The organism is Actinorhabdospora filicis (assembly GCF_030269765.1).
In the GTDB taxonomy this organism is placed as follows: Bacteria; Actinomycetota; Actinomycetes; order Mycobacteriales; family Micromonosporaceae; genus Actinorhabdospora; species Actinorhabdospora filicis.
In genome coordinates this window covers 57,672-114,412 of sequence record NZ_BSTX01000006.1, presented here as the reverse complement: position 1 = coordinate 114,412, position 56,741 = coordinate 57,672, and the positions used below count along the sequence as shown (strand labels likewise).

The following is a 56,741-nucleotide window of genomic DNA, read 5'->3' as shown; positions in this document are numbered from 1 at the left end:
CGAACATGGCGGGGGCCGCGTCTTCATCAGAAGATGGAACACGGAGAGCTTGCCCCGGCCATGTGTTGATCTTGTTCGTGATCGTCCTTCCACCTAGCATCAAGCGCTACAGAACCTATTCACCGCGGGGGCAGCGTGGAGTTCCGAATACTCGGGCCGGTCGAGGTGTGGCGGGAGTCCACACGCGTCCACTTGACCGGACGCAAGAGCAGGTCGCTGCTGGCGGCGCTCCTGCTCACCCCGGGGCGCGCGGTCACCGAGGACCGCCTGATCCGCCTCACCTGGGGCGAGGACGCTCCCGTCACCGCGCCCAGATTGCTGCAGCAGCAGATCTCGGCGCTGCGAGGGCTGCTCGGCGACGCCGAGATCATCGCCCGCGACGCCGCCGGATACACCTTCCGGGGCGCGCCGGACTCGGTGGACCTGCACGTCTTCGACCGGCATTGCGCCGACGCCCGCTCGGCGCTGGGCATCGGCGACGCCGACAAGGCCGCCGAACTGCTCGGCGCGGCGCTCGCGCTGTGGCGCGGCCCGGCGCTGTCGGGCGCCGGTGACGAGCTGGTCGCCGCGGCCGGTCCCGGGCTCGACGAGCGCAGGCTCGCCGCGTTGCGGGACCGCGTCGAGGCCGATCTCGCGCGGGGACGGCACGACGAGCTCATCGCCGAGCTGCCCGCGCTCGTCGGCGACCACCCCTACGACGAGCGGCTGCGGCGGCACCTGATGACCGCCCTCGACCGCGCCGGGCGCCGCGGTGAGGCCATCGCCGCCTACCACGAGGTCCGCGAACTTCTCTCCGCCGAACTCGGCGTCGACCCGGGCGCCGAGCTCCAGGCCGCCTACCGGGAGCTGATCGACCAGCCGCACGCCGCGCCGCGCGCGTCCGTGCCGCGTCAGCTGCCGCCCGCGTCCATCCCCTTCGTCGGCCGCGACGAGGCGCTCGCCGGGCTCGACGCGATCCTGTCGGACGGCACCGGCCTGGCCACCATCGTCGGCACCGGCGGCGTCGGCAAGACCACCCTCGCCGTCCACTGGGGACGGTCACGGGCCAGCGCGTTCCCCGACGGCCAGCTCTACCTCGACCTGCGCGGCTTCGGCGAGGCCGAGCCGATGACGCCCGCCACCGCGCTGGAGCTCCTCCTGCTGTCGCTGGGCACGCCCGCCCGCGACATCCCCCAGGACGCCGACGCGCGCGCCGCCGCCTACCGCTCCCTCATCGCCGGGCGCCGCATGCTGGTGCTGCTGGACAACACGCGCGACACCGAACAGGTCCGCCCGCTGCTGCCCGGTGATCCCGCGACGCTCGTCCTGGTCACCAGCCGCGACATGCTCTCCGGCCTCAGCGCACGCGAAGGCGCCGCCCGCCTCCCCGTCGACCGTCTCGACCACGACGACGCCGCCGAGCTGCTCCGCCGCATCCTCGGGCACCGCGCGACGGACGAACCCGACGCCCTCGAACTCGTCATCCGCCGCTGCGACAGCCTCCCGCTCGCGCTGCGCGTGGCCGCCGAGCGGACCGCGCGCCGCCCGGACCTGTCGCTGGCCCGCGTCGCCGCCGAACTCGACGACGAGATCCGCCGCTTCCGCTTCCTGGACGCCGGGGACTCCCTCACCCGCGTCGGCGGCGTGTTCTCCTGGTCGCTGCGGCACCTGCCCGAGGACACCGTCCGCACCTTCCGCCTCCTCGGCCTGCACCCCACCGCCGACGCCACCCCGCACCTGGCCGCCAACCTCGCCGACGTCACCCCCGACGCCGCCGCCGGGCACCTGCGGCTCCTCGCCGACGGCTGCCTCCTGCAGGTCTCCGGGCCGGGCCGCTACCGCGTCCACGACCTCCTGCGCGCCTTCGCCGCCGCCACCACCCGCGAGACCGAGACCCCCGAAGCGCGCGCGGCGGCACTGTCGCGGCTGCACGCCTGGTACACGCACACTTCGACCGCCGCGATGGACGCGATCGGCGCCCGCCCCGATGTCCCCACCCCGCCCGAACCGCCCCGCCATCCCGGGCCCGCCTTCGCCGACGAGCGCGCCGCCACCGGCTGGCTCGCCGCCGAACTGCCCGCCGCGATCGAGGCCGTCCGCCTCGCCGCCGCCGGAGGGGACGACCGCGAGGTCCGCGACCTGCACGTCCCCCTCGCCGCGTACTCCCTGATGCAGCGCCGCACCGACGACGCCGTCGCCGTCCTCGAACTCGGCATCGCCGCCTCCGCCCGGCTCGGCGACGTCCCCGCGCAGGCGGCCGCCGCGATCAACCTCGCCAACACGTACTCGACCTCCCACCGCTTCACCCAGGCCGGGTACTGGTTCGAGCGCGCCGCAGCGCTGCACCGCGACGTCGGCGACATCCGCGGCGAGGCGGCCGTCATGCGCGGCATCGCGATCGTCCACGGCCGCGCCGGGCGCTTCGACGAGGCCATCGCCACCCTCCACCGCGCCGCCGACCTCGCCCGCGAGGCCGGTGACGAGATCGAACGCGCGCGCTGCCAGGTGAACATCGCCACCGCGCACAGCCGGCTGGACCGCTGGGAGCAGGCCATCCCCCTCTACCAGGAGGCCAGCGCGATCTTCGCCGACGCCGGGGACCGCCAGTCGGTACTGGCCGCCAAGGTGGGACTCGCCTACTGCCGGTGCGAACTCGGCCAGCTCGACGAGGCCGCCGAGGACGCCCGCTGGGTGGTCGATTCGGCCGAGTCCCTGGGCAACCTCGCGATGCTCGAACACGGCCTGCTCAACCTGGGCATGATCCGCTCGCGCCAAGCCCGCCACGACGAGGCCATCGCGCTCCTCCAGCAGGCGGTGACCATCGTGGACGACTGGGGCGACCCGCAGCGCCGCTGCACCGTGTACAACGCCCTCGGCACCGCCCTCGCCGACGCCGGGCGCACCGCCGAGGCCAGGCGGAGCTACGAGACGGCCATGGCGATGGCGCGCGAGATCGATGACGAGCGCGAGATGGAGCGCTCGCGGGAAGGGCTGGCGGACCTGCCGAAGTAGCCGCCCCGGCGCGGGACCGGACGGGTCGACCGGCCGACGGACCCGCCGGGGGTGATGTGGTGGCCTGCGACCGGGCCGACCAGACACCCACTCCCCCGCTCAGCCGCCCGCGAGCGCGGCGTTCTCGCGGATGCGGCGCAGGGCCTCCAGGGGGTCTTCGGCGCGGGTGACGCCGCGTCCCACCACGATGTGGGTGGCTCCGGCGGCGTAGGCGGCGGCGGGGGTGCCGGGGCGGGCGTGTTCGCCGGATCCGGCCGGGTCGGCGGAGACGCCGACACCCGGGGTGACGATGAGCGCGCCGGGTCCGGTGGCGGCGCGGATGGCGGGGACCTCGGCGGGTGAGGCGACGACGCCGTGGCAGCCGCTGTCGATGGCGAGGCGGGCGAGGCGGGGGACCTGGGTCGCGACCGGGTCGGTGACGCCGATGGCGGCGAGGTCGGCGTCGGTCATGCTGGTGACCACGGTCAGGGCGAGCACGCGGAGTCCGGGGTGGGCGGCGGCGGCTTCGACGGCGGCGCGCATGATCGCGGGTCCGCCCATGGCGTGGACGGTGACGAGGCCGGCGCCGAGACGTCCGGCGGCGTGGACGGCTCCGGCGACGGAGTTGGGGATCTCGAAGAGCTTCAGGTCCAGGAAGACGCGTTTGCCGGCGGTGACGAGGTCGCGTACGACGTCCGGGCCGACGGAGGTGAGGAGTTCGAGGCCGACCTTGTAGTGGCCGCAGTCGTCGCCGAGGCGGGCGACGAGGTCGTCGGCGGCCTCGCGGGAGTCGACGTCGAGGGCGACGATGACGCGATCATGATCCATGCGGCACATTCTGGCCCGCCCGTGCCGCGCGGGCGGGACGGCGGGTATCGCGAGCGAGCCTCGACGGGTGCGGCAGAAAGGGAAGGGCCGCCGCGTCCCATCATCCCCGGTACATCGGCGGGCGCAGCCGGGTCGCCTCCCCGGTCCGGTACAGCTCCGCCGGGCGGCCGCCGTCGCGGGTCGTCTTGCGCCCGGTGGGTTCCAGGAATCCCTCGATGCCGGTCACCTTGCGGTGGAAGTTGCGCATGTCCAGGCGGGTGCCCCAGACGGCTTCGTACACGCGCCGCAGTTCCGTGACGGTGAACTCCGGTGGGCAGAAGGCGGCGGCGATGGTGGTGTTCTCCAGGCGGTCGCGGGCGTGTTCGAGGGCGTCGCCGATGATGGTCCGGTGGTCGAAGCCGACGGGGACGGTGCCGTCGAGCACTCCGGCGACGGGCAGCAGCGCGGCGTCGGCGGCGTCTCCCCCGGCGGCGGTGGGGGGCACCTGGGGGACGAGGGCCATGTACGCGAAGGACGCCACCCGGTTGCGGGGGTCGCGGCCGGGCGCGGTGTAGGCGGCCACGAACTCCAGGTGGAAGCTGCCCTCGGGGATGCCGGTCTCCTCGGTGAGCTCGTGGCGGGCGGCGGAGTGGGCGTCCTCGTGGGGTTCCACGAATCCGCCGGGCAGGGCCCACATGCCCTGGAAGGGCGGGTTCGCGCGCCTGATGAGCAGGACGCGCAGCTCGGCCTCGACGAGGGTGAAGACGGCGATGTCGGCGGCGAGGTTGGCGAGGGACGGGTAGAACGTCATGAACGGAGACTAGCTTCCCGTCACCATGACACGAACCGGGCGGCACGGTCTAGGTGACACGGCCTAGCCGACGGCCTCGGTCGCCTTGCCCCAGTTCGCCCGCAGCTTCTCCAGGTACCCGCGCACCGAGGACGCCGGTTGCCCTCCGTCGGCGTAGGCACGCATGTTCCCCGGCCCGGCGTTGTAGCCGAGGGCGAGGAGCTCGTCGCGGGTGTAGGCGCCGGAGACGTCGCCGGGCAGGGAGGCCGACAGGTCGTGGAGGTACCAGGCGGCGGCGCGGACGGCGAGGTCGCGGTCGTCGGGCAGCTCCTGCCACGAGCGGTCGGCGAAGGGGCGGTCGCGTTTAACGTCCTCGAAGGCGGCCTCGTGCATGTTGGCGATGCCGAGGGAGGAGTCGGGGTCGTATTTGAGCCAGGCGCGTTCCAGGTCCGGGTCGTGGGGCTTGTACGACTCGTTGTAGAGGATGGCCATGACCAGGACGGGGTTCACGCCGGCCTCGGCGGAGCGGGTGCGGACCGAGTCGGCCATCTCGGCGGGGTCGTACTTCCCGGCGAGGGGTTTGAGCTCCCACGAGTCGGAAGGGGACGGTGTGGGCGCGGCCGGGTCCGCGCCGGGCGGCGAGCACGCGGTGAGCAGCGCGATGGCCGCGACGAAAACGAGCATCCTCCAGGTCCGCACGTTTCGAACAGTATCCGGTGGACGCACCGGGCCCGGGGGCAACGTGAATTGATCGCCGGGTGATGGTCGCGTGTCACCCGGTCGGGGGGCAGCCTGGGCTTGCCCCATCGCGATAGGAGGGTCACCGTGACCACACCCGAGCGCATCAGCTTCGCCGTCACCGCCCTCGGCCCGCGGCCGGGGGAACGCGTCCTGGAGATCGGGGGTGGCCGGGGCGCGTCCGCGGAGCTGATCCTGGCGGCGGTGGGCGAGGGCAGATACGTCGGGGTGGACCGCTCGGTGAAGGCCACCGAGGCCGCCGCGCTGCGGAACGCGGCGGCGGTGGCCGACGGGCGGGCGCAGTTCGTGACCGCGCATTTCGACGTGTACGCCTCCGAGGAGCGCTTCGACAAGATCCTCGCGCTCAATGTCAATGTCTTCTGGACGGGCGCGGCCACCGCCGAGCTGAAGGTGGCGGCCACGCTGCTGCGGCCGGGCGGGCGGCTCGTCCTGTGCTACGACCTGCCCGACGCCAACCGCACGTCGCTGGTCACCGCGCGGTTGTGCGGGCACCTGCGGCGGGCGGGGTTCACTCCCGAGGTGCGCGCGCACGTCCCGCTGGTGGTGGACGCCGTCTACCAGCCGGGGTGATCGCAGGCGGCGGCCTCGACCTGGAGGGTCGCGTGCTCGATGTGGTAGCCGTCGGCGAGGACGCGCCGCGCGGCGGCGAGGACCACGCCGGTGTCGGCGTCGGGGACGGTGGTCAGGTGCGCCGAGGCGACCTCCATGCCCGAGGTGAGGGTCCACACGTGCAGGTCGTGGACGTCGGTGACGCCGGGGACGGCGGCCAGGTCGGCGGTGAGCGCGGGCAGGTCGACGCGCGCCGGGGCGTGCTGGAAGAGGATGCGCAGGGCCTGCTTGCCGAGTTTGTAGGCGCGCGGCAGGACGAACACGCCGATGGCCACGCCGATGATCGGGTCGGTGTAGCGCCAGCCGAACAGCATGGTGAGCAGGCCGCTGGCCAGGACGCCGATGGAGCCGATCATGTCGGCCATGACCTCCAGGTACGCCCCGCGCACGTTGAGGCTCTCGGCGGCGCCGTCGCGCAGGATCAGCAGCGCGATCACGTTCATGACGAGGCCGACGACGGCGACGACGCTGACCGGCAGGCCGGGGACCTCCGGCGGCTCGCCGAGGCGCCCGACGGCCTCGTAGACGACCCATCCGGCGACGGCGAACAGCAGGAACGCGTTGAACAGGGCGGCGAAGACCTCGGCGCGGTACATCCCGAAGGTCCGGTCGGCGCGCGCGGCGGCGCGGCGGGCGACCAGGATCGCGACGAGGGACATGATCACGCCGAGGACGTCGGTGAAGACGTGCGCGGAGTCCGACAGCAGCGCCAGCGAGGACGTGGACAGCCCGACGGTGATCTGCGTGACGAAGGTGACCAGGCCGAGCCCGATGGCGATGGACAGCCGCCGGACGTGCTTGCCGGAGGCGCTGGCGGCCTGCGCGGCCGGTATCCCGTGGCCGTGCCCACCGTGATCGTGCCCCATGGTGTGTCCCTTCTGTCGACGCAGAACATATAGTGACATGCGCATGAGTGCAAGTGATGGGAGGGGCGGCGGGGAACGCCGAATGGTGCCGGGAGCCGCTACCCTGCCCGCATGCCCTGGCACGCCACCGAGATCGAGCGCACGAAGGACGCGATGCGTCCCTATTCGCCCGCGCCGCTCCTGGAGACCCCCGAGCTGCGGATCACCGTCGAGGGCACCAGGGTGCGCGCGACGGGCGCGCACTCCTGGATCCACGACACCCGTGTCCTGCCCACGAGCGCCCACCTCAACGACGGGAGCATCCTCGTCCTGACCGACTCCCTCGACTACCACGCGTGGGGGCACCTGGGCCCGGCGCTGCTGCTGGACGCCGTGTCCGGCGAGCTCGTCGCCGAGCTGCGGGGCGAGCGCGGCGCCGTCCACGAGGGCGGTTTCCTGTTGGGCCTGGAGGGCTACGACTACTTCGACACCTGGCACTACGACGGCCGGGGCGAGCTGCTGGACGGGTGGCGCTCCTACGGGCACTACCTGCCCGGCGGCATCGTCGTGGAGCGCGATCGCAACACGCGCACATCGGCGAGGATCGTGCGGCTGCTGCCCGGCGGGGAGATCCGCCGGGGCCACCGGCTGAAGAGCGGCACGACCGGCGAGCCGGTGATGCTGGCCGACGGGACGATCCTGGTGGCCGACGGCGGTCGCCTGATCGCGGTGGACGGGGAGTTGCGCGCGAGCGAGATGGCGGTGATCCTGCGCAAGCCGGCGGTGATCGACCTGCGGCTCGACGGGGACGTGCTGACCGCCGAGGCGACCTCGCGGGACGGCGCGCACAGCACGCGCGTGCGCTACCGGCTTCACCGGGCGAGGTAGCCGCCGTCCACGGGCAGTACCGCCCCGGTGATGAAGGACGCGGCGGGTGAGGCGAGGAAGACGATGGCCTCGGCGACCTCCTCGGGCTCGCCGAGGCGTCCCAGGGGGTGCGCGGCGGCCATGGTCGCCAGGTATTCGCGCCCGCCGGGTTCGTCGCCGAGTTCCTTGACGCGGGCGGTGCGGATGGTGCCGGGGGCGACGGCGTTGACGCGGATGCCGTGGGCGGCCCATTCGACGGCGAGGTGCTTGGTGAGGCCGGTGGCGACGAACTTGGCGGGCCCGTAGGCGGCCTGGCCGTGCTGTCCGGCGACGCCGGAGATGGAGGACACGCACACGATGGCGCCGCCGCCGTGGCCGAGCATGATCTCGATGGCGTACTTGCAGGTCAGGAACATGCCGCGGCCGTCGACGGCCATGACCCGGTCCCAGTCCTCGGGGCTGGTCTCCACGACCGTGGAGAGGGGGATGATCCCGGCGTTGGCGACGGCGATGTCAAGGCGGCCGCGTTCGGTGACGGCGGCGCCGACCATGCGGCGGACGTCGTCGGGCGAGGACACGTCGCCGGTGACGGTGGTGACCGACGCGCCCAGCTCGGCGGCGAGGGCGGCCAGGCCGCGCTCGTCGACGTCGGTGGCGACGACGAAGGCGCCGGTGCGGGCGAGCAGGCGGGCGGTGGCGAGTCCGATGCCGCCGGCGGCGCCGGTCACCAGGCTCGTCTTCCCGGTCAGGTCCATCTCGCGGCTCCGTTCGCGGTGACCGGACCGTCCAGGTCGGACGGTCCGGTCCCAGGCTAGGCGGGCTCCCGCCGCGGCGGGATCAAACGGTCACCACCGGCGCGTCTCGCGACGGTAGACCGGTTCCTCCCCCACGTCTCCGGGAGGCGGGGGGACGGCCGCCGAACGGCGGCGGCCCCAGATGACGGTGGTGATGATGAGGCCGGCGGCTCCGGCTGCCATGAGGATCCAGCCGACGATGTCGAGGTCGACGTCGGCGATGTGCCAGTCGACGGCGAAGGTGAGGATCGCGCCGGCCGCGATGAGGAAGATGGCCGCTCCGATGCCCATGTCAGCGCCGTCCCCACCGGCGTCCGCGCCAGGGCGTGCGCGAGACGGGTGTGGCGAGCTGGAGCGCGAGGAACAGCAGGCCGGCGATGGTGAGCGTGCCCGCGCTGATCAGGTCGCCGATGCCGGTGTCGGCGAGGTCGAGGATCAGGGCCAGTCCGAACAGGACGGCGGCGATGATGCCGAACATGTATCCCTCCGATGTAGACGCAGCGGAGGGATACCCGAAATGAGCGCGTCCATTCACGGCACCAGCCAGAACCACACCTCCCCGGTGCCGCCGCGCCTGCCGTCGCCACCGGGCAGGACCGGCCCGAACCCGCCGCCCTGGGGGACGAAGAGGTCCCCGTCGAGGCGCAGGGTCCGGTCCTTGTTCAGGATCAGGTGCCCGCGCAGGCTCAGCCGGGTGAGGATCCGCTGGTCGAGCTGGCGGGTCTTGAGCAGCGCCAGGATCTTGCCCAGGTACGTCGTCGCCTGGCCCAGCGGGCCCCAGCGCGCGACCTTGTCGGAGACGTCGTAGGAGCCGGAGACGACCATCGGCTGGAACGCGGCGAGCGCGTCGACGCCCCAGGTCTGCCGGTCGGTGTCGGTGATGGGCCAGGGCACCTCGATGGTGACGTTGGCGCTGGCGGGGTTGAAGGTGGTGGGGTCCCAGAGCCCGTTGGCCTCGATGAGGATCCCGGCGGCCAGTTCGCCGACCTTGACGCGGGCGTCGTTGGCGAGGGCGACGCCGCTGGTGCCGAGGGTCATCTTGGTGACGGCGAAACCGGCCTCGGCGGCGGGCAGGGCCGCGCAGAGCTTGTCGAGGGCGTCCTGCACGTTGGTGACGGTGGCGAGGGTGGAGCAGGCGCCGGGGGTGTAGGAGGTGCGTTTCGCGGTGAGCAGGGACGCGGTGAACTCCACGGGGAGCCCCACGTAGTTGCCGTCGGTGTCGAGGAGCCGCGCGGCCAGGCGCTGCACGGGTGTGCCGTTGTCCACGCTCCAGGCGACCGTGGCGGTGCCGTCGACGTCGGTGCCGACCGTGGCGGTGGTGGCGCCGCCGACGGTGCCGGAGCCCTCCACGACCTCGAAGTACACCGTGGCCCCGGCGACGGGGAACTCGCCGTTGGACACGCCCACCACGATGGGGTCCAGCAGCGGCGTCGGTCCCTCCGCGGCGGTGCCGGGTGTGATGGTCTGGCCGTCGCCGGAGACCGCGCGCAGTTCGGTGAGCTCGGTGAGCTTCGGGAACAGCGGGCGGCAGTCGTGGGCGTCGGTCCACTTCGAGCCGTCGAAGGTGACCAGGCCCAGGCGCGTGAAGTGGTGGTGGATCCCGGCGGGCGGCAGGGCGAGGGGGGTGCTCGACGCGTCGCGGGGCCACAGGACGTCGCCGAGCACCGAGCGCGCGGGGATCGTCCAGTGGTCGCCGGTGCGGTAGGTGACGGTGGACTTGGCGAGCCGGATCTGCACGCCGTCTTCGATGCCGACCCATCCCCCGTTGGCCGAGGGGCGTTTGGCGGGCAGCTCACCGGCGCTGTCCCAGCGGCGGACGCGGGGACGCAGCGGGTAGTCGGCGAGGTCGATCCCGGCGGGGGCGGCGAGGGTAAGGCGCTCACCGACGGCGTTGGCCAGTTGCACGAGCGTGCCGGGGGTCCCGGCGAGTTCGCGGGTGTCGTCGATGAGTTCGACCCACATGCCGGGGGCGAAGCCGGTGACGGAGTCGCGGCCGGGCGCCGAGACGGTGATGACGCCCTGCGGGTCGGGTCCGGCGACCCAGGCGGCGACGGTGGAGCCGTTGTCGCGGGCCCATTTCCAGGTGGCGTCCTTGTCGGCGCCGCCCTGGTGGATCTCCACCCGGTAGTGCTGGTTCTCCAGGCCGCGGTAGCCGGCCCCGGCGGGGACGACGCAGGGCCCGGTGGCGGCGGGGTCGGGTTCGGCGCGTGCTTCGAGACTGCCCGTGGAGCCCGCGGTGAGCAGCTCCCACTGCTCGGTGCTGGTGCCGCAGTCGATGTCCTTGCCGACGTCGCCCAGGCGCAGGAGCCGCACCTGCCAGACGGTCTTGACGCGGGTGGTGGTGTCGGGCCCGCCGAGGGCGACCTCGCGGATGCCGCCGTCCTCCAGGGCGGTGCGGTGCAGGTCCCAGGCGTGCAGGTAGGCGAGGTAGCGGCCCTTGGGCGGCTTGACGCCGTCGGCGACGGGCGTCCCGTCGTCCAGGATCACGCGGGGCATGCCGGGTGGCAGGTCGGGCTGGTCCCAGACCGACACGTTCGCCTCGTTCTCCAGCAGCAGCCCGTCGAGGTAGAAGTTCCCCGACCACACGTAGGGCGCGCCGCCGGGGATGGCCGGGCCGTCGCCGGTGGAGGTGAACAGCCCGAAGCCGCCGTCGTCGGCCGCGGCACCGGCGGGGCCGATGATGTCGGCGGTCGTGGTGGTGCGCAGGTGATCGGCGATCGCGGTCTGCTCGTTGGCGTCGGACTCCAGGTCGACCCGGCCCTGCTGGCGCAGTACCGCCCGGTAGTGCTTCTGCGGGTCGAAGGACGACCGTCCGGTGTCGGCTTTCACTTCTCACTCCTTGAGGCGGGGCTGACGGGCAGGGGCGCGGCGGCCAGCCCGAAGGGCAGGTACTCGTCGAGCGCGCCGGTGAGGTTGGCCAGGCGCTGCGGCCGGTGGACGACGCCGAAGACGCCCATCTCGGTGCCGTCGTCGGCGCCGGTGGACAGTTCCGGCGCGGTGCCGGGGGTGAGCTGGGCGTAGCCGAAGTGCCCGAAGTCCTCGGCGACGAAGGCGGGGGTGACGCGGGCGATGATCTGCGCGTCGGGCGCTCCCCCTGCCTCCAGGGCCAGGTCGGGCTGGCAGCGGTGGCGGCGGGGCGTGAGCGAGGCGGGCGGGACGTGGCTGAAGCGCACGCAGCCGGACTGGGTGCGCTCGATCTTGACCTTCTGCGTGAAGAGGCAGTCGGAGGCGTAGAGCTCCTTGGCGACGGTCTGCCCGAGGATCGTGCAGGCCACCACCGAGACGGCCGCCTCGGGCGCGTCGATCGCGCGGGCGGTCTCCTGCTGGACGACGCTCTCGGTGATCTCCAGGGACGTCACCGTCGCCGGCAGCTTCACCGGCCCGCTCAGGCAGCGGTACAGCTCCACCGACAGGCGCGGGTTGGCGGAGTTGACCTGCACGCCGCCCTTGCCGGGGACCACGCCGGTGTGGCGCAGCCGCAGGGCGCCGAGGTTGGCGGGGGCGGCGCCGACCACGCGGACGTCGCCATCCACCAGCAGCCCGTCCAGGCAGAACTCGCCGGGCTCCTCGTCCTCGGCGGCGGTGCCCAGGACCTCGATCCGGCCGGTGAGGCAGGGCCGCAGCCCGCTGGGCTCGATCCTCCCCAGTGGACGAACCGTGGACCCCGGCGGGCCGGACGCGTCGGGGATCACCGGCCACGAGGCGGCCACGATCGACAGGCGTGCCCCGGCGCCCACGCGCGGCCGGGCCGAGGCGGTCAGGTCGGCGGCGTAGCGGTGGCTGTCCAGGATCGTGATCAGCCCGACGGTGCCGGGATGGGCGTCCTGGTAGTCGTTCCACTCGGCGACGGCGGCGGCCACGTCGGCCACCACCTCGCCCGGCACCGGCGGCTCGCTCACCGAGACGGCCAGCTGCCAGGTCACCGGGCGGTCCAGCACCGGGCCGAGATCGCCGCGGCGGCTGTAGGACCCGGCGCCCACGTCGGCGACGCCGCCGTAGGCGTGGCTGACGGCGAGCCGGTCGGGGACGTCGCCGTCGGGCAGCGCGACGCGGCCCAGCACCGGGTCCACCGCCACCCGCCCGGCCACGGTGGGGCGCCGCCACACCGTCAGGTCGCACACCTGCACGTCGACGGGGTCCACTTCGGACAGCGGGTCGCCGGGCGCCTCGGCGCGGTGGACGCGGAAGACCGGCCGGTCGCCGAAGAAGGTCCCGGGTGGCGCGCCCGCGCGCAGGGCCTCCAGCTCGGCGAACAGCGGGCGCCGCCGCAGCAGGCCGGGCACGTTCTCCTCGGCGGCGAAGTGCTCGATGTCGGTCTCCGGGCGCGGCGGCATGAACAGCGGCCGGTCGGCGCCGAGCGGGTCCACGGCGTAGGTCCCGGGATCGGCGAGCGCGAACGCGGTGGCCTTCGGCAGCCAGTAGGAGGAGACCGGCCACAGGTACAGGCCCACGTTGGGGATGTTGTGGCGGCCACCGGCGCCGATGCGGCGCACGTCGACGGTGTGCGCGAAGGTGTCGAAGGGGCCGTCGACCAGTTCCAGCGCCTCGCCCCGGCGCAGGTCGGCGGTGGCGGGCCGGTGGAGGCGGAGGTGATTGAGGTTCTGGGTGGCCGAGAGCAGCTCGAAGAACTCCACCGCCTTGGCCGGCCAGCCGGTGGTGTCGCGGGAAAGCTGCTCCAGCATCGCCAGGGTGCCCTTGCGGCGGCGGAAGCCCAGGGTGTTGGCCACCCAGGCGCGCCCGGCGGTGCCGGGGACGCCCTGGACGGGGTGCAGGCCGCGCACGCCGAGCAGGTCGCCCAGGTAGGGCACCAGCCATTCCTGGCAGGTCTCGATGAACCAGTCCTCGCCCATGCGCGCCAGTTCGGCGTCGACGAGGTCGGCCTGGCCGGTGAAGGCGTCCAGGAGGGCCCGCAGGACTCCCCCGGCCTCCAGATCGCGGCGGCGCAGGGCGGCGGGCAGCAGGTCGTACAGGCGGTCGCTCATGGCAGCGGCTCCCGGAGTTCGGTCAGCTGCACGTTCTCGGCGCGCAGGGTGAGCAGCTCGACCGGCGCGGCGGGCAGCGTCACCGCGAGCCCGCCGGAGCCGGTGCTGAGGACGTCGAGGTCGGCGCCGCGGACGCCGAGGGTGTTCTGCGCGACGGCCAGCACCTCGGCGGCCGAGACGCGCTGCCCGAAGGCGCGCTTCTCGAAGGAGAAGGTGTCCACGAGGGACGCCGTCACCGCCGCCGACACGTCGGCGTAGGCGCGGCCGGGCTCCACCACCAGGCGCATCACGACCGTGAAGGGCCTGGGCACGAAGGTCTCCAGCACGACCTGGTGCCCGGGGTGCCTGGCGGCGTCGATCCCGGCGCGCAGGTTGTCGTGGAGGACGGTGCCCGGCAGGACCGGCTCGCGCGCGGTCGTCGCGGCCACCAGCCGGATCACCTGCCGCTCGCCGTTCCAGGCCAGGTGCGCGTGGGCCTTGCCGATGCCGGCGAAGGAGCGCGCGAAGTCCTCGTAGTCGCGCAGGGACACGATCCGGTCCAGCGTCAGCACCGTCGTGGGCGCGTTCGCGCGGGCCTGGCCGAGGACCTCGGGGTCGGTGCCGCCGAGGGCCGCCACCGGGTTGATGACCTCCTCGACGCCCAGGGGCCGCGACATCGGCAGCGCGATCTTGTCCACCGCGACGTTCCCGGCCGCGCCGATGCCGACCCGGTAGCTCGCGCGGACGTTCTCGCGCCCGGTGGGCAGCCGCGCGCCGGTCACCCCGTCCCCGAAGCGCACCACGGTCGTGGCGTCGTCGCGGCGGCGGGTGGTGTAGACGCGCGCGGTCGGGCCCTGCCCGTACAGCGAGGGCACCTCCGTCCACAGGAGACCGTCGACGCGCACCTCCAGGCTGGAGCGGGTGCCGCTCGGTGTGGACGCCGAGGTGTAGGTCAGCGGCGTGCCGCGCAGGGTGAAGGTCTGGAAGGCCGCGGCGCCGTCGCCGCCGCCGAGGATCTCGGTGCGCGACTCGCCGTCGGTGGCCGCGGCGACGTTGGCGTTGAGGCGCACGGTCACCGGGACGTAGCTCGCCACGCCGGTCTCCAGGACCAGCGTCGAGCCGACCACCGAGGCCACCCGCGCGACCTCCGAGCGCGAGCCACCGCGCAGCAGCTCGCCGCGCACCGCCACCAGGCGGCCCGGGACGACGCCCGGCACGCCGTTGGTGGGCACGACCGTCCCGCCGCCCCACCCGTACAGCGGCCGCTCGGCCAGTTCCAGCTCCTCGGCCCCGCACCACACGACGGCGTTACGGGGGGAGAAGAAGTTCAGGTGCTCGCCGGTGATCTTCAGCCGCGAGACCTGGCCCTGGAGGAGGTAGTCGGCGCGGGAGGTCTCGTCGACCTCCTCGACCCGGAACAGCTCGATGTAGCTGGGCGTGGCCAGCGCGATCCAGCTCGCGGGGGTGAGCCCTTGGTAGACGCGGTCGAGGAACACATCTTCCTGGGTGGCGCTGAGGTAGGCGTCGGCCCAGGAGTCCTGCCGCCCGGCGTAGGCACCGGGCACCCAGTGCGGGACGTCGTGCGGGCCGCCGCCGGTCTGCGCCATCTCGCCGTAGCGCATGCTCACCGGCAGCGACTCCCACGGCGGCGCGTTGTGGCCGAACAGGGCCCCGCGCTGCCGGAAGGCGTACACGCGCTGCCCTTCCCGCGTCGGATGCACCAGCGGCTCGGTGGTGCCCAGGGGCATGTCGAGGGTGACGACGGTGTGCTCGGCGAGGTCGCCCACCCGGTCGACGGCGCGGACGCCCGCCACCCTGCGCACGTCCCAGTTCTCGTTGTAGCGCGAGCCCAGCCGCTCATTGCCGACCAGCAGGATCATGTCCCCCGGGTTCAGCCCGGTGGTGATGCCCTTGAGGTACAGCTCGTCGTCGCCGAGGGCGGGCGGAACCCACATGGTGACCGGGACCTTGATCGCGTTCCACTCCGGCCGGGCCTCGATCTCCTCGACGGTCTCGAAGGCCCGCGGCAGCTCGCCGGGACCGGGCACGCTCTGCGCCCTGGTCCCCACCGGGATCGTGATCTTCTCCGGGGCGGTCACCGCGTGCATGATCGTGGGCACCTCGACCCCCGGCGCGTGCGGCACCGGCACCGGTTTGGCCAGCGTGAAGGCCAGCGCGGTGGACGCCGCCACCCCGGGGCGCAGCTCGTAGCCGATGGCGCGGGCCAGTTCGAGGACGGAGTAGCGCTCGGTGGCGGTGCGCAGGTAGCCCTCGTTGGCGATGCGCTCGGTGTAGAAGGTGAGGACGTCGAGGCCCATCGAGTAGGCGTCGGCGGTGGCGACGAGCGGCTCGGTGCCGTCGTGGGTGCCCAGGGCCCGCAGGACGGGGTCGGCGCCGAAGGCGCGCAGCAGCGCGGCGAGGAACGTCGCGTGCGTTCCGGCGCGGTAGTCGATGGCCGGGAGTCCCGGCGGGTTGGCGTTCACCGTCCGCCCTCCAGGGTGAGTTCGAGGGTGCCGCGCTCGGGGAAGCTGCGGTCGTTGTCCAGGCGCAGGACCTCCAGGTCGGCGGCCTTGAGGTAGCCCTGCTCGATCTCTCCGGCGGGGGTGCGCCCGAAGCGGCGGCAGCGGGTGACCTCGGCGAAGGCGACGCCGGGGACGGCCATCGCGGCGCGGTAGACCTCGGAGAGGTAGAGGGGTGTGCCGAAACCGAAGTCGTCGGGTGAGAAGAACTCCCGCCGCGAGAAGGCCTTCAGGAGGGCCTGGTGGACGTCGGCGCGGAAGAAGGCCGGTTCGACGCAGACGCGCAGCGCGAGGTCGAGGGCGACGGTGACGGGGTCGGTGATCTCCAGGTCGTAGCCGGTGATCCGGTGCCGCTCCAGGTGCGCGCGGACGTCGGCGAGGAACGCGGGATCGCCGGTGACCGGCGCTCCCCCGGCGCGATCGAGGGTGAGGTAGACGGTGTACCAGCTGCCGGTCCAGCGGAACCGGGCCCGCGCGTCGAGGACCTCCGGGTGCAGCTTGGCGACCCGGGCCCAGTCGGCCTCGGTGACCGCGCGGCGCTGCTCGCGGAAGGCCTGCGGCGCGAACTGGCGGACCTGCTCCATGCTCTCCGGCTCGGCGCCGCCGAAGCCGGGCATGGGGTTGGTGACGCCGGTGAGGCCGTCGTGGTCCCACACGACGCGGTGGAGGGTGCCGTGCCCGACGTTGGCGGTGGGCCCGGAGCCGACCCGCAGGTCGGCGAGGAGATCGGCGCCCTCGGTGGGCGGCATGCCGTAGACGCCGTCGCCGAAGCGGAGGCGGGCGGTGCCGCCGGTCTCGGTCTCCACGACGAAGTCCCGGTCGAAGCGGCCGGAGCCGAGCAGGTCGGCGCGGGCGGTCCAGGTGTCCTCCCCGTCGATGAGGGTGACGGCGGGGACGGCCTCGGCCGGGGCGCGGCGGGCGGCGTCGGCGGCGGGACGGGCCCGGGCCACCGACGCGGGATAGGGCTCGGCGCTGGTGACCGGACCACCGGGCAGGACGGGCCGGTAGCGGCCGCTCGTTACCGGGGCCAGGGGCGCCCGGACGCGACGGCCGTGGTCGGTCAGGACCACGTTGCCCATCGCCTCCGCCATCGCCATCGGCGGAGCGCCGGGTATGGGGGAGGCGCTGACCACGAGGTCGAAACGCAGCGCGTCGGTGTAGTGCCAGGTCACCTCCAGCACATCCACGCCCTCGACGGGGTCGGTGGTGGCGCGGACGGAGGTGAGCCGCACGGCCTGGCGGTGCGCGGGATCGGCGTCGACGGGCGCGCCGGTGGCGGGCCCGGCGGTCTCGGTCAGGATGATCACGTCACCGGGTTCCAGACCGAGCCCGGCGCCCCCGGCCAGGGTCGCGGCGGTGGCGCCCGCGGGGATGACGTACTCCTCGGCGCTCCAGGTGTGCAGGGCGATCCGCGAGCGCGCGCCGATCATCAGCAGCGGGTGCATGGTCTCGAAGACGAGACCGCGGGTGGGCGCGGCGTCCATCGTGGGCGGGTCGCCGGGACGGCCCGGGGCGACGGGCGTCCCCGGCGGCAGGACGAGCCCGTCGCTGCCGCCGCCGGGCTCGACGTCCACGGCGATCCAGCAGCGCGCGTTGCATCCCTCATGGACGCGGTAGTCGAGCAGCCGGGCGTGGCGGCGGACCGACACGCGGCTGCGCGCGGTGCCCAGGTACGCCTCGGTGCCCACGGCGTCCTGGTGGTAGCTCTGCTTGTCGAGCTCATGGGCGAGGGCCTCCACGACGGCGATGAGCGGATCGGCGGGACTGCGGTCGGTCCAGCCGGGCATGAGCGCGCTCATCCGGTCCAGCATCAGCGCCCGGAAGCCGGTGTAGTCCTTGGCCAGGTAGCCGATCGGCGGCGCGGGCGGCACGAGCGCGGGCTCGGGCTCGCCCGGGGCGCAGTCGAAGGGGTTGGGGCAGCCGACCTTGAAGGAGAAGTCCACCGTGGACAGCCGCGGGTCGAAACCGGTGGGCGGATCGGCGGCCTCGCCGTCGGCGAGCAGCCGCAGCGTGTAGGTGGAGAAGTCCCCGGCGCGGTCGACCCGCACCGTGAGCACCTCGGCGGCCGAGACCACGGTGACCGTCTCGACGCCGGTGACGCGCTCGCCGCCGGTGACGACGACGTTCCCGGCGGCCAGCGGCGGCGCGGCCGGGATCCCACCGGCCTGACCGGGCAGCGGGTGCAGGAAGTGGACGCGGAGGATGCGCTGGTCGAGCGGGTCGACCTCCAGGTAGTCGACGCCGTTGTGGGTGGTGCTGGCCAGCACCTTGCGGCGGCGGTCGGCGTCGTTCACAGCGACCACCCGAACTCCTCCACACCGGCCCGGTCACTGCCGCGCGCGGTGTAGGAGACCTCGACGACCAGCCGCTCGCCCTCGGCGCGCACGGTCGCGCGGTGGACCTCGATGAGGTCCCCGAGCCAGCGCTGGAGGGCACTGTGGACGGTCAGTTCGGTGGTGGCGGCCAGGACCTCGTCGGCGGGCGCGAGGACCAGTTGCAGCAGGCCGCTGCCGAAGTCGGGCCGGTTGACGCGCTCGCCGGGCTGGGTGAACAGCACCTCCTCGATGAGGCCGCGCAGGTAGGCGGCGTCATCGGCGGCGACGCTCGTGCGCCCGGCCTCGTCGAAGCCGAGCGGGAAGCGGACGTGGCTCACTGTCCCACCACCCTCGTCTGGGCCGCGGCGATGACCGGCGGTCCCTGCGGCAGCTGCTCGGGGCTCTGGCACAGGCCCGTGGAGGTCATCAGCAGCGCGGGCTGCCCGTTGACCAGGACGCGGGTCGCCCCGACGACCCACTGGACCTTCACGCACGGCGAGGGCTTGGTGCCCGGGCCGACGGGGATCTGGAAGGGGCACCCGGCGACCACCGTGTTGTCGGTGAGGACCGCGACGGGCGTGCCGTTGACGATGACGCGGGTGTTGGCGGAGATGATCTGCGCCGGCGCGCCGTGCGGGCAGCTGACGGTGGCGCCGACGTGCAGGAGCGGCCCGGGCATGTCAGATCACCACCAGCGCGCCGTTGTTGACCGTCACCGACGGCCCGGCCATGACGATGGTGGCGCCCTGCCCGTTGCTGATGGTGATGCCGATCTCGGAGACGGAGATGAACGCCCCGGTGCGGCCCTTGATGAGGATGCCGCCGGTGGGCCCGGGCATGTCGGAGACGACGAGGGTGTTCTGCCCGGCGGTCTGGATCACGAAGTGCGGCAGCCCCGGCGGGGCGGCCAGGGCCAGCGCGGGGACCTCGGCGGCCGAGCCGTACCAGCAGCCCGACCAGATCGGCTTGTCCGGGTCGCCCTGCTCGTACTCCACCCACACGCCCGCGCCGATCATCGGCAGGGTCCACACGCCGTGCTGGATCCCGGCCGCCGGAAAGCACGGCATGGCCCAGCTGGACGGCGGCAGGCCCGTCACGTCCGGGACCTGCACGAGCAGGCGGCCGGTCTGGAGCGGGTCGACGTTATTGAGGACGGTGCCTCGGTACTTCCCGTAGTAGGCCTGGCTCATGGGGTCACCCTGTCGTTGGTAGAGATCTGGGCGTTGCGGCTGAGGGTGAAGCGCTGCTTGAACTCACCCGGCTTGAGCGTCGAGGTCACCGACTTGACGTAGTACTCGCCGTCGTAGGCGCGCCCGGCGCCGCGCACCGCGACCAGGCGGCGGGCCTGGAGGGGCCGCCCGTAGCGCAGGACGTCGAGGGAGCCCGAGCCGGAGATCATCTGCCCGGACTGGGCGGCGCGGCCCAGGCCGCGCGACACGGCGGTGACCACGTCGTGCTTGGCGATGGCGTCCTCGCGCCTGCGTTCGGCCGTCTCGGTCTCGGCGGCGGCGTAGCGGGCCTGCCCGGCGTTGAGGCGCACGTACGACAGGGGCGGGATGAACTTCTTGCCGAGCATCGGGTTGAGCGGGGAGACGTCGGGCAGCGGGATCGGGATCGTGGTGTGCACCTCGGGGATGTGGCCCAGCAGCAGGTGGAACTTGCGGGCCAGCCCGTCGAAGGCGAAGGACAGCGACTCCACGTTGGTGGCGGCGTCCATGTTCACGCTCAGCGCCGGTTGCGGCGATCCGGCGCGCACCTCGGGTCCCCAGTAGGCGACGTTGACGCCGAGCTCGCCGGTCGGCTCGACGTAGAAGACGTAGCCGACCTCGTCGGCGAGCTGGCTGATGAACGCGTAGTGGGTGCCCTGCATGGCGGGGATCTCACGCAGCGGGTTCGGCACCACCATCGACAGGCTCGGGATGACGGCCGGGATCACCCCGTACAGCGGCACGAACGGCGCGAGCGCGATGAGGACTTTCACCTCGCGCGGGATGGCCGGCTGGGGCAGGCCGGACATGTCGATGAGGTCCATCATCTGGCTGACGTCGACGCCGGTGACGGTCAGCGTGGAGGCCCCGGCCTCGCTGGAGGGGGCGAAGTCGTGGCGAGTGATGACGCCGTCCATGAGGATGTGCCGCTCGCCGTCGACGTAGGCCAGGATCTGGACCCGGTTGGGCGGGTCGAAGCTGTTGCCGGGGAGGATCTCGCGGCTGAGCATGTCGTTCTTGGCGACGGCGAAGCGCAGCTGGAATCCGCCGCGCTGCCCGGCCGAGACGGTCACCTGCGCCTCCAGGAGGTTGCGCATGACTTCGGCCGGGAGCGGGCCGGTGCTCAGGGCGCCGACCCGCACGCCGAGTTTGACGCCCCTAAGCACCGGGCTCACCCCCGGTGACGCGGATGGCGGAGCCGGGTTCGGCGACCAGTTCGTCGGGGTGCATGACGAGGTTGGCGTCGGCGATGCGCCAGAAGCGCGTGGGGTCGCCGGTGACGTCGGCGGCGAGCCGGTCGACGCGGTCGCCCTCGGTGACGCGCAGGTAGCCGACGAGCGGCTGGTCCTCCGGGCGCGGGAGCATCCGGCGGCGCAGGTGGACGATGACGGTCCCGTCGGGGAGGGTGCGCTGCGCGGTGGGCGTGTCGGCGTAGCGGCTGCCGGGGGCCTGGTGGGTGGGGGCGGCCTGGGTGAGACCGGCGAGGATGGTGCTGGGGTCGAAGGTCACGGCAGTCTCCCGAGTCCGATGGCGTCGATGCCGGCGTTCGCCTGGCGGGCGGCGAGCTGTTCGAGGCGCTGGTGGTGGGTCATGGCGATCTGCCCGGCGCGGCTGTCGGTGCCGACCTCGTTGATGGTGGAGACGCGCATGCCGAGGTGGACCTTGGCGCGGATGGGGTTGAGCTGCCCGTCGTAGCTCTCCTCGGTGATGGTGAACTCGGTGAGCCGCACGGGCGTGATGTGGTTCTTGCTCCACACGAACAGGGTCAGCGGGGCGGGCGCGGGCGCGATCTCCAGTTCCCCGGCGGCGGCGAGCCCGGCGGCGCGGCGGACGTCGTCCAGGCGCGGGTAGATCATGGTCTCCAGGACGGCGAGCTGGGCGCGCAGGCCGACCTCGGCGACCACGGGATTGGCCTCGGGGAACTCCAGCTGGTCGGTGGCGTCGAACTCGCAGTCGACGGTGATGGTCTGGCCGGGCGGTCCGGTGAGCCGCAGGGCTTCGGCGCGGGCGCCGGCCTCGGCTCCGGCGCCGCGGACGGTGAAGCTGCGGGTGACGGTGTCCGGGTTGTACTGGAGGGGGATGACCCGGCGGACGGCGTTGGTGACGGCGTCGACGAGGGTGATCCCGCCCCGGACGACGCGTGGGGTCAGTGGGGAGCTCATCGGCTTCCTCCTCCGAAGATGCGGCGGATGCGGTCGATGACCTCGGGGGTGATCACCGGGACGGTGATCGTCGAGACGCCCATCCGGCTCAGCTCGTTGTTGCTCCGGTCGATGGCGGTGTTGCCCTCGCGCGCCAGCTGCCGGGACAGTTCGGAGCTGACGGCGAGGTTGGCGAGGCGTTCGGCGAGTTCGTGGTCGAAGCCGAGGCCGCGGTAGCGGTCGTATTCGGAGTCCACGGTGGACTGGATGGAGTCGCCGAGCCGGGTGTCGATGGAGACGCCGCCGTGGGAGAGCATCCCCTCGCGGATGCCGGTCCAGTCGACGCGCGGGCGGCGGGGCACGATGCCGGGGAACAGCCAGGGCTGGAAGGGCGTGCCGGGGGTGGGCCCGATGATCGGCGGGACCACGATCGGCGGCGGGAACGCGGGCCGGAACGGGGTGAACGTCGGCGGCGCGCCCGTCCCGCCCAGTGGCGGGACCGTCGACGGGTCGGGCAGGGGGTCGCCGAGCCGCCAGGGGCGCAGCAGCGAGGGGTCGAGGTGCAGTTCGAGCTCGGGGACGATGCTCGGGAAGCGCCGGGGCGGGTACAGCGAGGGCGGCGGCACGGGCACGCGCGGGGTGATGGCGCTGACGCGCAGGCCGGCCCGGCGGTTGCCGCCGGCCTCGGCGCCGAAGGCGGCGGTCTCGCCGTGGGCGTGCAGGACGACCTCGGAGCCCGGCGGGAGGATCAGCGCCAGCGCGGCCTGGACGGCGGCGGCGCGGTGGGCGGAGAGGTTCAGGTTGTAGGCGTCGTCGCCCTCGCGGCTGGAGTACCCGTCGACCTCCACGCGCACCGGCTGCGCTCCGGCGGGCAGCAGCGGCAGCAGCCCGGCCAGGCCCTGGTCGGGCAGGTCGGCGGAGTCGCGGGCGAACAGCACGCTCAGGTCCTCGCGGGAGGCGGGCGCGCGCACCACGTCGTAGTCGACGCGCGGCGGGGTGCGCCCGATGCCGCCGGTGCGCGGCTCGTCGTCGTGCTGGACGCCGGTGACGCCGGTGCGCCGCTGCTGGACGACGTGGGCCAGCTCGTGGGCGAGCAGGTCGTCGTCCTCGGCGCCGAGGACGACGTGGTCCCCGACGGCGTAGGCCCGCGCGTGGCGTTCGGCGGCGGCCCGGGCGGCGGCGGGTCCACTGTGGACGCGGACGCCGTCCAGGGACTCCCCCAGCCGCTCCTCGAAGAGCGCGCGGGCGGGTTCGGCCAGCGGCTCACCGACGCCGGGCACGGGCGCGCTCCCGGTGGTGGGCGGGGCGTCGAGGCGGGGACGGCGGCCCTCGGCGGCGTCCTCGGCCTGCCGCTCGGCGGGCCGGGCGAGGCCGCCGTCGCCGATGTGCGAGGCGCGGTGTCTCACGGCATCCTCCAGACGATGTCCTCGGCGACGGCGCTGCGGATGCGTCCGCCGACGAATTCGAGCTGGTTGCTGAAGGTCCCGGCGGCGGTGCTGCCCCGGCTGAGCCGGAAGATCACGTCGGAGGCGTCGCGGACGGTGATGGAGCCGGTGGTCAGGGACCGTCCGCCGGAGAGGGTGAAGTCGACGCGGTTGACGTGGGCCTGTTCGAGGCTGACCGGTTCGAGGCCGGTGCCCCCGGCGTCCTGCGGGATGTTGCCGTGCAGCCGCAGGCCGGTGATGGAGTTGGCGGCCATCTCGACCCAGCCCTCCATGCCGCTGATGGTGCCGCGCGGGAAGTTCAGGAAGAACGGGTTGGGGTTGTTCACCGACAGGTTCCCGTCGATGTTCTGCAGTTCCACGCTCGGCGGACCGGCGGTGGCCGCGCCGCTGAGGGCGCCTTCGAGGCGGTCGCGGGCGCGGCCCTGGAGCTGCTCCATGAGCCGCCAGGCCGAGACGAGGTGGTCGGGCGCGCTGAGGGTGGCGATCTCCCCCGCCCACAGGTCCCAGTGGGCGACGTCGATGTCGGGGGTCGGGATCCAGACGATGCCCCCGGGTGTCATGTACGGGATGTCGGGCGAGTCGAAGCGGAGCTTGAGGCGGTTGTTGCCGGTGTCGACCTCGAAGTAGAGGCGTCCCCCGGCCCACCCGGCGGTGTTCAGGGACGCCTGGAGCGACTGGTAGTTGATCTGCCCGGCGGTCAGGCCCAGGTCGATGGGGATGGTGTCGCCCAGCAGCCAGCCGGGGACGCTGTGGGCGGCCAGCACCGGCAGGTGCAGGTCGAAGCGCAGGCGCCCATTGAGGTTCTCGATGACCCGGTTGACGTGGATGGTCCGCAGCATGTTGACCAGGTCCCCGTAGGGCGTGGTCGACGACGAGGCGGTGGGCGTGGCCGCGGGGAAGGTCTTCTCGAAGTAGGCGCCGCTGATCTCCAGCCGCGGGATGCGGACCTCGGTGCCCGAGGCGGTCTCGACGCGGGCGGTGCCGGGCAGGACGCCCCGGTCGACGCGGACGGTCAGCCCGCCGGCGGGGTCCACGAAGGACAGCTGGGAGATGTTCAGCCCGGTCGCGGTGGCCACCCCGGTGCGGGTGTCGTAGGTGGCGCGGTCGGCGCGCAGCCCGCCCTCGGGGAGCGTGCTGGTGGCGGGCCCGAACAGCCGCAGCATCGACGGCGGCGCACCGGCGCTCTCGAAGGCGGCCACGATCTGGGTGACGCTGGGGTTGGTGAGGCTGAACAGCATCCCGCCGCCGCTGAACCTGGTCGCGTCGATCTGCTCGGCGGTGACGCGGCCCTCGAAGTCGCGCAGCCGCCCCGGGATCGCCGCCCGCAGGCGCGGGATCAGCAGGCCGGGCAGGCCGGGGCCGCCGGTGGCCGAGGGCGTGCCGAGCAGGGAGAGCGACAGCTCGGGGATGGTCCAGCTCCCGCCGACCGTGGAGGGCGAGTCGATGACCACGCCGCCGGGCGGGATGGCCAGGGTGAGACCGCGCAGGAACGCGGTCTCACCCGGCGCGACCCAGATCCGCACCGGGTGCGCGCCCGTGGCGTCCGGGGCGATCAGGTTGGGCAGGGTCAGCTGCACGCCGTCCAGCTCCAGCGAGTCCGCCTGGAGGTCGCGGACGACGATCCGCCGGATCGCCGAGGCCCGCGCGCCACCGGCGCGGCGGCGCTCCTCGGCCGAGCGCAGCTCGATGCGCAGCCGCGTGCGCAGGCTGTGCAGGATCGCCCCGCGCCCGCCGGTGAGGGTCTCGATCCGCAGGTTCGGCGAGTCGTAGGTGGCGCGGTCGACGGTGACGTCCCCGATGGACAGTCCCGGGGCGGTGCCCGCGCCGAACTCGACGGCCTCCCGGCTGATGCTGAGCTCGCCCAGGTCGAGATCGCCGACGCGGACGTGCGCGGAGACGTCCCGCCGGTCGGCGGGGGTCGCGCCGGGGTCGTGGTATTCGACGTCGGCGTCCAGGCTCGCCCCGGCGCGCACGACGATCCGCCCGCCGGCCGAGAACGTCGCCGACAGCCGCGAGACGTTCAGGGTGGCCTCGGTGGTGAGGTGCTGGGCGAGGGTGCCGTGGAAGTCGGCGGCGACCGAGGCGATGCCGAGGGTCCCGGCGGTGATGCCGCCGGGCCGGGTCCATTCGAAGCCGCCGAGGGTGATGGTCTCGATCCGCAGGGGCTCGCGGCCGGGCGCCGGGGAGACCGCGCGGCCGAGGTTGATGTCGATGGGCGGCGCGCTGTAGTGCAGGTTGGTGGCCGTGACCGAGGCGATGACCAGCGACTCCACCCGCACGCGCATCGGCCCGCTCGCCGGAGTCTGCACCGACCCGTTGGCGGTGAGCCCGCTCAGCGTCACCCCGCCGGTGGAGGAGATGCTCTCGCCGTCGCCGGTGCGCCAGTTGAGCCGCCCGAGCTGGAGGGTCGGGATCTGGAGGTAGCGCAGGGTCCAGGTGTCGCCGGAGTGCTCGGCCCCGGCGCTCAAGACCAGCCGCTCGATGGCGACCTGCCCGTCGGAGGTGCCCAGAAGGCCCTCGGTGAGCACCAGGCCCGACAGGTCGAAGGTGTCCCGCCCGCGCGCCAGCCGCACGCCCAGGGTCCCCACCCGCCTGGCGCTGCCGAGGGTCCCGCCGAAGCTGAAGGCACCGGCGGCGACGTTGAAGCGCAGCCGTTCCAGGGCGTCCAGCCCGAAGGCGCCGGTGATCTCGCTGTCGCCCATGGTCGGCATCCGCACCACCACGTCGTCGGCGGTCAGCCCGAGCAGCGAGCCGGAGCGGACGGTGGCCCGCCACGCCTCCCCGCCGTTGTTCTCGACCACGAGGTGGTCGGCGACGACCTCGTCGACGCGCAGGTGCGGGACGCGCAGCTCCGTGCCGCCCTCGACGTGCGCGTAGGTCGCGTTGATGAGCACGCCCCGCAACGTCGTCGGCCCCTCGGAGTGGACCCACATCGACGAGGTCCGGTAGTCGATGCCCTCCACCACCACGGTCGTGGCGCGCATCCCCGTGACGCGGTAGGCGGTGACCGGCCCGGTGGGGGTGTCGCGCAGCCGCTCCACCTCGCCGCTGAGGCCGGTGATGCCGACGCTGCCGATCTGGTTGCCCGCCCAGTCCAGGGTCACGCCCCGGGCCGTCACCGAGCGCGCCGACACGCTGTGCCCGCGCCGGGGCCGCCCGTCGGGGCCGGGCGCGAGGTCTCGCTCCGGCGACGCGCTCACGCCCGCGCCGGTGATCTCGTCGACGTGGATGGCGCCCTGGTTGTAGCCGCGCACGGTCAGGCCCTCGGCCCCGAAGCGCAGCGCGCTCAGGTCGGTCAGCCCGGGCCCGAACAGGAAGTCGGCCCCGGCGTCGGTGGCGCCGATGGACTCGATGTTGATGCCGAAGCGGGTCCGCAGCCGCAGCCGGGCCAGCTCCAGCACCAGCTCGGTGCGGGCGCGCTCCTCGGGGGCCAGCGGCGGCGGGGTCCGCAACCGCTGACGCGCCGCCTCGTAGTCCCCGGCGTCCTCGATGACCGACTCCAGCAGCCGCCGCCGCTCCTCGGGGGTGTTCGGCGGCAGAGCCGCCAGCTGCCGCCGCAAAAGCGCCACCGTGGGCAGATCGGCCTCGTCGGCGAGCATCGACAGCCCGCGCACCTCGGCGGTCTCGGCGCGGATGGGCAGGACGGCGGGCGCCACCGCGCCGCCGGGGTAGCCGGGGCCGTGGTCGCGGAAGGCGCGCACCCGGTCGGCGTCGGTGAGGAACTGCGAGGCGGCCGGGGCGGTGTCGGGGCCGAAGACGGGCGACTCGACGTCCCCGGTGAGTCCACTAAGGACGATGTCGTCGACGTAGAGGGAGCCCGACAGGCCGCTGACGGTGAGGGAGCCGATGTCGGCGACCGCGCCGCCGGTGAAGCGCTGCTCCAGCGCCGCCGCGCGCCGCCGCTCGGCCCCGGTCACGCTCGACGGGTCGGCCACGAAGCGCGCCCGGATGTCCTGGAGCTCCGCCCAGGCGCGGCCGTCGTCGGTGCCGCGGTCGCTCAGTCTCGCCAGCCGCTGCCGCGTCTCGGTCAGCCGGGCGGAGTGCCGGGCCACCGCGTCGGCGTCGCCGCGTTCGGTGGCGCGCGCCAGCCGCCGCTCCAGGACCTGGATCAGCCGCAGCAGGAACGCGCGCCGGTTGAGCCCGGCGCCCAGCACGATGTCGGAGAAGCGCACGGTGGAGGCCGTCCAGGAGCCGCCGAGGGCGATCCCGTCGAACTGGACGCGCTCGGCGGTGACCGCAAGACCCTGGACCGAGCCGAGCCCGCGCAGGCTGCGCTGGACGTAGCCGACGCGCTGGATGAGGTTCACGATCGCGCTGATGATCGGCCCGAAGATCGGGATCGGCAGCCCGAAGTCACTGCCGGGCGGCGCGGGCAGCGGCTCCTCGTCGCCGGTGGGGGTGGCGTCCACACCGAGGGAGTCCAGAGTGGACCGGGCCACGCCGAGGAAGAGGCTCTCGGTGGTCAGCAGCAGGTCCTCGGCCATCGCCGAGCTCATCCGCAGCCGCAGCGCCGTCGGGCGCCGGGTCTGCTGCGCGGGGAACGTCGCGGCGACCGTGAGGCCCTCCAGCACGATCCGGTTGGAGCGGGCGGTGAAGGTCGCGCCGATGTGGTTGAGCCGGTCGATCTCCAGCCGGTCCATGGTCAGCAGGAGCAGCCCGTCGCGCGGGTTGTAGGAGGCGCTGAGGCGGTTGCCGCCCGCGCTCAGCTGCGCGGGTCCCACACCGCCGCCCATGAGGTCCTGCACGTCGCTGAGGTCGAGGTCGTCGAAGCCGACGTTGTTGAGGCCGAGGTTGAGGCTGCCGATGATGCGGCCCAGGGCCCGCAGCCGCACCCACAGCCAGCTCCCGGCGCGCGACAGGACCGTCCACAAATCCTGCGCGGGTTCCTCGATCGGCAGCCGGTAGGGGACGTACTCGCGGCGGCCGGGCTCGGAGTAGAGCCGGAAGGCGTCCACCATCGGCTGCAACTCGGTGATCGTGAAGGCCCGGGTCTCCCGGGAGCGGTCGAAGACCCACCGGTGCTCGCCCAGCTCGATGGCCATCCGCACCAGGGTCCGCAGCTCGGCGGCGTGCCCGGGGGCCCACATCACGTTGTCGCGCAGCCGGTCCATGATGCGGCCGCGCTCGGCGCCGCCGGGGTCGGCGAACAGGTGCATCCCGGCGGCGTGCCGCATGTCCTGGGTGAGCGCGCCGGTCAGCGCCGCCCACTGGCCGGTGGCCTCCAGCTCGCGCCGGTCGGCGGCGGGCAGGTGCCGCGAGAGCAGGAACGCCACGAACGCGTCGTGGGCGTTGGTCGACCACTCCGAGGCGAAGATGCCGATGATCGGCACGTCCCGCCACGAGTTGTGCGAGACGAGGTCGTTGACCTGGCGGAAGAGCATCGCCGGGTCCCGCAGCTCGGCGACGCGGCGGAACAGGTGCAGATTGTCCAGCTCGAACAGCCACCGGTCGGGCAGCCGCCGGAAGATCGTGGACAGGTACCCGCGCCGGTCCAGGCCCTGGACGATGGCGCGCAGCAGCTCGGCGCGCTCGCTCTCGCTCAGCAGCAGCTGTCCATTGGGGCCGGTGGCCTCCCCCGCGCTCATGATCCGCAGCAGCAGGCCGGAGGCGTTGGCCTCGCTGATCCCGGCCTCGCAGGCGGCGGTCAGCGCGGCGAAGTCGGTCTGCGCCTGCCCGGACCGCAGCAGCACCGCCCGGCGCGAGGCGACGTCGCGGAGCTCGCCGTCCACCATCTCCAGCGTGATGCCCTCGTAGGCCGACTCGCGCAGCCCGTCGGGCAGTTCCTCCTCCATGCGCCGGAACCAGCGGCCGCCGTCCAGGCGCCGCCACCGGTCCTGGTCGGCGGGCGGGAGGCGGCGGACGATCTGGTAGGCCAGCCACGCCTCCCAGTCGCGCACCGCCCAGTCGGTGATGGAGCGGGTGAGCAGCCGCTGCACGTGGGCGAGGTTGGCGGCGGGCGCGCGGTGCCGGATCAGCTCCAGCGTCACCGGGCTCAGGGTCGGCACGCTCCAGCCGGAGGCCAGGTCGTCGATCAGGTCGCGGACGCGGTCGCCGGACTCGATGCGCTCCACCACCGCCGCCAGCCGCGCCGAACGCGGCACGTCACTCGGCGACTGCTTGGGCTGCGCGGGCGCGGGAGCCAGCGGCGCCAGCAGGTTCAGCGCGTCCTGCTTCCAGTCGCCGCGCCGGGCCGCCAGGATCCCGTTGAGCCGGTTGACCAGCGCGTTGTCCTCGGCCGAGCGGGCCGTGGCGCGCGTGCGCGCGGCCTCCAGCTCGATGTCGCGCTCGCGGTCCAGGACGCCCTGGTCGCTCGGCTCGCTCATCACCGCCCGCACCGCCGGGTTCTCGGTGAGCAGCGCGGTGAAGGTCTCGTCGGTGATGCCGCGCAGGACGTCCACCAGCGCCGCCCGCTCCACCGGGGCGAGCTCGTCGAGGGGCATCCCGGTCAGGAAGCGCGGCGGCAGCGCCCGCCGCTCCTCGGCCGTGGCGGCGTAGAGCGCGGCGAGCACCGAGCGGCGGTGGCGGCGGCGGTGCCCGGCGTCGATGTGGTTGTACAGGCGGACCCGGTGGTCGTGGCCGACGACGCGCATCAGCGAGGCCGCCACGACGAGGCCGAAGCCGTCCAGCAGCAGCAGGACCGCCGAGACGTCGGCGCCGTCGGCTTCGGGGAAGCCGGGCAGCCGGTCGCGGATGAGGGCGATGACGCGTTCGTGCTCGGCGCCCAGCGCGGCGTCGAGTTGCGCGTTGGTGGTGACCGGAGCGGTGCGGGCGTCGGCGGTGAGCGCGGGGGCGTCGCTCACCGGTGGTGCGGTGCCCGTCCCGACCGGTCCCGACGGCACCGCGCCGCCCGCGCCGGTCGGGCCGTCCTCGAAGGCGGCGGCCGACAGCAGGTCGGCGGGCGCGGCGAGGGCGCCGTCGGGCTCGGCGGCCGGTTCCGGCGGGGCGAGGGCGTGCACGGGCTGGTTCATCCGCCGAGTCCCTCGTAGAGGGCCAGCGCGAGGCGCTCGGCGAGCGCCTCGGCGGCGATGCCGGGCTCGGCGGTGACGGACAGCGGTGGTGGCGTGAGGTCTCCGCCAGCGCGCCAGGGTCCGGGTACGCCCCGGTCGGCGATGAGGCGGGTGAGCGCGGCTTCGAGGGCGGGGCCGAGGGTCTCGGGTCGCCGGACGGTGAGGCCGTGGACGGCGAGCTCGCCCACGCGCAGGCGCACCCCGGCCGGTCCCTCGCCGTTCATCACCAGCCTCCGGTCTCGGCGGCGGTGAGCGGGCGGTCGAGTTTGGCGTATTCGGCGCGGGCGGCGCGCATGACGTGGCCCATGCGGACGGGTGCGTCCTCGTCGGCGGCGAGGAACGCGGCGTGCAGGGCGATGTTGCGGATGTTGCCCCCGGCGATGTTGAGTTGCGCCAGGCGGGCGGGGTCGAGGGCGTCGAGGGGCACTTCGGCGGGGAAGGCGCGCAGCCAGATCCCGGCGCGCTGGGCGTGGTCGGGGAACGGGAACTGGACCACGAAGCGCAGGCGCCGCAGGAAGGCGGGGTCGAGCGCGGAGCGCATGTTGGTGGTGAGCACGGCCAGGCCCCGGTAGTTCTCCATGCGCTGGAGGAGGTAGCCGACCTCGATGTTGGCGTAGCGGTCGTGGCTGTCCTTGACCTCGGTGCGTTTGCCGAAGATGGCGTCGGCCTCGTCGAAGAGGAGGACGCAGCCGCCGCGTTCGGCGGCGGCGAAGACCGCGCGGAGGTTCTTCTCGGTCTCGCCGATGTACTTGCTGACCACGCCGGACAGGTCGACGCGGTAGAGGTCGAGGCCGAGGTCGGCGGCGATGACCTCGGCGGCGAGGGTCTTGCCGGTGCCGGAGAGCCCGGCGAAGAGCGCGCTGATGCCCAGTCCGCGGGCTCCGGCGCGTTCGAAGCCCCAGTCGCCGTGGACGCGGGCGCGGCCGCGGACCTGGGCGACGAGGTCGCGCAGGACGTCCTTCTGCTCGCCGGGGAGGACGAGGTCGGCCCAGGTGGCGCGGGGTTCGACGCGCTGGGCGAGGTCGTCGAGGCCGGTGCGGGCGCGGCGGCGGCAGACGTCCCAGAGGGAGCGGCAGCCGTCGAGGCCGCCGGCGGTGGCGGTGGCGATGTCGGTGTAGCCGAGGTCGAACTGCATGGTGGCCTGGTCTATCTGCGCGGCCCAGGGGTGGCCGGTCAGGACTTGTGTCCACAGTGCGCGTTGCTCGGCGCGGGAGGGGCGGGGCACTTCGATGGGGACGGCGGCGCCGGGCACGGCGGCGGGTTCCTCGCCGCATACGACGACGGGTCCCTCCAGGCGGGTGGCGATCCCGGCGGCGTCCTCGCCGGGTTCGGCGACGAGGGCGAGGACGGCGCCGTCGAGGAGGGCCTCGCGGGTCCACAGGCGCACGAAGGTGTCGCGGTCGGCGGCGGCGGTGGGCAGGTCGCGCACGGCGGCGCGGTGCACGGGGGCGTCCCCGGCGGCGTGGACGGCGACGGCGAGCTGGTCGGCGGCCTCGGGTCCGTGCAGGACGGCGGGCGGCACGGGTTCGCGGGGTCCGCGCGGGGCGGTCCAGGCGGCGCGGACGCGTTCGGCGGCGAAGGTGATCACCGACGGGGGCGGCAGGTCGGGGACGCGGCAGGCGCGCAGGTAGGGCCGCAGGCGCCGGTCGGGTTCGCGGACGCCGAGCAGGTGGTGCAGGACGCGTTCGTCGAGGGCGACGGGCGCGGAGGTGAGGCGTCCCTCGCCGACTTCGATGAGCCGGTGGTGGCGCAGGGGCGCGCGGGGGGTGAGGGCGCTCCAGTGCGGGTCTTCGAGGAAGGACAGGGCGAGGCCGAAGGTGGGCCGGTCGTGGCGTCCGGCGTTGAGGGCGCCGCAGAGTTCTCCGACGGCGGTGTCGAGTTCGTCGGCGACGGCCAGCAGCAGCAGGTCGCGTTCGAACTTGCTCAGCCCGAAGGCGGCGGCGAGCCGGTCGAGGGAGCCACCGGCGGGCAGCCGGTCGCGGGCGGCGCGGGCCTCGCCGACGCCGGCGTCGGGGCGGCCGAGGTGTTCGCGCAGGCGCGCGACGGTGAGCGCCACGTCGGCGGCCAGCGCGCGCTGCTCGTCCTCGGCCCAGGTCACAGGGTCACCCCCGGCACGGCGTAGCGGCCGGAGCCGTCGCGGGTGAGGGGGCTCTCGGCGCCGTCGACGGAGAGGCGGGCCACGTAGTCGCCGGTGGGGACGCGGGTGAAGGCGAAGGTGATCGCGGTGGTCTCGGCGGCGTTCAGGGGGATGCCGTTGCGGGCGGGCGCGGGCAGCGCGTAGGAGCGCGCGGGGCGTCCGGGCGGCGGGCCGATCTCGTTCAGCAGCAGCGTGACGCGCTGCTCGGGGGCGACGGCGGGGGCGACGGCCACGTCGATGGTGCCGGTGCCGTATTCGACGGCGTCGATGGTCTCGGTGCTCGTGGTGTGGGGGGTGAGGCCGATGACGGGGACCAGCAGGAACGGCACGCTGTTGGAGGGGAAGGCGTGGTGGTCGGTGGGCGGGTCGCCGAGCGGTAGGGCGACCTGGACCTGGGCGGACCGGACGCCGGCGCGCAGGTGGACGCCGCTCAGGTCGACGGTGATCGCCGAGGGCCCGACGTCCTGGGCGTCGGGCTCGTGCTCGACGGCGCCGAAGCGCACCAGGAGGCCTTCGCGGGCCAGGTCCCGGCCGAAGAGGGTGATGGTGGAGGTGGCGGTGATGGGCCCGGCGGCGGTGTTCTCCACCGCGTCCAGCGCGGGCGGCATCCCGGCGCCGCTGTAGGAGCCGACGCCGCCGACGGGCAGCGCGCGGCGGGTCCGGCGGGCGCTCTCGATGAGCACGACCCGGGCCTCCAGACTCACCGTCGGCCGGTAGTGGGCCTGCATCGCCGACCACAGCTTGGACAGCTCCTCGGGCCCGGCGACGGCGGTGGTCACCTTGATCTGCTCGACCTGGTCGGCCAGGCCCGATCCGGCCAGCGCGGGCGGCAGCGTCGGGTCGGGGACCGACGGGTTCAGCGCGGCCCGGATCGCCTCGCGGGTCAGCACCGGCTCGTCGTTCAGCAGCCGCAGGGCGTGGCCGAGGATGATCTCGGCGAAGTACTGCTCGGCGCCGTAGGCGGTCAGCAGGTAGTGCAGGTCGAGGGCCAGCGGCGGCCCGGTGACGGGCGTGCCGCCGGAGGACACCGAGGGCAGCTGCACGTTGCGGTAGGCGGTGTTGGGGGTGACCTGGTACAGGAACAGGTTCAGCTGCGCCGGTTCGGAGCCGCCGATGGTGATCCGGTCGGGCGGCAGCGCGCTGACGGTGACGTTCCCGACGGTCCCGGCGGGGTCGGTGGCGGCCAGGGTCTGGTTGAGGCGGCTGCGGAGGACGGCGGTGACGGCGGCGATCGCGTACCCGTTGCTCATCGGCGGCGCTCCAATCCGGACAGGTACCGCTCCAGCGAGGGCGCGGGGTCGTAGTCGCGGGCCGGTTCGGGCGGCGGCGCGACGGGACGGGGCGGTGCCGCCGCGCGGATCTCCACGCGGCCGATGGAGACCTCGATGACCGGCGCGGGCGCCGGTGGCGGGGGCGGGACGGGCGCGGCCGGGGCTTCGGGCGCGGCGGCGCGGGTCCGGGCCCGCACCGGCGCGGGGGCCGGGACGGGCGGGTTCGCCGGCGGCCGCCGCCGCGCGGGCGGTGGCGCGTCCGGTGTCGCGGCGGGCGGGGCCGGGACGTGGACGCCACGCTCGGTGAGGCGTTCGCGCAGGAGCCGGTCGACGGTCTCGCGGGTGGTGACGAGCGTGCGCTCGGGCACCGGCTCGGCTTCGGCGGCCGCGTCGGCGGGTTCGGGGAAGTCGGCGGGCGGCTGCTCGTCCACGAAGGACGCCGCCGGGACGGTCTCCACGGTGGAGTGGTGCTCGTGGCTCTCGACGCGCGTCACCGTCGAGTGCCCGGCCTCGGTGGCCACCGGCCCGGGCGGTTCGCCCGGGGCGGGGGTGGCCGGTCGCACCACCGGGGCGGGCGGCGGTGCGACCGGCGCGGGAGGCGAGGTTCGGGACGCCACCGGCGACGGCGGCGAGAGGAGCGGCGGGGACGCGGGGACAGCGGGCGCGGCCTCGATCTCGGCGTCGGTCTCGGTCTCGGCGAAGTCGCCGGGCTCGAAGGCGGTCCGGGCCCGGGGCCGCAGCATCGGGCCGCGCCCGAGCGCGGTGAGGGCGAGTGCGGTCAGGAACCCGCTCATCCGACCAGCTCCAGGTATCCGGCCCGGCGCACCGGGTCCATGGCGAGGATGTCGTGCTCGCTCCAGCCGTAGGCGGTGGCGAGGCGGTGGACCTCGCCCATCAGCCGCCGGGCGCGGGCGACGAGTTCGGTCCAGTAGAGGTGGCCGGGGTCCAGCCACAGGCCGATCGCGGCGCCGCAGACGGCGCAGTCGGCGGCGATGGACAGGTGCGCGTAGGGGTCGGCGGCGGCCATGGCGTCCTCGACGGCGGCGAGGACCGGCGCGGGCAGGGCGGTCGCGGGGACGGGCCCGGACGGGCCGCGGGCCTCGATCACGCACCGCTCCAGCAGCGTGGTCACCGCCGACGCCGGGTCGCCGGTGGCCGCGGCGGCCTCCAGGTCCCCGCAGGTGGGGACCCGGAAGGTCACCGTGTGGCCCGCGGCCTCGGCGGTGCCCTCCTCGTCTCCGGCGTGGGCGGAGGCGAGGAGGGCACCGAGTCCGAGGCCGAGTTCGAGGCGTTCCCCGCAGGACGGGCAGTCGGCCTCGGCGTCGAGCCGGTCGCCGAAGTGGCGGCGGCGTTCGGCCAGCAGCAGCAGGTTGCGGCGTCCCACGGTGAGCCCGGTGAGGTCCAGACCCAGTCCTTTGAGGACGGCCCTGGGCCGCGCCACCGGTGGCAGCCGCCGTCCGGTGGCCCACACCGCCATCACCCCGAGGTCGTCCATGGCGGGCCGCTACGGTTCGGTGAAGGCGGGTTCCGCGGGCTCTACCACCTCGTAGTCGCGTTCCCAGCCCTCGTTCTCCAGTTTGAGGTGCTGGATGGCGACGGCGTTGGCGTTGGCGTCGAGGTCGGGCAGGGCCTGGTACTCCGACACCCAGCAGCGGTAGAGCTTGTAGGCGAGGACCTTCTGCCCGGCCTCGTTCAGGACCTCCAGGACGAGGTCCTTGCGGAAGTCCTTGAGCGAGACCTCCTGGCCGAGGCCGGATCCGTGGTTCCACACCTTGTTGGCCCACTGCTCGAACTCCACGTCGTGGGTGACGCCGCGTTCGATGGTGACGGCCTCGTACTCGCTGCGGCCGGGCGACTTGCGGCTGGTGCTCGGGTCGCCGCCGTGCCGGTGCTTGACCACCTCGGTGGTGCGCTTGAGGGCGCTGACTTTGCTGGCCCCGGCGACGACCCGGCCGTCCCACAGGACGCGGAACTTGAAGTTCTTGTACGGGTCGAAGCGGTGCGTGTTGGTCGTGAACTCGGCCACCTGGGTTCCCGTCTCTTATCAGCTCTGGGTCTGACCGGCGAGCTGCTGGATGCGGATGATGACGAACTCGGCGGGCTTGAGCGGCGCGAATCCGACGACCACGTTGACGATGCCGCGGTCGATGTCGTCCTGCGTCGTGGTCTGCGCGTCGCACTTGACGAGGTACGCCTCGCGCGGGGTCGCGCCCTGGAACGCGCCCTGACGGAACAGCCCGTGCATGTAGGAGGTCAGGTTGAGCCGCAGCTGCGACCAGAGCGGCTCGTCATTGGGCTCGAAGACCGCCCACTGGGTGCCGCGGTAGACGCTCTCCTCGATGACCTTCGCCAGGCGCCGTACCGGCAGGTACTTCCACTGGCTGGCCTGGGCGTCGGCGCCTTCGAGGGTCCGCGCGCCCCAGCTGACGGTGCCGTAGACCGGCAGGGTCCGCAGGCAGTTGAGGCCGAGCGGGTTGAGCTGGCCGTTCTCGGCGTCGCCGAGGCGGTAGACGAGCCCGGCGACGTTGGCCAGGCGCGCGTCGACGCCGGCGGGCGCCTTCCACACGCCGCGCGCGGCGTCGGTCCGCGCCCACAGCCCGGCGACGGTGCCGCTGGGCGCGAGGCTGCGCAGCTGGTAGTCGTCGAGCGGGTCGGGGACGCGCACGCGCGGGAAGTACGCGGCGGCGTCGGGTCCCTTGGCGGTCAGCCCGGAGCTGATCCAGTCGAGGGCCGAGCGCGGGTCGCGGACGTCCGGTGGCGGGTCGACGATCAGGACCGCGCGACGCTCGGCGCACAGGGCCTGCGCGGCGGCGAAGATCGCGTTCGGGTCGACGGTGGAGTCGAGCGCGAACTGGTTGCCCGGCTGGGCGCGGGTCGCGTCGGGGATCGACAGGATGTTGAACAGGTCGGTCTTGCGCAGGGCGTGGATGCCCGTGTAGGCCGCCTGGTCGCCGATGAGGTCGGCGCTGGTGGGCAGCGCGACGCCGTCCACACCGGCCACCGCCGCGCCCTGGGCGAGCACCGCGCGGCCCTTGCCGAGCAGGTAGCCGCCCACATTGGGTTTCACCGCGCCGCCGAGTTTCAGCGCGCCCAGGACGTCGTCGGGCGTCCCGGCGGTGAAGGTGAGCGCGGCGTCGAGGGCGTTGGGGAGGACGGCGGGGTCGAAGTTCGCCGCGACCCGCAGGCCCTTCCCGTTGGCCGACGGGCGGACCGTCACGCGCGCGCCGGGCAGGGCCGAGCCCAGGCCGAGGTTCAGCTTGCGCTCCAGCAGGGCGGCGAGACCGGCGACGGAGGCGGGCAGGACCTCGCCCTTGTCGATGACCTTCACGTTGAGGTTGGTCAGCGGCGCGCCGGGCACGTCGGCGCTGACCTTGACCGAGTAGTCCTTGTCGTTGGCGAAGGCGCCGAGGCTGACGTCACCGCCGCTCGTGCCGGTCTCCACCGGCCGCGCGGGCGATCCGGCGGCGGCGGTCACCGCGATCATCTGCGAGCCGCGCGACTCGTCGTTGACCACGGTCTCCACGAAGTTGCGGCGGGTGCGGTTCATGGTCACGCCCGCGAAGCGCTCGGCTGCGCCGGTCGCCAGGTCGGTGACGGTGAGGTTGAAGGCCTTGTTGTCGCCGGTGAGGCCGTCGTAGTCGACGCTCAGGCGCACCAGGTTCGCCCAGGCCCCTTTGGACAGTGCCCGGGCGGTCAGGACGACGTTCGGCGAGCCGTCGACGGCGTCCTTGAGCTCGACCGAGGCGGCCACGGCGTCGTTCTTGGGCACGCGCACGACGAACGCGTCGGTGCCCCCGTTGAGGTAGAACTGCTGGACGGCGTAGCCGAGCTCGCTCTCGGCGTTCAGGCCCCCGAAGGCGCGCTGGAAGTCGGCGAAGCTCTGCACGCGGATCGGCCGGTGGTCGAGTCCCCGCGCCGTGTAGCCGACGAACGCGGCGATCGAGGACGCCACGCCCACGATGGTCCGGGTCCCGGACGGCATTTCTTCGATGTAGACACCCGGGTAGGTAGGCGCGATGGCCATGATCCCTCCGACGGTCGCTTTCGCTGCGCAGCGGACGGCGCGTCACGCTGTGGAGTCAGCATGAGCCGGGCCGGTGTGATCCGGAACACGCGAATCGGGGTTCGTCCCGTCCGGCCGAGGCTTTGTGCCCGTGAGGGCATGAGACCGTGAATGCGGGGCCGGAACGGGAGGGCATAAGGGAAGTGGCGCCTCCGCTTGCGCCGCGCGCGGAGCCGCGTCGCGCTCTCCGGCTACCCTGATGTCTCCCCGTCTCGCCGTAGGAGACCCGTGAGCCGCGCCGACCTCAAGTTCCTCCTCAAGGTCATCGCCGTCGTCCTCCTGCTGATCGCCGGGAGCGTCACGGCGGTGCTGAAGCTGACCGGGCCGGGCCCGGTCGCCCTCGACTGCGCGCCGGTGGCGAAGACGGCGAGCGAGCTGTACCCGTCGGTGTCGGTGGCCGGTCACCCGAAACCGGCGGTGTGCGAACTGGACGCCGGCGAGGACCGGCTGGTGGTCACCGTCTCCCGCGACGACACTGGTTCCGGCTGCCAGAGCCCGCTGAAGACCGAGGGCGGCGAGGGCTGCCTGACGGTCGTCGAGGGCTCCGGGACGCCCGGCTCCAACGGCGCCGAGGCCCGCCTCCTGATCCGCGACGGCGACCTGCGCGCCCTGGTCACCGCGCGCATGTCCGGCGCGACCCTCGCCCGCGCGGGCGATCACCCGCCGGTGGACGCCTACGTCCTGGCGCAGCTGACGCCGCTGGCGAGGGCGGCGCTGAAACAGGCTAGCGACTGACCGCCTCGGCGAAGGCCTTCAGCCGCACCGTTTCCGCGTCGCGCCGCCAGATCAGCGTCAGCGAGGACTCCGGCAGCTCCCGCGTCGGAACCACCGTGACATCGCTTCGCGGATGCAGCGCGGCGGTGGGCGCGCACTGGAGCATCGCGCCGCGCCCGGCGGCCACGGCCGCGAGGGCCTCCGGGTAGGTGCGGACGCGCGGTCCGGTGGGCGCGGCCTCGGGCCACGGGTAGCGCCACCAGTACTCCGGCGCGGGATCGGCCATGCCGATCACGGGGTGCCCGGCGAGGTCTTCGGGCCCGACGATCTTCTTGCGGGCCAGGGGATGCCGGTTCGACACCACCAGGACGAACGGCGCCCGGCTGAAGGGACGCGTGGTCACCAGGTCCGGCTCGGCGACGGGGTTGAGGACGACGGTGGTGTCCAGCTCACCGGAGCGGACGGCCCCGAAGGGATCGGCCGGGACGACCTCGGTCAGCCGGATCTCGCAGTCGGGATGGCGGGCCTCGAAACGCCCGATCGCGCCGGTCAGCCGCTCGCTGAGGCCGCCGAGGAAACCGATCCGCAGGACCCCGGCGATGCCGCGCGCCTCGGCGCGCGCCGACTCCACCGCCCCGGTCAGGGCACCATAGGCGGGGACGAGCCCGGCACGGAAGCGCTCGCCGATCGGGGTGAGCACCACGCGGCGGCTGCTGCGGTCGAAGAGCCGCGCGCCCACGTGCGTCTCCAGGGACCGCACGAGCTGCGAGACCCGGCCCTGCGAGACGCGCAGCCGGGTGGCGGCGCGCCCGAAGTGCAGCTCGTCGGCCACCGCCAGGAAGCCCTCGATCTCGCGCAGGTCCACTGCCACCTCCGATTAGTGCCGCTAATGGAAGCATGAGGTCTTCACCGTTGATCATCAAGCCCGGCGGCCAGAGGCTTGACGCATGTCACCTCGCAGGTCCTCCCCGCACCACGGCGGATTCCCCGCCGTCCTGGCCGCCACCGCGGCCACCTTCACCGTCGTCACCGCCGAGATGCTGCCCGTCGGGCTGCTCACCCCCATGGCCGACGAGCTCGGCGTCGGCGAGGGCGCGGCCGGCCTGACGATGACCCTCCCGGGCCTGACCGCCGCCGTCGCCGCGCCCCTGATGGTCCGCTTCACGCGCGGCGCCGACCGCGGCCGCGTCATCTGGTCGCTGATGCTGCTGCAGGTCGCCGCGAACGTGATGGCCGCGTGGGCGCCGAACCTCCCGCTGATGCTGGTGGCCCGCGTCGGCGTCGGCGTCTCCATCGGCGGCGTGTGGGTGATCGCGGCGACGCTGGCGCCACGGCTCGTCCCGCCCGCCTCGGCGCCACGCGCCAACGCGCTCGTGTTCAGCGGCGTCGCGGCCGCCTCGGTGCTGGGCGTGCCGATGGGGACGCGCCTGGGCGACCTGGTCGGCTGGCGGTGGGCCTTCGGCGCGGCGGCGGCGATGGCGCTGCTGGTCGTCCTCGCCCTGGTCCTGCTGCTGCCGAAACTGCCGCCGGTGCCCGCCGCGAGCGGCGGCAAGGCCCACGGTCTCGTGTTCGCCCTGGCCGTCCCGGCGCTGCTGGTGAGCGGCCACTTCGCCGCCTACACCTACGTCCGGCCGCTGCTTGAGGACGCCGGCGCGCACGGGATCAGCGCGCTGCTGCTCGCCTACGGCGTCGCGGGCGTGATCGGCAACTTCGTCGCCGGGGTCCGCGTCGCGAAGGCGCCCACCCGCGCCCTCGCGGTCATCATCGTCGCGCTCGCCGCCGTCATCGCCATCGCGCCACTGGCCGGCGGAACGGCCGCCTCGGCGCTGATGCTGCTGGCCTGGGGCGTGTCCTACGGCGGCGTGTCGGTGGGGACGCAGACGTGGACGCTGCGTGTGGTCCCCGGCTCGCGCGAGACCGTGGCGGCCGCCTACACCTCGGTGTTCAACCTGGCGATCGCCTCGGGTGCGCTCGTCGGCGGCCTCGCCACCGACCACGCCGGAGTGCCGACCGCGATGTGGCTCGGCGCGGGCCTGGCCGCCCTCGCGGGCGTGGCCCTGGCCACCCGCACGCTCATGGCGCGCAGGAGCAATGTGGACGGTGGCGCGGCGGACGGGCTTGCGGCGGATGGAGTCAGGCCGGGCACGGCCACTCGGCCGGAAGCATCGCCTGCTCCAGCCGAGCCCCTTCACAGCGCACACCCGTGACGGTCGCCCCGCGCAGATCGGCCAGCCGCAGGTCGGCGCCGGTGAGGTCGGCCGCGGTCAGGTCGGCCTCACGGGCGTTCACCGCGAACAGGACCGCCCCCGCGAAAGCCGCGTCGAAAGCGTGCGAACCCTCCAGCGAGGCCCCCGTCAGGTCGGCCTCGCGGAGGTCCATCTTGGACAGGCTGTAGCCCGCCAGATCGCAGAAGGACAGGTCCTCGCCGCCGTGATCGGCGGTCTCCGACAGGTCGCAGGTGCGCATTTCTCCCGGCGGCCCCATCGGGAGGCCCACGAACCTCATCGGCGCCGACGCGAACGCCGAGCCGAAGGTCGATATGGACATCGCTATGGACATGGTCCCGACGGTGAGCCAGCGGCTCACCACCCCACCGCTCATGACACCCCACCAAGACGCACCCGTGACAAATGGATCTTAAGCACGAAATCATGATCAACTTCGCGAATCGGGCGGCGCGCCGGAGACAACGATGGACAGGTTTCGCGCGGGGTGGGGGCGACGGCGAGCGCGATGGGGTGGCGGGGCGGGCGCGGACGGTCGGCGAGCCCGCCGGGAGTGGAGCCGAGGGGCCGCGGCGAACCCGATGCGCCGGTGGCGGGTTTCCGGCCGTGCGGGCACCGATGCGACGCCGGTCGCCGAACACGGCCCGGCCGTTACCCCGCACCGGCCGAGTTGCCTCACCGGCGGCGAGCACGCCATCCGGCCGTGAGTGGCCGGAGCCCGACGGCGGATTCGCGACGCTTCCGCACCCGCGCGAGGGCAATGGTCACGGCGGATCACCCCCACACCCGTGGGGAGTACCCGGAGGCAGTCGAGCTGTTCTTCGCGATGCGCAGCTCATCCCCACACCCGTGGGGAGCACATCGCCGCCGTGGCCAGGCCGGGCGGGGTGCGACTGGGGCCGGGCGTGTACGAGTGCAGGGCAGGCGGGTGCGGGCAGGCGTGACGGAATGCGGCCGGACGAGCGCAAGTGCGGGCGTGAGCGGGTGCAGGTGCGGGCGGGTGCGGGTGCAGGTGCGGGCGGGTGCGGGCGGGTGCGGGTGCGGGTGCAAGTGCGGGCGGGTGCGGGTGCGGGTAGGTGGGTGTGGGTGTGGGTGTGGGTGCGGCGAGCGCGATCAACTCACCCCCACGCCCGCGGGGGGCTCCTCACCCTCCCGCCCCGGCACCGTCCACTTCGCCCTCTCGCCGCTCCCCCGAAAGCCCCTCCGGCCACTCCCCCTGCCACTCCCCCGCCTCCACCAGGGACCTCTCGATCGACGCCATCATCTCCTCCGACACCTTCCCCAGGAACCGCCCGAAGCGCTCCAGACGCGCCCCCGTCGGTGTCGCCTGCCCGAACGCCCCGGCTCCGTCGATCGCGGCGTCGGCCAAGATCCTGTTCACCCGGGCCGTCTCGACGAGCGCGCGCAGCCACACGTCGTCGTCCACCACGTACCTCTCGCGCCGCCCGTCCGCGCGCTCGCGACGCAGCAACCCCTGCCCTTCGAGAAATCCCACCGCCGTGGACACCGAGGCGGGGCTGATCTTCAGCCAGGCGACCAGTTCGGCGGCGGTGAGGCTGCCCGAATCGGTGGTGTACAGGCAGGTCAGCACGCGCGCGGTCATGCGGGTCATGCCTCCGGCCACCAGCAGCTCGTTGAACATGCCGGTGAAGGCGCGGACGGCGCGGGGGTCGCGGCCGCGGCCGGGGGCGTCCGGAGCGGGCCGGGTCACCTCGGGCGCGGTGCGGCGGGCGCGGGCGATGGTGTCGGCGTGGGCGCGGGCGGCGTCGTAGCGTCCGGGACCGCCGTTGCGCAGGACCTCGCGGCTCACCGTCGACTTGGGACGCCCGAGTTCGCGCGCGATCGCGGCGTAGCTCGCGCCCTCGGCGAGGGCTTCGGCGATGCGGCGGCGCTCGGCCTGGTTCAGTCGCTCTCCGGGCATTCCCCGAGGGTACGCGTTCGCGCGCAGGCCATTGCAACCCTCGGTGAAACGGCTTCGTTCGGCGGCGGTCATTGCCGACGATTCAGCGCTTCTACCAGCAATAACACTCCAATATACGTACCCTTATATTGACATCAAACCGGGCATCGCCGTACCGTTCGAGATGTACTGAAGACCACGCGCTACGGCGTCTGCGGGGCGGGCGCCGGGAGTGAGAGGACCCGTCATGAGCGAGACCATCCCCACGGTCGCCGGGATGCCGGCCGAGCGTGCGCCCGGCTGTCCGTTCTCCCCGCCGCCGGAGCTGTCGCGGCTGGCGGAGGAGTCGCCGATCGTCCGCTCGGTCTTCACCGACGGGCACGAGGGCTACCTGGTCACCGGGTACGCCCTGGCCCGCGAGGTGCTGGCCGACAACCGGCGGTTCAGCTCGCGCCAGGAGCTGATGCACCACCCGACGATCGACTTCCGCGAGCAGTTCGGCGACGAGATCCCGCCGGGGCTGGCGGGGGACCTGACCGCCCTCGACGAGCCGGAGCACGGGCGGCTGCGCCGGATGCTGACCGGGCGCTTCACCGTCCGGCGGATGCGGATGCTCACCGAGCGCATCGAGGAGGTCACCGCGGTGCACCTGGACCTGATGGCCGAGCAGGGCCCGCCGGTGGACCTGGTGACGGCCTTCGCGCAGCCGATCCCGACGATGCTGATCTGCGAGCTGCTCGGGGTCCCCTACGACGAGCGGGACATGTTCCGCGGGCATGTGGAGAACGTCTTCGGCGGCGACGCGAGCATGGAGGAGCGCATGGCGTCCTTCAGCGCGCTCGGCGAATACAACGCGGCCCTGGTGGCCGCCAAGCGCGCCAATCCCACCGACGACCTGCTCAGCGATCTCACCGACAGCGAGATGACCCCCGAGGAGCACGGCGGCATCGCCACGCTGCTGCTGGCGGCGGGCCTGGACACCACCGCGAGCATGCTCGCCCTGGGCGTCCTGGCGCTGCTGGAGCGGCCCGAGCAGGCCGCGATCATGCGCGATGACCCCGAGGCCGTGCCGGGCGCGGTCGAGGAGCTGATGCGGTACCTGTCGATCGCCTCGCCGATCCCCCGGGTGACCCTCGAAGAGGTCGAGCTGGGCGGCCAGGTCATCCCGGCCGGGACGACGCTCATGGTCGCGGTGAACGTCGCCAACCGCGACGACGCGCGCTTCGCCGATCCCGGCGCGCTGGACCTGCGGCGGCACGCCGCCGGGCACCTGGCCTTCGGCCACGGCGTCCACCAGTGCCTGGGCCAGCAGCTGGCGCGCGTGGAGATGCGGGTGGCGTTCCCGGCGCTGCTGCGGCGCTTCCCGGACCTGCGGCTCGCCGGCGAGGCCGTCACCCGCGCGTCCGACGCCTCCATCCACGGCCTGACCTCGATGCCCGTGGCGTGGGGCGAATGATGCGCGTGACCGTCGACCGGGACCGCTGCGCCGGTTCGGGCATGTGCGCGCTGACCGCGCCGGAGGTCTTCGAGCAGGACGGCGAGGGGCTCGGGACCGCGCCCGACCCGTCGTCCTGGGCGGAGCACGCCGAGGCCGCCGCCGAGGCGGCCGGGCTCTGCCCGGTCGGCGCGATCACCGTCAGCACCGGCCACTAGCCTTCCGATGATCAAGCGGGCGCCACCCCGGCGCCCGCCCCATCCCTCCAGGAGTCCCGATGCAGACCTTCCCCGCCGCCGCGCCCGTGCGCCTCGTCGTCACCGCGCCGGTGGCCAACCTGGCCGTCCGCGCCGGTGACGCCGCCGAGGCCACGGTCGAGGTGCGCCCCAGCGACCCGGGCCGTTCCCGCGATGTCAAGGCGGCCGCCGAGACCACAGTGACCGGCGGCAACGGCGAGGTCGTGGTGACCGCGCCCAAGACGGGCGCGCTGAAGAAGCCCGGCTCGATCGACGTGACCGTCACCCTCCCGCTCGGCTCGCACGTGCAGGGCGACGTCGCCCTGGGCGTCCTGCGCACCGAGGGACGGCTGGGCACCTGCGTCCTGGCCAGCGAGGTCGGCCAGATCACCGTCGACGCGGCCGAGACCGTGGACCTGCGCTCCACCACCGGCCACATCACCGCCGGGCACGTGGCGCGCGGCGCGAAGGCGCTGACCGTGACGGGGAACGTGCGCATCGACGAGGTCACCGCCGGGGAGGTCGAGGTCGAGGTGACGCACGGCAGCGCGTCGGTCGGCGTGTCGGCCGGGTCCAGCGTGGAGACCGACCTGTCGATGGCCATGGGCCGCGTCCGCGACAACGTCCACCGCGTCACCGGTGGCGAGCCGGTGCGCGTGCGGATCGAGGTCCAGATCGGCGAGATCCACCTGCACACCGCCGTGTCCCGCACCACAGGCGTTTGACCTAGACCTCGGTCTAGCTCCTAGGGTTCGTCCCGACCGGTGGTGATCGCCACCGGCGGGACAACTGGGAGTCACCATGCGTTACCGCGTCCTCGGCGGCACCGGGATCGAAGTCAGCGCCTACTGCCTGGGCGCGATGATGTTCGGGTTCATCGGCAACCCCGACCACGATGACTGCGCACGCATCATCCACTCGGCGCTGGACCGGGGCATCAACTTCGTCGACACCGCCGACATGTACTCCACCGGTGAGTCCGAGGTGATCGTGGGCAAGGCCCTCAAGGGGCGGCGCGATGACGTCGTCCTGGCCACCAAGGTCCACTTCCCGCTGGACGACGGCAAGACCGTCAACCGCAGCGGCAACTCCCGCCGCTGGATCATCAAGGGCCTGGAGGACAGCCTCCGCCGCCTGGACACCGACTACATCGACCTGTACCAGATCCACCGGCCCGACCAGCGCACCGACATCGAGGAGACCCTCTCGGCGCTGACCGACCTGCGCGCCCAGGGCAAGATCCGCGCCTTCGGTTCCTCGACGTTCCCGGCCGAGCGGATCCTGGAGGCGCAGGTCGTCGCCGACCGCCGCGGCCTGGGCCGGTTCCGCACCGAGCAGCCGCCGTACTCGATCCTGTCGCGCGGCATCGAGACCTCCGTCCTGCCGACCCTCCAGCAGCACGGCATGGGCGCCATGGTCTGGAGCCCCCTCGCCTTCGGCTTCCTGACCGGCAAGTACCGCAAAGACCAGCCGGTGGACCTCACCAGCGGGCGCGCCGCGATCAACCCGGCCCGCTTCGACCCGTCGCTGCCGAAGAACGCCGCCAAGTTCGAGGCCGTGGAGGCCCTCATCGAGCTGGCCGACTCCATCGGCCGCTCGCTGGTCGAGCTGGCGATCGCCTTCACCATCACCCACCCGGCGGTGACCTCGGTGATCCTCGGGCCGCGCACCATGGAGCAGTTCGAGGGCCTCATCGCCGGGGCGGACCTCGTGCTGGACGACGCGGTCCTGGACCGCATCGACGAGATCGTCGCCCCCGGCACCAACCTCTACGACGTCGAGTGGCGGCCGGAGTCGCTGACCAGCGCCCGCGCCCGCCGCCGTCCGCTGGACGAGCGCGCCGCCGCCTGAGACGGGACGAGGGGATCGCGGGCGGCGGTGGGGAGCCGCCGCCCGCGATCCCCTCGGGGCTCCCCTACCGGGAGCTGCTCACCGCGCTGTACAGCATGTCCTGCACGGTGAACTGCGACTTGACCTCCCACGGCGACGTCGCCGTGCACACCGTGACGCCCGAGCGGGCCACCACGGCCGAGTTCAGCCCGTAGGCCAGCGGGAACAGCTTCGACGTCACCCCGGCCGGTGCCGAGTAGGCCGCCGCGGCCTTCCCGCCGATCGTGGGCGTCACCGTCGCCGCCGCCTTCAGGAACGTCAGGACCTCGACGCTGTCCCTGGGCGTGCCGCCGTTGGCGCGGACCACCTGGAACTTCGTCTGCGTGCCCGAGCTCGGCTTCGCCGCGGCGAACTGGTTGCGGTGCACCAGGTACGTCACGTCCCGCACGATCGCCGGGTAGGCGCCGGTCTTGAAGCGCGTCAGGTAGTAGGACGACAGGTCCAGCCACACGCCGCCGTTGCGCACCGACGGCGAGAACTGGTGGTTCTCCGAGTAGTCGTTCCAGGTCATCAGCTGAACCCAGTCGGCGCCGCCGTCGATGGCCTTGGTCCAGCCGCGGCGGAGGTTCTCGCTGTTGTTCGCCTCGTAGTAGTTGCCCTGGCTGGGACGGCTGTCCTGCGGGGACAGGCTGGCCATGAACTTCACGCCCGCGTTGTGCGCGGTGGCGATCTTCGTGGGCAGCGAGTCCTGCAGGGCCGGGGTGCCGTACTCCATCTCGGAGAAGCCGTAGGCGACCGACTTGAGCTTGTCGAAGGTGGCGTTGAAGTTGAGCGTGAACGGCACCAGGGCGACGTTCTCGGCGTACTTGTTCGCCATCTCCGTCTTGAACGACGTCCACCAGGCCGCGTCGTGGTTCTCGGCCTTGAAGGGCGCCACGACCAGGCGCCCGTCGGTGAGCCGGTAGGTGGAGGCGTCCTTGAACAGCGGGCTGATGGCGTCGGCCAGCTGGACGGGCGTCAGCGACTTGATCGTCCCGGCGTTCATGTCCGGCATGATGACGATCTTGAAGTCGGGATCGACCTGCTTGGCCGCCTTCATCAGCCGCAGCAACGTCTGCCAGTGGTAGCTGGTCTGGTTGACGCTGAGGAGATCGACGGTGAAGCCGTCGAGCCCGGCCTGGACCGCCCGGGTCACCTCGGTGACGGCGTCGGCGTACTGCCAGTCGCCGGGCAGCACGCCGCGCGGGAGGGGCCGGTCGCGCAGGTAGCCGCCGTAGGCCTCGTGCGGGTAGACGGTGGTGTCGGGAACACCGTCACCGTCGGTGTCCTTCTGGTAGTCCTCGCCCTTGGGGTTGAGGTACTCGTTGACGTAGTAGTCGCTCGCGCCGTCCTTGTTGTCCACCGAGATGCGGAACTGGGTGAAGTAATGCGCGAACACCTTCTTCCCGCTGGCCTCCAGGACGTCCCGGGACGGGAGGTCGAAGGGCAGCGGGCTGGCGGCCGCGACGGACGCCGGGGCGTCCTGCGCGGTCGCCGCGGCGGTCGGTACGGCCAGCAGCGGCACGGCGAGGGCCGCGACCGCGATGAGCCGGATCGGACGCATGGGTCTCCTTCATGAGGGGATGCCCGGTGATGATCACCGGGCGCGCGCATCCTATCCAGCCTGTGTCCTAATCGGACTAACTGCGGCAGAAACCCGCCAGTGTCAGGAAAGACCCGGTACAAATCGTCACAGCCGGTACCCGTCGTAGACATAGAGGTGATGGGTGCCCATGTCCAGCCGCCACCAATGGTTACCGGCCGCGCTCACACATTCGCCGTCGACGATCTGCGGCGTGGAGAAGCGGACGCGGACCGGGCTGCCCCCGGCGGGCAGCGCATGGGCGGGAGTGTTGACGCGGAAGCGCATCCAGCGCGGCTGGACGGGACCGCATCCGGTCGTCCGCACCGGCGCGCTCCCCGCCAGCGCCCCCAGGCACAGCAAAGTGATCATGACGCGGTACATCGGCATCGCCCCGTTTCTGCTGATCTCACCGCTTTCCACACAGCTTGACACAGAACAGAAACCTCGTGGGGGCACCGGATCCGGAACCGATCCTCCCAGGTCCGGCCGCCGCGCGCCGCCCCGGACGACGAAAAGTCCACTGTGCGCACATTCGCGCACAGTGGACGGTCACACCGGCTCGGCGCTCACCCGGAAGTCGCGCGCGGTGGCCTCGATCGCCGCGGCGACCTCCGCCGAACTGGCCCCCCGGAAGCGGAAGCGCCCGCCGACGTGCTCGTAATAGGCGTCGGCGGCGGGCAGCACCTCACCGGGACGCAGGATCCCCTCGGCGTAGGGACCTGGCACGCGCCCGGTCATCGACGTGACACCGGTGATGCGGCAGGGACGCTCCTCGGGCGCGGGGACCAGCAGCCACCCGCCGATCTCGGCGCCCAGGTCACCCGGCGGCGGTGGCGGCACGACGTCCATCTGCAACAGGAAACCGGTGCGCATCAGGTCGTGGCCGTGCACCTCCCGCCACAGGAACGGGATCTCGGCTCCCCCGACGCGCGCGCCCACCTCCAGGAACGCCACCCCCTCCGGCCCGGCGAAGACCTCCAGGTGGAAGACCGTCGGCCGCGAGGTCAGCGCGGCCATCGCGTCCCGGGTGAAAGCGGCGATAGTCGCGATGAGCGCGGCGTCATCGACCTCGACCGAGCCGAGCACGTCCCCGGTACGGAAGCCCACGCAGGTGTTCAGGTAGCGCGAGACGCGCACGCACTCCACCTCGCGCCCGTCGAAGTGCCCGTCCACGTGCAGGATCGCCCGGGAGTCGAAGGCCTGCGCCAGGAACGGGCCGTCGGTGTCCAGGTCCAGCCCGGCCACCGCGCCCGGACCGTCCACGATGGACACGCTCTGGCTGGCGCTGCCCACCCGCGGCTTCACCACCACCGGCCAGCCGCGCGCCTCGCCGAAGGCGATGACCGACGCCGCGTCGGGCGCGGGCGCGAAGTCCGGCACCGCCAGCCCCGCCGCCGCCACCCGCCGGGCCATCACCAGCTTGTCGCGGAAGGGCAGCAGGTCCTCCGGCGTCGGCCCCGGGCAGTCCCATTCGGCGCGCAACTGCGCCGCCACCGTCAGGTCGTCCTCCTTCAAGGCCACGATCGCCACCGGATGACCGTGCTCCACAGCCAGCTGCTTGACCCGGTCGGCGACCGCCGGGAGATCGTCGGTGGCGGCCACGATCGCGATCCCGGCCGCGCTCGCCGGCACACCCGCGACGCCGACCTCGGTGGTCACGTAGGTGACGGCGTACAAGGCGTGGTCGAGGTAGCGCTCGTACTCGGCGTAGCGCGCCAGCCAGCGGTGCACGACGACCACGTGCGGGCGCATCAAGACTCCGCCAGCTCGTAGAAGCCGGGGCCGTCCAGGTAACGCAGGGTGCCGAAGTCGCGGTCGACGATCTCCTCCACCGGGTGGCACAGGTTGACGATGAACGGCGTGGTCATGTCGTCGACCGTGCGGCGCAGCCGCCCGCCCGGCCGCACCTGCGGCCGCACGTCGAACAGGCTCTCCAGCCGCTCCACCTCGCCCAGCAGCGGATAGGACACCAGCTCGGCGTCCCGGGTGGACACCATCAGCGCGGTGACGAAGTGCTTCTTGAGCTCGTAGTCGTCCTTCCACCGCGCGGCGAAGCGCTCGGGGCGGACGTAGGCGTCCACCAGCCACTCCTTCTGCGCCTCGCCGATGCACTCGGCGGCGTAGAAGGGCGTGTCGAACCCGGCCATGCGCGCCCCGCCCTCGACCAGGCAGGGCCCCTCCGGGGTCAGCTTGATCTCCAGGTGCGCCGCGCCGTGCGCGATGCCCAGGGCGTCGAGGACCTCCAGGGCGTAGGGCACCACCGCGTCCTGCGCGGCGCCGTGCCTCGGGAGCAGCCGCACCCCGCAGCTGAGGTCCGGGATCCCGTTGGCCGAGAGGTTCTCGTACTTCCACAGGTCGGTGACGTGGTGCTGCCCGTCGCGGCTGACGGTGTTGACCACGTACTCCCCGCCCCACAGGTACTCCTGGGCGACCACCGCCCGGTTGGGCTCGGAGAAGACGTTCTCGGCGGCCAGGATCCGGTGGTAGGCGGCCACCGCCTCCTCCGGAGTGTCGCAGAAGGACACACCGTCGCCGGCCGCGCTGCGCACCGGCTTCACCACGATCCGCCCGCCCAGCTCACGGTGCCAGGCGGCCAGCTCATCGGGTCCCGGCACCAGGATCTGCCGCGTCGCGCGCAGCCCCGCCGCCCGCAGCGTCTCGATCTGCACGTACTTGTCGCGACGGGCGGGACTCAGCGCGGTCCCGTTGCCCGGCGTCCCCATCGCCTCCGACAGCGCGTCGGCCAGCTCCACCCCCAGCTCGCCACCGGCGATGACCGCCTCGGGCGCGTAGGCCGACAGGGCCGCGACGGTGGCCGCCAGGTCCCCGTCGTGGGCGATGTTGGCCTCGTAGGGCGACAGGTCGAAGGGCGCGGCCCGGTACACCAGCGGCGGATCGGGGGTGCTCTGCACCCGCACCACCCGGTACCCGGCCTCCCGGAAGGCCGGCGCCAGGCGCCGGTTGGGCGCGTACACATCGACGATCGCGACGTGCTTCTGCGTGGTCATGGGGTCGGCCCTCCACGGTGGACGGTTCTTGCGACCCGGCGATGATCGCGCCGCCCCCCACAGATCGGCCACAGATCGGCCACGCCCGGCCACCTGCGCTTTCGCAGTGGATCTGTGGCGCCCGTTGCCAGACTCGCCCGGTCCGTCACCCGCGTCCGCCGAATGGGGAATCGATGAGCGAGTCACGTCTACGGCGCCTGGTCTGGCTGTTCCCGGACCGGGAGTCCACCCGCAACAACGCCAAGTGGAGCGCGGCCTTCTGGCAGACCTACGCCGAGGTCGCCAAGGAGCTGGACCTGTCCTGGGAGCGCGTCGCGCCCGAGGCGGTCACCGTGGACGCCCTCGACGTCCACGACGTGAAGGTCTACATCGACGGCGAGCGCGTGACGCCCGAGGACACCGTGTTCCTCACCTCGCTGTACACCCTCGCCTACCAGATGGGCGACGCGTTCACCCAGTACACGCTCTACTCGGTGCTGGAGCACGCCGGCTTCTACCTGCCGCACCCGCCGGAGCTGGCGGCCACGGTCAACGACAAGCTGGCCACGATCCTGCTGCTGAAGGACTCGCCGGTCCCGCCGATCCCGACGGTCCGCATCGGCACCGGCCGCGACCTGATCTACGACGAGTACGTCTCCTCGATCGCGGGCCTGACCTATCCGGCGGTGGCGAAGCCCGCCGGGTGGGGTTCCTCGCGCGGGGTGAACCTGGCGCGCGACGACCACGACGTCCGCGGTCTGCTGAGTCTGGCGCAGGGCGGCGACACGACCCTGGTGTTCCAGCCGTACCTGGGTTCGGGCACCGCCGACTTCCGGGTGTTCCTGATCGACGGCGAGCCGCTGGGGGTGCTGCTGCGCGCGCCCGGCGACGGTGCCCTGTACCCGCAGTTCTCCACCGGCGCGAAGGTCGCCTGGGTGGACATGCCGAAGGAGCTGGCCGAGGCCGTCCCGTACTTCGCGGCGAAGGTCCCGGTGCCGTTCCTGTGCGTGGACTTCCTCTTCGACGGCGAGCGCTTCTGGCTGTCGGAGATCGAACTGGACGGCGGCATCATCTGCCCCGATCCCACGAACCCCGAGGCGGTGCGGACGCAGCGGGAGCTGATCGCGGCCCGTTTCGGCGCCTACCGCGACGCCCACACGCGCTTCTTCCGAAAGGACGCCTAGCCATGAGCGGTTTCTCCTCCGGGTTCCCCGGCGCGCGGGACATCGCGCGCGACATCCTGAACCGGCTGCGCTCGGTGCCCGACCTGGCCGACCGCTACACCGACGTGGTCACCCTGGACAGCCTCGAAGACCTGGTGCACGTGCCGGTCATGCAGCGCGACGACATCAACGTGGCGCTGGCGCATCTGAAGCCGCGGGCGCGGGAGGGCGCGACGTGGATGTTCCAGAGCGGCGGGACCACGGGTTCGCCGAAGCTGGGTTTCGCGCCGACGGGCCTGTACATGGCCGAGGTGCACCAGCAGTGGAAGCCGATCGGTCCCGATGACCTGTTCGTGAACGGGTGGAGCGCGGGCAAGCTGTGGGGCGGTCACTACCTGGTGGCGGCCTACGCGGACCTGACCGGCTGCACGGGCGTCCCGCTGGGTTCGATCGGCAAGCACGAGTACGACGACTGGTTCGGGTTCTTCATCGAGCGCGGGGTGACCGCGATCGGTGGTTCCCCGAGTGGTCTGCGGGCGCTGTTCGGGTACGCGCGGGAGAACGGGATCAAGCTGCCGGAGCTGCGTTCGGTGCTGTGGCTGGGCGAGGCCTGGCATCCGCAGCTGGACGCCGACATCCCGGCGGTGGCGCCGAACGCGCGCCGCTGGGGCCTGTACGGCTCGACCGAGACGTGGGTCCTGGGCACCAACACGCCCGACTGCCCCGACGACACCTGGCATCTGCTGCCCTCGCAGCTGGCGCACGTGGGCGCCGATCAGCTCATCGACTTCACCTCGCTGAAGCCGCACGGGCTGAACCCGGTGCTGCGGTACCAGACCGGCGACGCCGGGGAGTGGGTGGACTGCGCCTGCGGCGCCGAGGGACGCGCGCTGCGGCTGCTGGGCCGCCGCGACGGCGTGGTGAAGTTCCGCAGTGTCGGCATCGACGTGGACGCGATGATCGCCGACGTCGGCTCCTGGCCGGGCGTCTCGCGCGCGCAGCTGCGGATGAACGAGTTCGCCGACCGGCTGCCGACCCTGGAACTGCTGGTGTGCCCGGCCCGTGAGGCGACCCGCGATCTGCCCGACCGCCTGCACGAGCACGTGCTGGCGACCACGTTCGCGCTGCGGGACGTCCTGCGCACCGACCCGGCCGGGTTCAAGGTCGTGCTGGTCGACGAGCCGGTCAGCAACGAGCGCACCGGCAAGACCGCCGACCTGATCGTGCGGAGGGTCCAGTGACCTTCAAGGACCGCGTCGGCCTCGGGCGGGACTTCAACCTGCTGTGGGCCGGGCAGTCGGTGAGCCTCATCGGCGACAAGATCAACCTCTTCGTCGTCCCGACGCTCATGATCGTGGCCCTGCAGGCCTCGGCGTTCCAGGTGGGCCTGGTGAGCATGGCGCAGTACGTGGCCATCCCCGTGCTGTCCCTGGTCGCCGGGGTCCTGGTGGACCGCTGGAACCTGCGGTGGACGCTGATCGCCTGCGACCTGATCCGCTTCGCCGCGATCGCGCTGATCCCGCTGGCCTACTGGCTGGACTTCCTGTCGGTGCCGCTGATCTTCTTCAGCGTGGCCGCGGTGAGCGCCACCTCGGTCTTCTTCAACCTGGCCTACACGGCCACGATCTCCTCGATCGTGCCGGTGCACGACCGGGTGAAGGCCATCTCGAACCTGGAGACCAGCCGCACGACCTCGGAGGTGGTCGGTCCCGCGATCGCCTCCGGCCTGTACGCCCTCATCGGCGTGTGGTCGCTGGTGGTGGACATGGTCACCTACCTGGTGTCGGCCGCCGGGCTGCGGGCGATGCGTCCATACGGGACGGACAAGCCGCCCGCGCAGCCCATGTGGAGCCGCCTGAAGCAGGGCATCCGCCTCAACTGGGACGACCGGGTCCTGCGCGGCACGCTCCTGGCGACGCTGCTGGCCAACATCGGCGGCCCGATCTTCGTGACGGTCACCCCGATGCTCGCCTACCGGGGCCTGGGCCTGTCGGTGCGGACCTTCGGCGTGGTCATGTCGGTCGCGGCCGTCTTCGCCGTGATCGGCGCCCTCACCGCCCGCAAGGTCGCCGCGAAGGCGGGACCGGCGCGCATGGCGCCCTGGTCGGTGTTCCTGCACTCGGTGGTGGGCCTGGGGATCCTGGCCGCGCCGATGCTGCCCGCGGCCTACGTGCTGGGCGCGACGCTGTCGCTCTACGGCGTGTTCATGGTCTGGTACAACGTCTCCGCCTCGGGTGTGCGCCAGGAGCGGGTCAAGCCCGAGGACCAGGCCGTCTCGCACGCCGCGTTCCGCACCGCGACCTGGGGCATCATCCCCGTCTCGGTCTTCGCCGGCGGCCTCATGGTGCAGCTGATGACCCCGCACCTGGGCGACCTGGGCGCGACCCGGCTGACCATGGTCATCGGGACGCTCATCGGCACGCTCTTCGCGGCCCTGCCGATGGTGGGGACGCACGCGCTGCTCAAGCGCGAGAAGGAAGCCGCCGCCGAGGCCGAGGCGGTGCCGGCATGATCACCGGGAACAGAGCCGCCGGGAACAGAGCCGCCGGGAACAGAGCCGTCGTGCTGATCACCGGCTGCTCCTCGGGAGTGGGCCTGCGCGCGGCGGTCGCCGCCGCCGCGCGCGGCCACGACGTGGTGGCCACCGTCCGCGAGCCCGCCCGCGCCGACGACCTGCGCAAGGCCGCCGCCGACGCGGGCGTGACCCTCGACGTCCGCCGCCTCGACGTCACCGACGAGGACTCGGCGCGCGAGGCGATCGCGTCCACCGTGGACGCGCACGGCCGCCTCGACGTCGTGGTCAACAACGCCGGGATCGCCCATCCCCTCACCACCGCCGAGGTGGCCGGGGTGGCGCGGTACCGCGAGATCGCCGAGATCGGCTACCTCGGCGCGGTCGCGGTGACCTCGGCGGCGATGCCGCACCTGCGCGCCTCCGGCGGCCGCGTCCTGGCCGTGGGGGCGACCCGCGGCCTGGTCGGCGAGCCCTTCGCCGAGGCCTACGCCGGGGCGAAGTTCGCCCTGGAGGGCTTCCTGGAGAGCCTCGCGCCGGTCGCCGGGGCGATGGGCGTCGGGGTGACCGTGGTGGTCCCGGGCCCGATCTCGCAGACCGCCTTCGCGGTCAACGCCGGGATCTCCGCCGAGACCCTCTTCGACCACGCCGGGCCCTACCGGGAGGTCCTGGAGCGCTACGTCGCCCACGTTCGCGCCACCGGCTACCCCGGGGCGCAGACCGCCACCGAGGTCGCCGAGGTCATCGCGGAGGTCATCGACGATCCGGCGCCGCCGTTCCGGGTCTACACCGGCGCGTGGGCGCGCGACTTCGCCGCCGCCAAGCTCGCCGACCTGGACGGCACGGCCGTCGCCGCGCTATCGGGCGCCTGGCTGGGCGGGAGCTCGCCATGACCCCGACCACCGTCGGGGCGCCCGACCTGCTCGCCGCGGTGCGAACGCACACCGGCACCGCGATCCTCCACAATGGAGCGCCGATCGGCTACCGCGAGCTGACCGCCCGCGCCTCGGCCGTCGCCGCCGCCCTCGGCCCCCACCCGGGCGCGGTGGGCGTGTACACCTCGCGCACCCCGGAGACGGTCATCGCGCTGCTGGGCGTGCTGACCGCCGGTGGCGCGTACGTGCCGGTCGACCCGGCCTATCCCGAGGAACGGCAGGAGGCGATGCTCGCCGCCGCCGGGACCGGGACGGTCCTGGTCACCGCGCCGGGCCAGGCGCCACCGCCGGGCGCGGTCGTCGTGGACGTGCGCGGGCTCGGCGAGACCGACACCGAGACCGAGCCGTCCCCTGTGGACGGTACGGACGCCGCGTACATCCTGTTCACCTCCGGCTCCACCGGGGCGCCCAAGCCGGTGGTCACCCCGCGCCGGGCGATCTCCACGGTCACCGCCGCCCTGCGCGACCTCTTCGGCGTCACCCCCGCCGACCGGGTCCTCCAGTTCGCCTCGCTGAGCTGGGACACCTGCTTCGAGGAGATCCTCCCCGCGCTCACCTCCGGCGCGACGCTGGTCGTCGACGACGAGGCGCACACCGGCTCCTTCCCGCGCTTCCTGCGCATGACCGCCGAGCGCGGCGTCACCGTCCTGGACCTGCCCACCGCCTACTGGCACGAGCTGGTCCGGCACCTCGCCGAGGACGGCGGGACGCTCCCGGAATCACTGCGGCTGCTCATCATCGGCGGCGAGGCGGCCGCGCCGGCGCGCCTGGCCGAGTGGCACGGGCTCGGCGCCGGCGGCGTCCGCCTGCTGAACACCTACGGCTGCACCGAGACCACGCTCATCACCCACGCCGTCGAGCTCGGCGAGACGGTGGAGGGCCGCGTCCCGATCGGCCGCGCGCTGCCGCACGTCCTGGAACGCGTCACCCCCGAGGGCGAGCTGCTCATCGGCGGCCCCGCGCTGTCCCTGGGCTACCTCGGCCTGCCCGAGGCCACCGCCGCGCGCTTCGGCGGCGACGGCTTCTTCCGCACCGGCGACCGAGTGGAGCGCCTGCCCGACGGGCGGCTGCTGCACCTGGGCCGCCTCGACGGCGAGGTGAAGATCCGGGGCGTGCGCGTCGACCCGGCCGAGGTGGAGTCCCTCATCGGCGCCCACCCCGATGTCGCGGCGGTGGCCGTGACGGGCATGGCGGCGGCCGGACGCACGGTCCTGACCGCCTACGTGGTGCCCGCCGCGCACGCCGATCCCGGGGCGCTGCGCGCCTCGGTCCTGGCGCGGTTGCGCGCGACGGCTCCGGCGCACCTGCTGCCGGGGCGGCTGCGCGTGGTCCCCGAACTGGCACACACGGCCAGCGGAAAAGTCGACCGGGCGGGAACGCGCCGGCGCTACGAACAGGGAGGCGAAGCATGAACGTGGACGGGGTGATCGACATCTACCGTCGGGTGCTGGAGAGCGAGGACATCACCGGCGACTCCGACTTCTTCGAGCTGGGCGGCGACTCGCTGCTGGCGACCCGGGTCCTCAGCGGCATCGCGCGGGTGAGCGGGGTGGAGCTGTCCTTCGACGACTTCCTCCTCGCGCCCACCCCCGACGCCCTGGCGAAGCTGGTCAGCAGCGACGAGCGCCACCTGAACACCGCGGACGGTGCCCGGTGAGGGTCATCGTCATCG

The 56,741-nt window shown here is 73.3% G+C and carries 49 protein-coding genes (1 of these 49 only partly in view); 16 read left to right on the top strand and 33 right to left on the bottom strand.

All coding sequences use genetic code 11. From position 1 onward, the window contains the following. Positions 1 to 135 precede the first annotated feature (135 nt). Positions 136 to 2,991 carry an AfsR/SARP family transcriptional regulator gene (locus QSK10_RS31185; RefSeq protein ID WP_285667017.1) on the top strand — a complete coding sequence of 952 codons (2,856 nt, stop codon included), beginning with the start codon at positions 136 to 138 and terminating at the stop codon, positions 2,989 to 2,991. Between the two features lie 99 nt (positions 2,992 to 3,090). On the opposite strand, the gene pyrF is transcribed toward QSK10_RS31185, so the two are convergent. The 3 genes from pyrF to QSK10_RS31170 form a co-directional block, all read right to left on the bottom strand. Then, on the bottom strand, positions 3,091 to 3,798 hold the full coding sequence (gene pyrF / locus QSK10_RS31180) for an orotidine-5'-phosphate decarboxylase (protein ID WP_285667016.1): 708 nt from the start codon (positions 3,796 to 3,798) through the stop codon (positions 3,091 to 3,093). A 100-nt stretch (positions 3,799 to 3,898) separates the two neighbouring features. Further along, on the bottom strand, positions 3,899 to 4,588 hold the full coding sequence (locus tag QSK10_RS31175; protein WP_285667015.1) for an NUDIX hydrolase: 690 nt from the start codon (positions 4,586 to 4,588) through the stop codon (positions 3,899 to 3,901). Positions 4,589 to 4,651: 63 nt separating this feature from the next. Next, complete coding sequence (locus tag QSK10_RS31170; protein ID WP_285667014.1) at positions 4,652 to 5,266, bottom strand: transglycosylase SLT domain-containing protein; 615 nt, start codon at positions 5,264 to 5,266, stop codon at positions 4,652 to 4,654. A gap of 126 nt (positions 5,267 to 5,392) precedes the next feature. Between QSK10_RS31170 and QSK10_RS31165 the strand changes: the two genes are divergently transcribed. Next, the gene (locus tag QSK10_RS31165) at positions 5,393 to 5,896 is read left to right on the top strand and encodes an SAM-dependent methyltransferase (RefSeq protein ID WP_285667013.1); all 504 of its coding nucleotides are present in this window, start codon (positions 5,393 to 5,395) and stop codon (positions 5,894 to 5,896) included. Here the strand turns inward: QSK10_RS31165 and QSK10_RS31160 are convergent. Beyond that, the gene (locus QSK10_RS31160; protein ID WP_285667012.1) at positions 5,881 to 6,801 is read right to left on the bottom strand and encodes a cation diffusion facilitator family transporter; all 921 of its coding nucleotides are present in this window, start codon (positions 6,799 to 6,801) and stop codon (positions 5,881 to 5,883) included. The genes QSK10_RS31165 and QSK10_RS31160 overlap by 16 nt on opposite strands. Before the next feature lie 111 nt (positions 6,802 to 6,912). Here QSK10_RS31160 and QSK10_RS31155 point away from each other — a divergent pair, with 111 nt between their 5' ends. Beyond that, on the top strand, positions 6,913 to 7,668 hold the full coding sequence (locus QSK10_RS31155) for a hypothetical protein (protein ID WP_285667011.1): 756 nt from the start codon (positions 6,913 to 6,915) through the stop codon (positions 7,666 to 7,668). Here the strand turns inward: QSK10_RS31155 and QSK10_RS31150 are convergent. From QSK10_RS31150 to QSK10_RS31045, 22 genes are all read right to left on the bottom strand, one after another. Next, positions 7,653 to 8,402 (bottom strand): SDR family NAD(P)-dependent oxidoreductase, encoded by a 750-nt coding sequence (locus QSK10_RS31150; protein ID WP_285667010.1) that lies wholly within the window; start codon positions 8,400 to 8,402, stop codon positions 7,653 to 7,655. The two genes, QSK10_RS31155 and QSK10_RS31150, sit on opposite strands and share 16 nt — an antisense overlap. 90 nt (positions 8,403 to 8,492) lie before the next feature. Then, on the bottom strand, positions 8,493 to 8,732 hold the full coding sequence (locus QSK10_RS31145; protein ID WP_285667009.1) for a DUF6458 family protein: 240 nt from the start codon (positions 8,730 to 8,732) through the stop codon (positions 8,493 to 8,495). Position 8,733: 1 nt separating this feature from the next. Then, the gene (locus QSK10_RS31140) at positions 8,734 to 8,919 is read right to left on the bottom strand and encodes a hypothetical protein (RefSeq protein ID WP_285667008.1); all 186 of its coding nucleotides are present in this window, start codon (positions 8,917 to 8,919) and stop codon (positions 8,734 to 8,736) included. 53 nt (positions 8,920 to 8,972) lie between these two features. Next, positions 8,973 to 11,270: a DUF6519 domain-containing protein gene (locus QSK10_RS31135; RefSeq protein ID WP_285667007.1), complete on the bottom strand. Its 2,298-nt coding sequence runs from the start codon at positions 11,268 to 11,270 to the stop codon at positions 8,973 to 8,975. Further along, positions 11,267 to 13,423 (bottom strand): hypothetical protein, encoded by a 2,157-nt coding sequence (locus QSK10_RS31130; RefSeq protein WP_285667006.1) that lies wholly within the window; start codon positions 13,421 to 13,423, stop codon positions 11,267 to 11,269. Before QSK10_RS31130 ends, QSK10_RS31135 begins: the two co-directional genes overlap by 4 nt. Continuing rightward, on the bottom strand, positions 13,420 to 15,885 hold the full coding sequence (locus QSK10_RS31125; protein ID WP_285666999.1) for a putative baseplate assembly protein: 2,466 nt from the start codon (positions 15,883 to 15,885) through the stop codon (positions 13,420 to 13,422). The genes QSK10_RS31130 and QSK10_RS31125 overlap by 4 nt, the downstream gene beginning before the upstream one ends. Next, positions 15,882 to 18,224 carry a putative baseplate assembly protein gene (locus QSK10_RS31120; RefSeq protein WP_285666998.1) on the bottom strand — a complete coding sequence of 781 codons (2,343 nt, stop codon included), beginning with the start codon at positions 18,222 to 18,224 and terminating at the stop codon, positions 15,882 to 15,884. Before QSK10_RS31120 ends, QSK10_RS31125 begins: the two co-directional genes overlap by 4 nt. Continuing rightward, on the bottom strand, positions 18,212 to 18,574 hold the full coding sequence (locus tag QSK10_RS31115; RefSeq protein ID WP_285666997.1) for a GPW/gp25 family protein: 363 nt from the start codon (positions 18,572 to 18,574) through the stop codon (positions 18,212 to 18,214). The genes QSK10_RS31120 and QSK10_RS31115 overlap by 13 nt, the downstream gene beginning before the upstream one ends. Continuing rightward, the gene (locus QSK10_RS31110; protein ID WP_285666996.1) at positions 18,571 to 18,915 is read right to left on the bottom strand and encodes a PAAR domain-containing protein; all 345 of its coding nucleotides are present in this window, start codon (positions 18,913 to 18,915) and stop codon (positions 18,571 to 18,573) included. The genes QSK10_RS31115 and QSK10_RS31110 overlap by 4 nt, the downstream gene beginning before the upstream one ends. Position 18,916: 1 nt before the next feature. Further along, positions 18,917 to 19,426: a phage baseplate assembly protein V gene (locus QSK10_RS31105; protein ID WP_285666995.1), complete on the bottom strand. Its 510-nt coding sequence runs from the start codon at positions 19,424 to 19,426 to the stop codon at positions 18,917 to 18,919. Further along, positions 19,423 to 20,610: a hypothetical protein gene (locus QSK10_RS31100; RefSeq protein WP_285666994.1), complete on the bottom strand. Its 1,188-nt coding sequence runs from the start codon at positions 20,608 to 20,610 to the stop codon at positions 19,423 to 19,425. The genes QSK10_RS31105 and QSK10_RS31100 overlap by 4 nt, the downstream gene beginning before the upstream one ends. Further along, positions 20,603 to 20,953 carry a hypothetical protein gene (locus QSK10_RS31095; protein WP_285666993.1) on the bottom strand — a complete coding sequence of 117 codons (351 nt, stop codon included), beginning with the start codon at positions 20,951 to 20,953 and terminating at the stop codon, positions 20,603 to 20,605. Before QSK10_RS31095 ends, QSK10_RS31100 begins: the two co-directional genes overlap by 8 nt. Then, positions 20,950 to 21,606: a hypothetical protein gene (locus QSK10_RS31090; RefSeq protein ID WP_285666992.1), complete on the bottom strand. Its 657-nt coding sequence runs from the start codon at positions 21,604 to 21,606 to the stop codon at positions 20,950 to 20,952. Before QSK10_RS31090 ends, QSK10_RS31095 begins: the two co-directional genes overlap by 4 nt. Further along, a complete protein-coding gene (locus tag QSK10_RS31085; RefSeq protein WP_285666991.1) occupies positions 21,603 to 22,991 on the bottom strand; it encodes an eCIS core domain-containing protein in 1,389 nt (462 codons plus the stop codon). The genes QSK10_RS31090 and QSK10_RS31085 overlap by 4 nt, the downstream gene beginning before the upstream one ends. Continuing rightward, a complete protein-coding gene (locus QSK10_RS31080) occupies positions 22,988 to 29,998 on the bottom strand; it encodes a hypothetical protein (RefSeq protein ID WP_285666990.1) in 7,011 nt (2,336 codons plus the stop codon). Before QSK10_RS31080 ends, QSK10_RS31085 begins: the two co-directional genes overlap by 4 nt. Beyond that, a complete protein-coding gene (locus QSK10_RS31075; RefSeq protein WP_285666989.1) occupies positions 29,995 to 30,261 on the bottom strand; it encodes a hypothetical protein in 267 nt (88 codons plus the stop codon). The genes QSK10_RS31080 and QSK10_RS31075 overlap by 4 nt, the downstream gene beginning before the upstream one ends. Continuing rightward, on the bottom strand, positions 30,261 to 32,135 hold the full coding sequence (locus QSK10_RS31070; protein WP_285666988.1) for an ATP-binding protein: 1,875 nt from the start codon (positions 32,133 to 32,135) through the stop codon (positions 30,261 to 30,263). The genes QSK10_RS31075 and QSK10_RS31070 overlap by 1 nt, the downstream gene beginning before the upstream one ends. Continuing rightward, positions 32,132 to 33,424: a Pvc16 family protein gene (locus QSK10_RS31065; protein ID WP_285666987.1), complete on the bottom strand. Its 1,293-nt coding sequence runs from the start codon at positions 33,422 to 33,424 to the stop codon at positions 32,132 to 32,134. Before QSK10_RS31065 ends, QSK10_RS31070 begins: the two co-directional genes overlap by 4 nt. Next, on the bottom strand, positions 33,421 to 34,239 hold the full coding sequence (locus QSK10_RS31060) for a hypothetical protein (RefSeq protein WP_285666986.1): 819 nt from the start codon (positions 34,237 to 34,239) through the stop codon (positions 33,421 to 33,423). Before QSK10_RS31060 ends, QSK10_RS31065 begins: the two co-directional genes overlap by 4 nt. Then, positions 34,236 to 34,940: a hypothetical protein gene (locus tag QSK10_RS31055; RefSeq protein ID WP_285666985.1), complete on the bottom strand. Its 705-nt coding sequence runs from the start codon at positions 34,938 to 34,940 to the stop codon at positions 34,236 to 34,238. The genes QSK10_RS31060 and QSK10_RS31055 overlap by 4 nt, the downstream gene beginning before the upstream one ends. Positions 34,941 to 34,949: 9 nt before the next feature. Next, positions 34,950 to 35,471 carry a phage tail protein gene (locus QSK10_RS31050; protein WP_285666984.1) on the bottom strand — a complete coding sequence of 174 codons (522 nt, stop codon included), beginning with the start codon at positions 35,469 to 35,471 and terminating at the stop codon, positions 34,950 to 34,952. Positions 35,472 to 35,489: 18 nt separating this feature from the next. Continuing rightward, on the bottom strand, positions 35,490 to 37,469 hold the full coding sequence (locus QSK10_RS31045; protein ID WP_285666983.1) for a phage tail sheath C-terminal domain-containing protein: 1,980 nt from the start codon (positions 37,467 to 37,469) through the stop codon (positions 35,490 to 35,492). A 267-nt stretch (positions 37,470 to 37,736) separates the two neighbouring features. Here QSK10_RS31045 and QSK10_RS31040 point away from each other — a divergent pair, with 267 nt between their 5' ends. Then, positions 37,737 to 38,243 (top strand): hypothetical protein, encoded by a 507-nt coding sequence (locus tag QSK10_RS31040; protein WP_285666982.1) that lies wholly within the window; start codon positions 37,737 to 37,739, stop codon positions 38,241 to 38,243. Here the strand turns inward: QSK10_RS31040 and QSK10_RS31035 are convergent. Then, positions 38,233 to 39,087, bottom strand: coding sequence for a LysR family transcriptional regulator (locus QSK10_RS31035; RefSeq protein ID WP_285666981.1), 855 nt, complete (start codon positions 39,085 to 39,087; stop codon positions 38,233 to 38,235). The two genes, QSK10_RS31040 and QSK10_RS31035, sit on opposite strands and share 11 nt — an antisense overlap. An 82-nt stretch (positions 39,088 to 39,169) precedes the next feature. Between QSK10_RS31035 and QSK10_RS31030 the strand changes: the two genes are divergently transcribed. Continuing rightward, positions 39,170 to 40,429 carry an MFS transporter gene (locus QSK10_RS31030; protein WP_285666980.1) on the top strand — a complete coding sequence of 420 codons (1,260 nt, stop codon included), beginning with the start codon at positions 39,170 to 39,172 and terminating at the stop codon, positions 40,427 to 40,429. On the opposite strand, the gene QSK10_RS31025 is transcribed toward QSK10_RS31030, so the two are convergent. Together QSK10_RS31025 and QSK10_RS34350 are read right to left on the bottom strand one after the other, a co-directional pair. Further along, positions 40,356 to 40,823, bottom strand: a complete 468-nt coding sequence (locus tag QSK10_RS31025; RefSeq protein WP_285666979.1) for a pentapeptide repeat-containing protein — start codon at positions 40,821 to 40,823, stop codon at positions 40,356 to 40,358. The two genes, QSK10_RS31030 and QSK10_RS31025, sit on opposite strands and share 74 nt — an antisense overlap. Positions 40,824 to 41,591: 768 nt before the next feature. After that, positions 41,592 to 42,368, bottom strand: a complete 777-nt coding sequence (locus tag QSK10_RS34350) for a GbsR/MarR family transcriptional regulator (protein ID WP_432705387.1) — start codon at positions 42,366 to 42,368, stop codon at positions 41,592 to 41,594. Between the two features lie 226 nt (positions 42,369 to 42,594). Here QSK10_RS34350 and QSK10_RS31010 point away from each other — a divergent pair, with 226 nt between their 5' ends. The 4 genes from QSK10_RS31010 to QSK10_RS30995 all read left to right on the top strand — a co-directional run bounded on the left by QSK10_RS31010 (position 42,595) and on the right by QSK10_RS30995 (position 45,869). Next, positions 42,595 to 43,803 (top strand): cytochrome P450, encoded by a 1,209-nt coding sequence (locus QSK10_RS31010; protein ID WP_285666978.1) that lies wholly within the window; start codon positions 42,595 to 42,597, stop codon positions 43,801 to 43,803. A 5-nt stretch (positions 43,804 to 43,808) separates the two neighbouring features. Further along, positions 43,809 to 44,000, top strand: coding sequence for a ferredoxin (locus QSK10_RS31005; protein WP_285666977.1), 192 nt, complete (start codon positions 43,809 to 43,811; stop codon positions 43,998 to 44,000). Between the two features lie 59 nt (positions 44,001 to 44,059). Next, positions 44,060 to 44,743: a DUF4097 family beta strand repeat-containing protein gene (locus QSK10_RS31000; RefSeq protein ID WP_285666976.1), complete on the top strand. Its 684-nt coding sequence runs from the start codon at positions 44,060 to 44,062 to the stop codon at positions 44,741 to 44,743. 76 nt (positions 44,744 to 44,819) lie between these two features. After that, the gene (locus tag QSK10_RS30995) at positions 44,820 to 45,869 is read left to right on the top strand and encodes an aldo/keto reductase (RefSeq protein ID WP_285666975.1); all 1,050 of its coding nucleotides are present in this window, start codon (positions 44,820 to 44,822) and stop codon (positions 45,867 to 45,869) included. A gap of 64 nt (positions 45,870 to 45,933) precedes the next feature. Here the strand turns inward: QSK10_RS30995 and QSK10_RS30990 are convergent, their stop codons facing one another. From QSK10_RS30990 to QSK10_RS30975, 4 genes are all read right to left on the bottom strand, one after another. Further along, positions 45,934 to 47,451 (bottom strand): glycoside hydrolase family 71 protein, encoded by a 1,518-nt coding sequence (locus tag QSK10_RS30990; protein ID WP_285666974.1) that lies wholly within the window; start codon positions 47,449 to 47,451, stop codon positions 45,934 to 45,936. A gap of 126 nt (positions 47,452 to 47,577) precedes the next feature. Next, positions 47,578 to 47,859, bottom strand: coding sequence for a hypothetical protein (locus tag QSK10_RS30985; RefSeq protein WP_285666973.1), 282 nt, complete (start codon positions 47,857 to 47,859; stop codon positions 47,578 to 47,580). Between the two features lie 162 nt (positions 47,860 to 48,021). Further along, positions 48,022 to 49,224 (bottom strand): ATP-grasp domain-containing protein, encoded by a 1,203-nt coding sequence (locus QSK10_RS30980; RefSeq protein WP_285666972.1) that lies wholly within the window; start codon positions 49,222 to 49,224, stop codon positions 48,022 to 48,024. Then, the gene (locus tag QSK10_RS30975) at positions 49,224 to 50,480 is read right to left on the bottom strand and encodes an ATP-grasp domain-containing protein (protein WP_285666971.1); all 1,257 of its coding nucleotides are present in this window, start codon (positions 50,478 to 50,480) and stop codon (positions 49,224 to 49,226) included. Before QSK10_RS30975 ends, QSK10_RS30980 begins: the two co-directional genes overlap by 1 nt. A 173-nt stretch (positions 50,481 to 50,653) precedes the next feature. On the opposite strand from QSK10_RS30975, the gene QSK10_RS30970 reads away from it, so the two are divergent. The 7 genes in view from QSK10_RS30970 to QSK10_RS30940 are tightly spaced (at most 2 nt apart) and all read left to right on the top strand, a layout consistent with a single transcriptional unit that may run on beyond the window. After that, positions 50,654 to 51,643, top strand: coding sequence for an ATP-grasp domain-containing protein (locus tag QSK10_RS30970; protein WP_285666969.1), 990 nt, complete (start codon positions 50,654 to 50,656; stop codon positions 51,641 to 51,643). A 2-nt stretch (positions 51,644 to 51,645) separates the two neighbouring features. Continuing rightward, positions 51,646 to 52,863, top strand: coding sequence for an AMP-binding protein (locus tag QSK10_RS30965; RefSeq protein ID WP_285666968.1), 1,218 nt, complete (start codon positions 51,646 to 51,648; stop codon positions 52,861 to 52,863). Then, on the top strand, positions 52,860 to 54,134 hold the full coding sequence (locus QSK10_RS30960) for an MFS transporter (RefSeq protein WP_285666967.1): 1,275 nt from the start codon (positions 52,860 to 52,862) through the stop codon (positions 54,132 to 54,134). The genes QSK10_RS30965 and QSK10_RS30960 overlap by 4 nt, the downstream gene beginning before the upstream one ends. Further along, positions 54,131 to 55,027 (top strand): SDR family NAD(P)-dependent oxidoreductase, encoded by an 897-nt coding sequence (locus QSK10_RS30955; protein ID WP_285666966.1) that lies wholly within the window; start codon positions 54,131 to 54,133, stop codon positions 55,025 to 55,027. The genes QSK10_RS30960 and QSK10_RS30955 overlap by 4 nt, the downstream gene beginning before the upstream one ends. Continuing rightward, on the top strand, positions 55,024 to 56,481 hold the full coding sequence (locus QSK10_RS30950) for an amino acid adenylation domain-containing protein (protein ID WP_285666965.1): 1,458 nt from the start codon (positions 55,024 to 55,026) through the stop codon (positions 56,479 to 56,481). The genes QSK10_RS30955 and QSK10_RS30950 overlap by 4 nt, the downstream gene beginning before the upstream one ends. Next, positions 56,478 to 56,726 (top strand): phosphopantetheine-binding protein, encoded by a 249-nt coding sequence (locus QSK10_RS30945; RefSeq protein ID WP_285666964.1) that lies wholly within the window; start codon positions 56,478 to 56,480, stop codon positions 56,724 to 56,726. Before QSK10_RS30950 ends, QSK10_RS30945 begins: the two co-directional genes overlap by 4 nt. Further along, positions 56,723 to 56,741 carry the 5' portion of a flavin monoamine oxidase family protein gene (locus tag QSK10_RS30940; protein WP_285666963.1) on the top strand. The gene runs 1,295 nt beyond the window's last position, so 19 of the gene's 1,314 nt are visible here — the first part of the coding sequence; it begins with the start codon at positions 56,723 to 56,725; its stop codon lies off the right edge, out of view. The genes QSK10_RS30945 and QSK10_RS30940 overlap by 4 nt, the downstream gene beginning before the upstream one ends.

Excerpts from the sequence above, each read along its gene's own strand:
- QSK10_RS30980 (WP_285666972.1), bottom strand. The coding sequence starts at position 49,224 with ATGCGCCCGCACGTGGTCGTCGTGCACCGCTGGCTGGCGCGCTACGCC.
- QSK10_RS31160 (WP_285667012.1), bottom strand. The coding sequence starts at position 6,801 with ATGGGGCACGATCACGGTGGGCACGGCCACGGGATACCGGCCGCGCAG.
- QSK10_RS30985 (WP_285666973.1), bottom strand. The coding sequence starts at position 47,859 with ATGCCGATGTACCGCGTCATGATCACTTTGCTGTGCCTGGGGGCGCTG.
- QSK10_RS31090 (WP_285666992.1), bottom strand. The coding sequence starts at position 21,606 with ATGAGCTCCCCACTGACCCCACGCGTCGTCCGGGGCGGGATCACCCTC.
- QSK10_RS31140 (WP_285667008.1), bottom strand. The coding sequence starts at position 8,919 with ATGTTCGGCATCATCGCCGCCGTCCTGTTCGGACTGGCCCTGATCCTC.
- QSK10_RS31145 (WP_285667009.1), bottom strand. The coding sequence starts at position 8,732 with ATGGGCATCGGAGCGGCCATCTTCCTCATCGCGGCCGGCGCGATCCTC.
- QSK10_RS31060 (WP_285666986.1), bottom strand. The coding sequence starts at position 34,239 with ATGAGCGGGTTCCTGACCGCACTCGCCCTCACCGCGCTCGGGCGCGGC.
- pyrF (WP_285667016.1), bottom strand. The coding sequence starts at position 3,798 with ATGGATCATGATCGCGTCATCGTCGCCCTCGACGTCGACTCCCGCGAG.
- QSK10_RS34350 (WP_432705387.1), bottom strand. The coding sequence starts at position 42,368 with ATGCCCGGAGAGCGACTGAACCAGGCCGAGCGCCGCCGCATCGCCGAA.
- QSK10_RS31065 (WP_285666987.1), bottom strand. The coding sequence starts at position 33,424 with ATGAGCAACGGGTACGCGATCGCCGCCGTCACCGCCGTCCTCCGCAGC.
- QSK10_RS31000 (WP_285666976.1), top strand. The coding sequence starts at position 44,060 with ATGCAGACCTTCCCCGCCGCCGCGCCCGTGCGCCTCGTCGTCACCGCG.
- QSK10_RS31150 (WP_285667010.1), bottom strand. The coding sequence starts at position 8,402 with ATGGACCTGACCGGGAAGACGAGCCTGGTGACCGGCGCCGCCGGCGGC.
- QSK10_RS30995 (WP_285666975.1), top strand. The coding sequence starts at position 44,820 with ATGCGTTACCGCGTCCTCGGCGGCACCGGGATCGAAGTCAGCGCCTAC.
- QSK10_RS30955 (WP_285666966.1), top strand. The coding sequence starts at position 54,131 with ATGATCACCGGGAACAGAGCCGCCGGGAACAGAGCCGCCGGGAACAGA.
- QSK10_RS31075 (WP_285666989.1), bottom strand. The coding sequence starts at position 30,261 with ATGAACGGCGAGGGACCGGCCGGGGTGCGCCTGCGCGTGGGCGAGCTC.
- QSK10_RS30950 (WP_285666965.1), top strand. The coding sequence starts at position 55,024 with ATGACCCCGACCACCGTCGGGGCGCCCGACCTGCTCGCCGCGGTGCGA.
- QSK10_RS30990 (WP_285666974.1), bottom strand. The coding sequence starts at position 47,451 with ATGCGTCCGATCCGGCTCATCGCGGTCGCGGCCCTCGCCGTGCCGCTG.
- QSK10_RS31025 (WP_285666979.1), bottom strand. The coding sequence starts at position 40,823 with ATGAGCGGTGGGGTGGTGAGCCGCTGGCTCACCGTCGGGACCATGTCC.
- QSK10_RS31155 (WP_285667011.1), top strand. The coding sequence starts at position 6,913 with ATGCCCTGGCACGCCACCGAGATCGAGCGCACGAAGGACGCGATGCGT.
- QSK10_RS31175 (WP_285667015.1), bottom strand. The coding sequence starts at position 4,588 with ATGACGTTCTACCCGTCCCTCGCCAACCTCGCCGCCGACATCGCCGTC.
- QSK10_RS31045 (WP_285666983.1), bottom strand. The coding sequence starts at position 37,469 with ATGGCCATCGCGCCTACCTACCCGGGTGTCTACATCGAAGAAATGCCG.
- QSK10_RS31110 (WP_285666996.1), bottom strand. The coding sequence starts at position 18,915 with ATGCCCGGGCCGCTCCTGCACGTCGGCGCCACCGTCAGCTGCCCGCAC.
- QSK10_RS31105 (WP_285666995.1), bottom strand. The coding sequence starts at position 19,426 with ATGAGCCAGGCCTACTACGGGAAGTACCGAGGCACCGTCCTCAATAAC.
- QSK10_RS31080 (WP_285666990.1), bottom strand. The coding sequence starts at position 29,998 with ATGAACCAGCCCGTGCACGCCCTCGCCCCGCCGGAACCGGCCGCCGAG.
- QSK10_RS31130 (WP_285667006.1), bottom strand. The coding sequence starts at position 13,423 with ATGAGCGACCGCCTGTACGACCTGCTGCCCGCCGCCCTGCGCCGCCGC.
- QSK10_RS31030 (WP_285666980.1), top strand. The coding sequence starts at position 39,170 with ATGTCACCTCGCAGGTCCTCCCCGCACCACGGCGGATTCCCCGCCGTC.
- QSK10_RS30965 (WP_285666968.1), top strand. The coding sequence starts at position 51,646 with ATGAGCGGTTTCTCCTCCGGGTTCCCCGGCGCGCGGGACATCGCGCGC.
- QSK10_RS30975 (WP_285666971.1), bottom strand. The coding sequence starts at position 50,480 with ATGACCACGCAGAAGCACGTCGCGATCGTCGATGTGTACGCGCCCAAC.
- QSK10_RS30945 (WP_285666964.1), top strand. The coding sequence starts at position 56,478 with ATGAACGTGGACGGGGTGATCGACATCTACCGTCGGGTGCTGGAGAGC.
- QSK10_RS31010 (WP_285666978.1), top strand. The coding sequence starts at position 42,595 with ATGAGCGAGACCATCCCCACGGTCGCCGGGATGCCGGCCGAGCGTGCG.
- QSK10_RS31055 (WP_285666985.1), bottom strand. The coding sequence starts at position 34,940 with ATGGACGACCTCGGGGTGATGGCGGTGTGGGCCACCGGACGGCGGCTG.
- QSK10_RS30970 (WP_285666969.1), top strand. The coding sequence starts at position 50,654 with ATGAGCGAGTCACGTCTACGGCGCCTGGTCTGGCTGTTCCCGGACCGG.